Below are 57,671 nucleotides of genomic sequence, written 5' to 3'. Positions count from 1 at the left end.
CAGATAACAATCACTGCCGGGCGGTTGTTGAAAATCAGGCGCTCGAGAAACGTCGCCTTGTCTTGATGATGACTTTGCTGACTGCTCATACATTCCCGCCTTTCTTGTTATTGGCCCAGCTCAGCGCCCGTGGGCGTGGTGGTGTGGGCGCCGCCCTGGCCGACGAGGATCAGGTTGCCGTTGCCGGCCGCCGTCACCGCCGACAGGGAAATCCGGTCGGGACGGTTGAACACGCTGAAGGTCACGCCGTCATCGGTACTGCGGATCACGCTGCCGCCGTTGCCGACGATCACCAGCGAACCGTCATCCAGCAAGGTCGCGCCGGACAGGCCGAACTCCAGGGCACCACGGGCGGCCTTGAGTTCCACCGGTTCCCAACTGCTGCCGAAGTCAGTGGAGCGGTAGAGGTTGCCGCGCAAGCCGTAGGCCAGCAACGTGGAGGGCTGAGCGGTGCCGATCACGCCGAACAACGACCCCTGGTAAGGGCCGTCGACGTGTTCCCAGGTCTGGCCCCAGTCGGCGGAGCGGAACATGCTGCCCTGTTCGCCAACCACGAACAGCCCGGCATCCTTGACCGCGGCGATGGCGTTGAGGTGGAACTGATCGGGGTTGTCGATGCGGTCGCTGACGTTTTCCCAGTGCTGGCCGCCGTCGGTGGTTTCCAGCAGGGCCCCGTAGGCGCCCACGGCAAAGCCGGTGCGGGCGTCCTTGAACCAGAGGTCGAGCAACGGCGCTTCGCGCTTGAGGTCCTGGAACTGGCGGGTCCAGGTGGCGCCGCCGTCGCTGCTGGCGAGAATCTGCGCGTCGTGGCCGACGGCCCAGCCGTGCTGGTCGTCGACGAAATAGACCGCGGTGAGCATCTGCCGGGTCGGGACCTTGGCCTGGGTCCAGTGGCCGCCCTGGTCGTCGGAGAAGAGAATGTGCCCGCGATCGCCGACGGCCACCAGCCGCTTGCCGGCATGCACCACGTCGAGCAGCAGGCTCTTGATGGCCTTGGAGGATTCGATGGAGTAGACGGTGTCGGCAGTGGTGGACGCTGCCGCGTATACGCTGGCCGGCAGTGCCGCCAGTCCCGACAGCGAAAGCGCCGCCACCAGCAATGCCGTACCGCGCCATGTCGGCGGACAGCCAGAACCCGTAGGCCTCACAGGCTCATTCATAGACCTTTCTCCCCATTATTATTGTCAGGTCATCCAACCTATCAGGGCGCCTTCGAGGGCATTTTCATGACGGCCGGTTCGTCTGAAACCGGCAATCTAGAGCCCCTTCTAAAGCTGGAGCTATCCTATCGGGCTTTGGAATCGTCTGACAATCGACGCCACGTTATCTTTTGTTAACCCGGGGCGTTGAGGGGGAGCCTGAATGATGGGGCATCAGGTGAGGTGATGAACAAAGGCCACGAGCGTGGCCTTTGCGGGTGTGAATCAACTATCAGGCCAGGCTTTTGCTGACAACCTCGTACACATCGGCCGACAACTCGCCCGAACCGCGAATCCGCTCCAGCTCGGCCTTCATCAGCGCCTGGCGGGCGTCGTCATACTTGCGCCAGCGGGTCAGCGGCGCCAACTGCCGGGAAGCGATCTGCGGGTTCAGCGCATTGAGCTGGATCACCAGGTCCGCCAGGAAGCGGTAGCCGGAACCGTCCGCCGCGTGGAAGTTGATCAGGTTCTGCCCGGCAAAGGCACCGATCAACGCCCGCACCTTGTTCGGGTTCTTGATGGTGAACGCCGGGTGTTCCATCAACGCCTTGACCCGCTGCAAGCCACCCGGCAACGGGCTACCGGCCTGGACGCTGAACCACTGGTCCATGACCAGCGGATTGTCCTTGAAGTGCTCGGCGAAACTGGCCAGCGCCAACGCCTTCTCGGCCTCGAACGGCGAGTTCACCAGCACCGCCAGGGCGGTCAGGCGTTCGGTCATGTTGTCGGCGCTTTCGAACTGCTCCAGGGTCGCCGCCAGCACTTCAGGCTTGCCGCTGAGCATCAGGTACGACAGCGCGATATTCTGCAGGGCACGCCGGGCGAAATGCTCGTTCTCGGCCACGTAAACCGTGGTTTTCGACACCGCGCGATTGGCCTGGTAACGCTGCCACAAACCGTCGAACAACTGCTCGGCCAGCTGCCGGCGAACGAATTCGCGAGCGGTGTGGATCGCCTCGACATCCGCCACTTCGCTGATCTCGGTGAGGTAGGCCTCGCCCGGCAACGAGAGCATTTCAGCAACCATCGCCTGATCAAGCTGCTCGTTGCCCAGCACGCTGCGCAAGGCCGTGACCAGACGCGGATCAAGCACCAGTGTTTCACCCTTCTGATGCTGGGCGATCAGTTCCTGCAACACCTGCACCGACAATTGCTGGCCGGCGTCCCAACGGTTGAAACCGTCGCTGTCGTGCTGCATCAGGAACATCAACTGGTCGCGGTCGTAGGGGAAGCTCAGCTTCACCGGCGCCGAGAAACCCCGCAGCAGCGATGGCAGCGGCTTGGCGGCGATGCCGACAAAGGTAAAGGTCTGTTCGGCTTCGGTCACCGAGAGCACACGGCTGGTGGCGCCGGCGGCCACTTCACCCGTCAGTTGCAGGGCGATTTCAGCACCCTGGGCATCCAGCAGGCCGATCTCCACCGGAATCACGAACGGCAGTTTTTCCTGTTTATCCGGAGTCTGCGGGCAGCTCTGGCGGAAGGTCAGGCTGTAGGTCCTGGCGCTCGCATCGTAGCTTTCGCTGACAGCAAGACGCGGTGTACCGGCCTGGCTGTACCAGCGCTTGAACTGGCTGAAGTCGACGCCATTGGCATCCTCCATGGCCTTGACGAAATCGTCGCAGGTCACGGCCTGGCCGTCATGGCGTTGGAAATACAGGTCGCTGCCTTTGCGGAAACCTTCGGCACCCAGCAGGGTGTGGATCATGCCGACCACTTCCGAACCCTTCTCGTATACGGTCAGGGTGTAGAAGTTGGAGATCTCGATAAAGCTGTCCGGGCGCACGGCGTGGGCCATGGGACCGGCGTCTTCGGCAAACTGGTGGGTGCGCAGGTAGGCGACATCCTGGATCCGCTTGACCGTGGCCGAGTTCATGTCGGCGGAGAAGCCGGCATCGCGGAACACCGTGAAGCCTTCCTTGAGCGACAGCTGGAACCAGTCGCGGCAGGTCACGCGGTTGCCCGACCAGTTGTGGAAGTATTCATGGGCGACGATCGCCTCGACCCGCTGGTGCGCGGCGTCGGTGGCGGTTTCAGCCCGGGCCAGCACGGCGCTGGAGTTGAAGATATTGAGGCCCTTGTTCTCCATGGCGCCCATGTTGAAGTCGTTGACCGCGACGATCATGAAGATATCCAGGTCGTACTCGCGACCATAGACTTCCTCGTCCCAGCGCATGGACTTCTTCAGGCTGTTCATGGCGTGCTGGCACTTGTCGATATTTTCCGGCTCGACATAGATGCGCAGCGCGACGTTACGGCCGCTCATGGTCGCGAAGCTGTCTTCGACACACCACAGGTCACCCGCCACCAGGGCGAACAGGTAGGCCGGTTTCATGAACGGGTCTTCCCAGGTCGCCCAGTGCCGACCGTCGTCCTGGGGACCATTGCCCACCGGGTTGCCGTTGGACAACAGCACCGGGTAGCGATGCTGCTCGGCGATCACCGTGGTGGTGAACTTGCTCATCACATCCGGGCGGTCGAGGTAGTAGGTGATCTTGCGGAAGCCTTCGGCCTCGCACTGGGTGCAGAACATCGAGCCGGACTTGTACAGGCCTTCCAGGGCGGTATTGGTTTCCGGGTGGATCTTCACGCTGGTATCGACGCTGAAGTGCTCGCTGCCCGGGTGCAGGGTCAGGTGGCTATCGTCGATTTGGTAGTCGTTGCTCGACAACACGCGGTCGTCGAGTTGCACCGACAGCAGTTCCAGCAGTTGGCCATCCAGCACCAGCGGCGGCAGACCGGCACCGGCAGCCGGGTTGCGGCGCATCACCAGCTGCGCATGGACCAGGGTATGGTCCTCGAACAACTCGAAGGTCAGGTGCGTCTCGTCGATCAGGTAGTCCGGTGCCTGATAGTCCTTCAGATAAATCATCTTCGGTTGTTCGGTGCGCATGAGGGTGTCCTTTTACTGATGCACGGCGAGCTGGTAAGCCGTGTATTTACGGATATTGATCACGCCGGTGTCAAAGATCAGGTACTGGCCCTTGATCCCCATCAACGTGCCTTCGGCAATCGGGTCTTTGTCCAGGTTGAAGCTGACCACCTTGGTCGGGTAGTGCTCGATCGGATAGCGGATTTCCAGCGGCTCGACATCATGCACCGGCTGGATCGCCTGCAGACCGAAACGCGCCTGCAAGGCCGTGAAGCCCTCGGCACAGGATTCGAACAGTTGATCACGCACCGCCTTGAGGTCCACCGCTGGCGCATCGCCCTTGAGCAAGGCGCGCCAGTTGGTCTTGTCGGCCACCTGGCTGCGAAACAGGTCCTCGACGAAACCGGACTGCTGACGGGTCGCCACACGGACAATCGGCAGCGCCTGACTGGCGCCCTGGTCGAGCCAGCGGGTCGGCAACTGGGTGGCGCGGGTGATGCCGACCTTGATCCCCGACGAATTGGCCAGGTAGACCACGTGGTCGGTCATGCAGAATTTTTCGCCCCAGGACGGTTCGCGGCAGGTGCCGGCGTCGTAATGGCAGCGCTCGGGACTCATGATGCAGGTGTCGCACTGGGCCAGCTTGGTCATGCACGGGTAGCAATAACCCTGGCTGAAGCTGGTCTTGGTCTTGCGTCCACAATGGGTGCAATGAATCGCCCCGAGGAATTCCAGGCGCAGCTTCTGGCCGATCAACGGATTGACCGGCACCTCGCTGTCACCCAGGCGAAAGGCATACTGCACATTCGCGCCTTCAAGGCGCGTCGACATCTTGCTGATTGCACCGCGGCCAAGCTCGATCAATGGATGGCATCCGACTTGAACAGGATGTTCGGCACCGGCGCCGACTTCGAGGCGCATTCCTGCGCGCCCATGTAGCCGGTACGCTGGTCTTCCGGCAGGTTCTGGGTTTCCCAGGCGATCATTGCCTGCAACGACAATTCGCGCTGCTCGGCGCTGAGCTTGCGCCCGTCCGACCATTTGCCGATTTCCACCGCCAGTTTCAGGTTCTCGTAGATGTCGGGGGTGATGTTTTCAATCATTTCGATAAAAGAGGACATGCGCTCTCCACGCTTGAAAAAAGTCGACTAGATGGCCAGTTTACGACGAGACCAGAGGCCGCCCAACAAACCGCTGAAACATCCGATGAGCAGTCCACCGACATGGGCGCCGTTGGCGATTTCGCCGAAGCCGATCATCGAGACCAGGCCCGACAGGCACAACAACAGCCAGACCAGCATCATCACCAGCACACCGCGCGGCAGACGATAGACCGGGTTCGGCGACACCCATTGGTAGATCCAGCAATACCCGAGCAAACCGTAGAGCACCCCGGACAGGCCGCCGAACAGGGTCGGGCCGCTGACGTAGTACTGCGTATAGTTGGAAACCAGGCTGAACAGCAGCGTCAGCCCGATCAGGTTGATGCTGCCCTGGCGCAGCTCGATGCGCCGGCCCAGCTCCCAGTACCACATGCCGTTCATGGCGATATGCAGGATGCCGAAGTGGATCAGCATCGGCGTCACCAACCGCCACCACTGCCCCGCCGCCAGGCCATCGGCCAGGGGCGTGAACTGGACGTAGTTGCCGTTCACCCGGAAGTCGAGGAAGGTCAACCAGTGCAGGGTCTGGAGGTTGTCACCGAGCAGGGTCACGCCGGCGACGATCAGGCACAGCAAGAGGATGGTGGCGGTGGCCGGGCTCTGACGCACCTGGGTGAGAAAGTTCGGCCGGGTCATGGCCACGGGCTTGTCCGGGACTTCCAGGTGGTTATCCGGGTCGCCAGCGGGGAAACGCTGGTACAGCGACAGCACATCGGCACTGATCGACTCGGGCACCCACAGCACCTGCTCGCCGGATTCCTCGTTGACCCGGTGCGGCACCTGCATGCGCTCCAGCAGTTTGACGAAGCCACTCAAATCAGTGGTCAACGGCAGGCGTAAGACAGCAGTGGCACTCATCGCAAAGCCTCGGGACGTTCGACGTCGACCCAGACGAATTTCTGCGGGTCGAGGGTGGTTTCCTGGTCCAGCCGGTAAGCCGCCAGCTTGCCGTAGAGCACGGCGCTGTAATCCAGGCAGGCCAGGTTGGGACGGATCGGCGCGGGCTTGCCGCTGCGCCAGTAGTGACCGACGAACAGCATCGGTTCTTCGAGACCGTAGCGCAGCAGGGCATTCTTTTCGGTCGAGGACAGTGCTTTGCTCGCCACCAATTCAGGCAAGGCATCCGGCTGGAAGACGATATCGCCGTAGGTCTGCGGGTCGTCTTCCCAGAACTTGGTGCGGAAGAACGCCCGGGTCAGGCCGTCGCCGCCGGTCAACGTCAGGCCGTCCGGCAGGCGCATATCGGTGCCGCGCAGCAGGCGGTCGAACACCGTCGCGGCAAAACTGCCGGGCAGCGCCGAATCCTTGAGGAAGGCTTCGTCGATCCGGCCGTCGGGGTGCTGCGCCCGCAAAGGCGCGATCAAGCCGCCATCCCAGCAGGCATGCACCACGCGGAAACGTCCGGCATCGATGAACAGCGGCAGCTCGTAGAACCAGGCGAGAAAGTCATGCCAGTCCGCCGGGTGCTGTTCGAACTGGGTCAGGGTTTCATTGAGCAGCCGGGCATGCCGTGGCGTGTGCTCGCGGACGAACTGCTTGCCGCTGCCCGCGGCGGCCGGGGTGCTCCAGCCCAGGGCGTTGAACTCGTGGTTGCCCATGATGCACAGCGCCTGCCCGGCCTCGACCATGTCATGGACGATATGCAGGGCTTCGCGGATACGTGGGCCACGGTCGATGATATCGCCGAGGAACACCGCCATGCGCGACGGATGACGCCAGATGCCCCCCAGCTTCTGGTAGCCGAGCATGTCCAGCAGATGTTCGAGGGTATGGGCGCAACCGTGCACATCACCGATCAGATCGTAGCCACGCGCGGGATCGAGCATCAGTCGCCTCCACCACCCAGCCGACTGCCCCAGCCGAGCTTGGTGCGGCAGACTTCGTAATAGTTGTGATCCAGCGGGTGGATCAGCCGCAGCTTCTGCGGTTTCTTGCTGATGGTCACCGTATCGCCGGGGGCACAGGTGAAATGGTTCTGCCCGTCACAGGAAACCTGCGGGTAGATCTGCATGTCCTTGGACACCACGATTTTCAACTCGCTGTTGCCGTCGACCACAATGGGGCGGCTGGACAAGGTATGGGGGTACATGGGCACGATCACAATGGCATCGAGCTTGGGATGCATGATCGGACCGCCGGCGGACAGCGCATAGGCGGTGGAACCGGTGGGTGTGGCGACGATCAGGCCGTCGGCTTTCTGGCTGCAGACGAACTGGCCGTCGATATACAGCTCGAACTCGATCATCCGCGTCGACTTGCCGGGGTGCAGGACCACGTCGTTGAGCGCATCGCCCTGGCCGATGGCTTCGGCATGGCGGCGTACTTCGGCCTGCAGCAGGAAACGGTTCTCCACCAGGTAATGGCCGTCGAGGACCTTGGCCACTTCGACCTCGAGGTCGTCCGGGCGGATATCGGTGAGAAAGCCCAGGTTGCCGCGGTTGATCCCCAGTACCGGGATATTGTGCCGGGCCAGGGCGCGGGCGGCGCCGAGCAGGCTGCCGTCGCCGCCGACGACGATGACCATGTCGCAGACTTCGCCGAGCATCTTGCGCGACGAGGTTTGCAGGCCGTGGCCCGGCAGGACCTCGGCGATGGTGTCCTCGAGGATGACGTGCAGGTGCCGCGCCAGGAGGAATCTCTTCAACCGGCGAACGGTTTCCAGCACCTGCGAACTGCCCAGGCGGCCAATGATGCCGATATTGCGAAATTGCTCCATGGGGCTCCTGCGGGGTCTGGGACGGGCAAAGGGGAGATTATGGGCGAAAGCCGGCCCGAGACAAAACCCTTTCAGCTATGCTCGCAGGATGATCCTCTTCCCCGACTTGCTCAACCTGCCCCGACAGTTGCGCCATCCCGAAGTGCGCGACCTGGCCTGGGTCATCCTGGCGCCACCGATGCTGGCAGACACGCCGTGGCCGCAGCGCCACCCGTTGGCCGGCAGTGACTGGGTGCAGGCACCGGACCTGTTGGAGCGGTGGTTGCATGGGCTGGATCGCAATCCCGTCGAGTTGCAGGGGTGGTTGGTACGCGGGGCGACCCGGCGCCTGGGGCTGTATTACGAGCGACTGTGGCAGTTCGCGGTACAGGAGGCGCCGGGGATCGAGCTGATCGGCGCCAACCTGCCGATCCGCCGCGAGGGCCACACCCTGGGTGAGTTGGACCTGCTGTTGCGCGATCGCGATGGTGTGCATCACCTGGAATTGGCGATCAAGCTGTACCTTGGCCCGCAACACGGCGGCGGCGAAGACCCGGCACGCTGGCTCGGCCCGGGCTGCCATGATCGGCTGGACCGCAAGCTGGCGCACCTGAGCGAGCACCAGTTGCCGATTTCCGCCCGGCCGGAAAGCCGCGAGGCCTTGGCGGCGCTGGATATCCATCAGTTCAGCGCACAGCTGTGGCTGGGCGGTTACCTGCTGTATCCGTGGCCGGGGACGGCGCGTCCGCCCCGGGGGGCTCATCCGCAGCATCTGCACGGGCGCTGGCTGCATCAGCGCGATTGGCCGGACTTTATCAAGCGCAGCCCGGCGGGCCGCTGGCAACCCCTCCCCCGCCATGCCTGGCTGGCGCCGGCGCACTATGCCGAGGCAGACGCCTGGTCGCGGGAGCACCTGGCCCGGTGGCTGGAGGAGCTCGACCCGCACGCGCCAGCGCAGTTGCTGGTGCGCCTGACCCAGAATGCGCAAGGCGACTGGGAAGAGGCCGAGCGCTTGTTCCTGGTGGCCGATCTCTGGCCGAATGTGCCGGGTACCGGCTGATCGCCAAAGCACATCACCACCCGTCAAACCAGTGACAAACGCAAGGCCAGGGCCGCCAGGGTCACCAGCAGCACCGGCAGGGTCAGGACGATCCCGACCTTGAAGTAGTAACCCCAGCCGATACGGATATCCTTGCGCTCCAGCACATGCAGCCAGAGCAAGGTGGCCAGGCTGCCGATGGGGGTGATTTTCGGGCCCAGGTCGCTGCCGATGACGTTGGCGTAGATCATCGCCTCCTTCACCACGCCGCTGGCCTGGCTGGCATCGATGGACAAGGCGCCGATCAGCACCGTCGGCAGGTTGTTCATGACCGAGGACAGGAACGCGCTCAACAGCCCGGTGCCCATGGCCGCGCCCCAGATCCCGTAGTTCGCGAAGTGATCCAGCCAACCGGCCAGGTAAGTGGTCAACCCGGCATTGCGCAGGCCATAGACCACCAGGTACATGCCCAGGGAGAAAATCACGATCTGCCACGGCGCCTCTTTCAGCACCTTGCGGGTCGAGATCTTGTGACCCCGTGCAGCGATCCCCAGCAGCAAGGCCGCGCACACCGCCGAAATCGCGCTGATGGGAATCCCCAAGGGCTCCAGGGCAAAACACCCCACCAGCAGGATGATCAACACCCACCAACCGGCAATGAAAGTCGCCTTGTCGTGAATTGCGCTGGCGGGCAGCTCCAACTGCTGCGGATCGTAGTCACGGGGAATGTCACGTCGGAAGAACCACAGCAACACCAGCAGGGTCGCCGCCACGCTGACCAGGTTCACCGGCAGCATCACCGAGGCATAGGCATTGAAGCCGATCTTGAAATAGTCCGCCGAGACGATGTTCACCAGGTTCGACACCACCAGCGGCAGGCTCGCGGTGTCGGCGATAAAGCCGGCGGCCATGACAAATGCCAGGGTCGCCGCCTTGGAAAAACGCAGGGCCAGGAGCATGGCGATCACAATCGGCGTGAGGATCAACGCCGCGCCGTCGTTGGCGAACAACGCCGACACCAACGCTCCCAGCAGCACGAAGGCGGCGAACAGCTTGCGTCCGCTGCCCCGCCCCCAGCGCGCCACATGCAGCGCCGCCCAGGCAAAGAAGCCGGCTTCGTCAAGCAACAGGCTGATGATGATCAGGGCGATAAAGGTGCCGGTGGCATTCCAGATGATCTCCCACACCAGCGGAATATCAGTGAGATGGACTACACCGCAGAGCAAGGCCAGCAGCGCGCCCAGACAGGCGCTCCAGCCAACGCCCAGGCCCCTGGGCTGCCAGATCACCAGGGTAATGGTCAGCAGGAAAATCAACGCGGCAATCAACATGCACAACAACCTTCAAGGTTAGCAAGAGGGGGAGTAAACGCTCAGCAACAGCGCAGTGGTCGGTCGTTCATGGCCTGCAGGCGCCGGATATCCGCCGCAAGCCACTGCTCGCTGGCCTGCAGGGTGCCTTGCAGCAAGGTCGAAACCCATTGCGGCAGCTCCGGGTGCAGACGATAAAACACCCATTGTCCCTGACGTCGGTCAGCCAGCAGCCCGCCCTGGCGCAGTTGCGCCAGGTGCCGGGAGATTTTCGGCTGGCTCAATTCCAGGGCGGCGGTCAATTCGCACACGCAGAGCTCACCCTCACGAGCCACCAGCAGCACAACGCGGCTACGGGTTTCGTCAGCCAGGCATTTGAAGAGTTCCACAGGGGAGGCAAAACAGGACATCGCGAGCCACTCGATACATATGTTTTATCGAATATATGGATAAGCATATATAAAAGCAAATCCCAGTTGCGGATAATGCAGGTCCTTCCTTGAGTTGCCTTGGGCGAAATGCTGCTAAACCTATTAAAGTGTAGGGACTCCGTCGCTCAAGAATGGAGGTTCCAGCCCTGATGATTCGAGGAACACCGTATGCCCTGGAAAAATACCGACAGTCGCTACAGCAGCCTGTCGATTGCACTGCACTGGTTGATGCTGGTGCTGTTGGCGGTGGTTTACGCCTGTATCGAGTTTCGCGGGATATTCCCCAAGGGCAGCGGCGGCCGGGCGCTGATCGTCGAGGCGCACTACATGTTCGGCCTGACCGTGTTCCTGCTGGTGTGGCTGCGTTTGCTGGCCCGTGCCCTCGGCGTGGCACCGAAGATCGTCCCCGCGCCGCCGGTCTGGCAGATGCTGATTTCCAAGCTGATGCACTGGGCTTTGTACCTGTTTATGATCGCTACGCCGGTCCTGGGCTGGTTGGTCGTCAGTGCGCAAGGACATTCGGTGCTGTTCTACGGCGTCGAGCTGCCGGCGCTGACGGGGGAAAACCTGGATTTTGCCAAAGAGATCAAGGGCTGGCATGAACTGCTGGCGACGATCGGCTACTGGCTGATCGGCCTGCATGCCCTGGCCGGTCTGTATCACCACTACTTCGTGCGGGATAACACCCTGCTACGCATACTGCCCAAGCGTCGTGCTTGAGCCCCGATGCCTTCTTGCTCGCAACGATAACGCGAGGTCTCGGAGCCCTGCGCAACCTGTAGGAGCATGGCTTGCCAGCGAAGCCTTTGGCGATCTTGAGGGCCCCTTCGCGAGCAAGCTCTGCTCCTACAAGGACCGGGTTTACAAAGTAAAACCTCGGCGACCCTGTAAACCACCGGTGTGCACGAAGACCAGGCGCGTGCCAGGGGCAAAACGTCCGGCGTTCACCTCTTCCTGAAGCGCCAGTAAAGCCTTGCCGGTATACAGCGGCTCCAGCGGTACTGCGCTCTGTTGCTCGCTTTGCACGATAAAATCCAGCAGCGTCGGATCGACCTTGGCAAAACCGCCACGGCAGGCGTCGATCAGTTCAAACGCCGGGCTCATTACCCCGCCCTCCTCCAGGATCGCCGCGACCAAAGGTGCCACGCCATGGTCAGCCGGCACCGCCAGGGCACCATATACCGGTCGACGCCCGGCTTCGGCCAGCACCAGCCCGGCCAGGGTGGTGCCGGTTCCGGCAGCCAGCCACCAGCCGTGATAGTCATCCCAGCCGAGTGCCGGTAGTTGCTCATGGACCTTTTCCAGCAAGACCCCACAACCACGCGCGCCCATCAAACCGCCACCGCCCTCCGGAACGCCGCGCAGATGTGGATAGCGTTGCTGCCACGACTCCCAGAAGCCTGGCGCATGCCGCGCCCGATAACCGCCATAGCCGAGCCAGTGCAGCTCCATGCCGAAGGCCTGGAGATCGACGACGGTGGGAGTTTGTACCGGATTGCCACGCAGCAGGCCGACGGTGGGGAAACCGAAACGCTTGCCCGCCGCCGCCAGGGCGTGCAGGTGATTGGAGTGCGCGCCACCCAGGCTGATCAGGCCTTCGGCACGGGCCTGCCGGGCCGCCGCCAGATGTTCGGTGAGCTTGAACCACTTGTTGCCGCTGATCAGCGGATCGATCAGGTCGAGGCGCAGTATGGCCACCTCGACCTCAGCCTGGGTCAGCCAGTCCAGGTGCAGGGGTTCGAGGGGGGCGTGGGGGTGCCAGTCGGCAGGGGGTAGCATTGCGGGGTGGTCCGATGGGAGCAGACCCACCAGTTTAACAGTTCAGGTCTTGTGGCGTTCTCGAGGGCCTCTTCGCGGGCAAGCCCTGCTCCTACAGATTCGAGCCGATCACAAAATTTGCGCACGACACAAGGTTGTAGGAGCAGGGCTTGCCCGCGAAGAGGCCCTTAAGCCTTGCAGCGCTCATCGAGGCGCCATCGCCAGCAAGCCGGCGCCTACAGGAGAAAGGCCGCGTTCAGTCTGCTCAGACCTACAGCCCAGCCGCCAACCGCGAACCCTGGTCGATCGCCCGCTTGGCATCCAGCTCCGCCGCCACGTCCGCGCCGCCGATCAGGTGCACATTCTGCCCCGCCGCCACCAGCCCGTCCTGCAACTCGCGCAACGGGTCCTGCCCGGCGCAGATCACCACGTTGTCTACCGCCAGCAACTGCGGCTCGCCACCGCCGATGCTGATATGCAGGCCCGCCTCGCCGATCTTCAGGTACTCGACGCTGTTGAGCATCTGCACCCGCTTGTTCTTCAACCCGGTGCGGTGAATCCAGCCGGTGGTCTTGCCCAGGCCATCGCCGACCTTGGAGGCCTTGCGCTGCAACAGAAACACCTCACGGGCCGGTGCATGGGGTTCGGCCTTGATTCCGGCCACCCCGCCACGCGCCTCAAGGTGGGTGTCGATACCCCACTCCTTCCAGAACGCCTCGCGATCCAGACTGGTGGCCACACCTTCATGCACCAGGAACTCCGAAACGTCGAAGCCGATACCACCAGCGCCGATCACCGCCACCTTGTGGCCCACCGGCTTGCGCTCCAGCAGCACATCCAGGTAGCTCAGCACCTTGGGATTATCGATGCCGGGAATCGCCGGCAGCCGTGGCGCGATGCCCGTGGCGAGAATGATCTCGTCGTACCCGCCAGCCACCAGTTGCGCCACATCCACCCGTGTATCCAGGCAAACCTCGACATGGGTGGTCTGCAGCTTGCGCTTGAAGTAACGCAGGGTTTCGAAGAACTCTTCCTTGCCCGGTACACGCTTGGCGACATTGAACTGGCCACCGATCTCACTGGCCGAATCGAACAACGTCACCTGGTGCCCGCGCTCGGCCGCCACGGTGGCCGCCGACAGACCCGCCGGCCCGGCGCCAACCACGGCGATTTTCTTCACCTGGGTGACCGGCAGGTAATTCAGCTCGGTCTCGTGGCAGGCCCGCGGGTTGACCAGGCAGGAGGTCAACTTTCCGCCGAAGGTATGGTCCAGACAGGCCTGGTTACAGCCGATGCAGGTATTGATTTCGTCGGCACGCCCTTGGGCCGCCTTGTTGACGAACTCCGGGTCGGCCAGGAACGGCCGGGCCATGGAAACCATGTCGGCGTCGCCCTCGGCGAGGATCTGCTCGGCCACTTCCGGGGTGTTGATCCGATTGGTGGTGATCAGCGGAATGCCCACCGAGCCACGCAACTTGGCGGTGACCTTGCTGAACGCAGCGCGCGGCACCTTGGTGGCAATGGTCGGAATCCGCGCCTCGTGCCAGCCGATACCGGTGTTGATGATGGTTGCGCCGGCCTGCTCGATGGCCTTGGCCAACTGGACGATTTCGTCCCAGGTACTGCCGCCTTCCACCAGGTCGAGCATCGACAGGCGGAAGATGATGATGAAGTCCGAACCCACCGCCTCACGCACCCGGCGCACGATCTCCACGGGCAGGCGCATGCGGTTCTCGTAGCTGCCGCCCCAGCGGTCGGTGCGGTGGTTGGTGTGGGCCGCGAGGAACTGGTTGATGAAGTAACCTTCCGAACCCATGATTTCGACGCCGTCGTACTCGGCATTCTGGGCCAGGGCTGAACAGGTCACGAAATCGGCGATCTGTTTCTCGATACCTTCCTCATCCAACTCTTTGGGCTTGAACGGGTTGATCGGGGCCTGGATCGCACTCGGCGCCACCTGTTTCGGGCTGTAGGCATAACGCCCGGCATGGAGGATCTGCAGGCAGATCTTGCCGCCGGCCTGATGCACCGCGTGGGTGACGATGCGATGCTGGTCGGCTTCGGCCTGGGTGGTCAGCTTGGCCGCGCCGGAATACACGCCGCCCTCGTCGTTTGGCGCGATACCGCCGGTTACCATCAGGCCGACACCGCCACGAGCACGTTCGGCGAAATAAGCCGCCATGCGCTCGAAACCACCGGGCTTTTCCTCAAGACCGGTGTGCATCGAGCCCATCAGGGTGCGGTTGCGCAACGTGGTGAAACCCAGGTCGAGCGGGGCCAGCAGGTGCGGGTATTGGGCGGCGGTCATAGAAACTCCACAACGGGCAAGATCACGGGATGCGGGAAGCTCTTCGGCCCCCGTCAGTTGTATGACTGGCACATTAAAGACGCCCAGGCCCTGGCTCAATGACCGAAACTGACAACTTATTGATCCAAATGTGCAGCGCCCCTTGGCAAGCACGCCCGTGGGCCCTACCCTAGTCGACGACTCCCGCACACGGTCGTTCGTTATCCGCTCCCATGCGTAAATTCCTGCTCTTCTTCCTATCGGTCCTGCTGCTCGCCAGCGTCGTCGGTTATGGCGTGTGGACCCAGCAACGCGGCAGCGGCCACTACCTCTCGGACCTGCGTATCCGCCTGGCCGTGAACCAGGGCGTGGCGGGCGAGCACGGCAACCTGCTGGGCCTGCAACCGGAGCTGTTTCCCAACGACTACCAGAGCCCGGCGCGCCTGCACCGCAAGTTGGCGGCCTATCTGCAACAGGCCCGTGGCCTGGGACTGCTGAACGCCAAGACCATTGTGGTACTGCCCGAACACATCGGCACCTGGCTGCTGCTGCGCGGGGAAAAGGATGACCTCTACCAGGCCCTCGACCAGCAGGAGGCGATGAACTGGCTGATGCTCGGCAACCCGCTGAAGCTGCTCGGTGCCCTGTTCAATGCCAAGGGCCGCAGCTTCCTCGAAGACGCCCGCCTGCGCATGAAGGCCAAAGGCATGGCCCAGGATTACCAGGCGGTGTTCGGCGGCCTGGCGAAAGAATTCGGCGTCACCCTGGTGGCCGGCTCCATCGTCCTGCCGGATCCCAGCGTCGAGCAAGGCAGCCTGAAAATCGGCAAGGGCGCGCTGTACAACGTCAGCCTGGTCTTCGCCGCCGACGGCCGTCCCCTCGGCCAGCCCCAGCGCAAGCTCTACCCGACCTTCGACGAACGCGGTTATATCAAGGGTGGCGAACGCCAGGAGCTGAATGCCGTGGAGACCCCGGCCGGGCGCCTCGGCGTACTGATCGGCAGTGACAGTTGGTACCCGGACAACTACCGCCGGTTTGACGAACTCGGCGTGTCACTGATTGCGGTGAGCGCCTCGCTGCCCGGCAAGAACAGCTGGGAACAGCCCTGGCGCGGCTTCAAGAACGCGGCCACGCCGGCGGAGATCAGCCTCAGGCCCGGCGAACTCGGCGAAGGTGAAGCCTGGCATCGCCTGACCCTGATCAGCCGCGCCCCCGCCAGCCAGTCCACGGCCGGCATGACCGTGTTTCTCCGTGGCCAGTTCTGGAACCAGCGTTATTCGGGACAGAGCTTTATCAGCCGGGACGGGCGCTCCATCGACGGGCAGGACGGCAGTGATCGCGGCGCCCGCCTGCTGAACCTGTGGCTGCCATGAAGCCGGTATCGATGCGCCTGGGCGACCTGTCCGTGAGCTTCGTCCACAGCCTCGCGGAGGCGGTGAGCAGCCATGACCAGGACGCTGGGGCGCTGCTGGAGCAATATGGGCTGGACCCGGCGCGCCTGGCCGAGCCCGGCGCCCGGCTGTCGATTCCGCGCTATATGCGCCTCGGGCACGCGGCGATCCAACTGACCGGCGACCCGGCCCTGGGCTTGCGCATGGGTCGTTTCAGCCGACTCCCCCAGGCGGGCCTTGCCGGTATCACCGCCGCCCAGGCACCGACGGTACGTGAAGCGGCGCGAACCCTGACCCGCTTCGAAGCGCTCTACGGCTCCAATTATCGCGGGCAGTCGAGTTTCCACGAAGACGCCGACGGTGCCTGGCTGCGCTTCTACTCCATCAGTCCGTACAACACCTATAACCGCTTCGTGGTGGACTCGATCATCGCCGGCTGGCTACAACAGCTGACCAGCGTCGGCGGCGAAACGCTGCACGCCGAACGCATCGACATCGAATTCGCCGAACCGGACTATGCGGCGGCCTACAAGGGGCTGGGTGACTGCCAGGTGCACTTCGCCGCCGAGCACAATCAATTGCGCCTGAGCCAGGCCAGCCTGGGCCTGCGCAACCCGAACCATTGCCCCGGGACCTGGCGGCACCTGCTGCAACTGTGCGAACGGGAACTGGAACAACTGACGCGCACCCGCAGTCTGCGTGAACGTATCACTCAGTTGCTGGGTCCTTTGCTCAATGGCGGTCGGGAACCCGACCTGGAAGAAGTGGCGGCACGCCTGAAGCTGCCGACCTGGACACTGCGTCGCAAACTGGCCGAGGAAGGCACGCAATTTCGCGCCATTCTCAACGATACTCGCCGTGACCTGGCGATGACCTATATTCGCGACACCGAACTGGCTTTTGGCGAAATCGCCTACCTGCTCGGGTTTGCCTCAGCCGAGGCCTTTCAACGGGCTTTCAAACGCTGGAACGGCCAGACACCCGGCGAGTTCCGCCGCAGCCAGCGGCATTCGGCCTGAGCCGAAAAACGACCGCTTACAGCTCGGTCGCGTCTTCAGCCGGCTCAACGGGGTCCAATTCGAAAGCACTGAACTCCAACAGCTCTTCTTGATAGTCATCCATCGTCAAACTCCTTTTTCGCTCGTGGGTAAACCGCTGTCTTGCTGACCGCGCCTTTGGGAACGGGCTGGATCCAGCATAGGGGTCCCATGTGAAGGAAAAATGAAGCACCCCGTCTGCCCAGGCACTTGAATAAGGGCCTGAAATAAAAAACTAGCAGAACGGTCAGAATTTACCCACTTTTATTTTGCGGGCCGCGTCCCCTGTCACAAGGTCACGGGATCGAGGTCGACAAACCCGACCCCGCCACCTTGTGCTCGGCTTACTGAGCCGCAGGCGCCGGAGCCGGAGCCGCCGGCTCGCTGGCCGCTGGCGTCGGGGCAGGCGTCGGCTCGGCAGGGGTTGCCGGGGCGGCTGGAGTGGCGGGAGCCTTCTCGAGCGGCGTAACCGGAGCGGCTTCGGCTGGCGCGGCGACCGGTTCGGACGCGGCAGGAGCAGCCGGAGTGGCAGGGGCTACAGGAGCTACAGGAGCACTATGCACAGGGTCCGCGGCCTTCGCTGCCGGCGCAGGCGTCGGGTCCGCCGCCTTGGCGTCGGCAGCCTTGTGCTCTGCCGCCTTGGGATCCGCCGCCTTGGCCGGCACCGCTTCGGGCATCCCCAGTTCGGCCTTGGGTTTCTCGTCGGTATGTTTTTCTTTTTTCACTTCAGGTGGCAGGAACAGCTCCACCAGGGTGAAGAAACGGTCATAGAAGGTCGCCGAGGACACGGTCTCGCTGGCCACCTTGACCATCGAGTCATCCGTCGAGCCGATCGGCATCGACACCGAGCCCAGCACGCCCACGCCGAGGCTCGCGGAGTTGTTGACCTTCTTCAGCGCATAACGGTCCTGCAGGGCGTTGGCGAACATGGTCGAGCGATGATTGGCCGCGCCATCCGCCGCACAGACCACGCTGAAGCTGATCTGCATGTGGGTATCGCCGGTCTGCTGGAAGCTCTTGTTGCCGCTGATCAGCTTCGGGTCGCTGCTGGTGATGATATAGCCCTGGCTGAGCAAGGCACGCCGGGCCGCTTCACAGGACGCCGCGTCGCTCACCCCGTAATTGCGCGAGAACGTGCCGGCGTCGTCGAAATTTTCCCGTTCGTAAACGGCGGTCTTGGTGGTCGACGAGCAGCCCGCGGCGCCCGCCAGCATCAGTGCCAATGCAACGGCACGCAAGTGGAATGATGTCGACATTGAAAATCCTGAGGAAAAACGGTCCGGGGCGTATTGTGCATCAGTTCGACATCGCTGAGCGCACACTGAACAGGTTGTGACAGCGAATTTTCAGGAAAATGCAGATCAGCGCCCCTCCATCTGATAACGCACCTTGTACAACTCGTTGTCGCCACGCAGTCCCAGCTTGCGAAAGGCCGCCTGCTTCTGGGTACTGATGGTCTTGATACTGCGTGAGAACTTGCGCGCAATATGGCTTACCGACAAGCCGTCCAGGCAGCAGCGCAGCACCTCGTGCTCGCGCACCGTCAGTTCGGAGGTCCTGGCCAGCACGTCGAGGCTGGCGACCTCGGATTCCGAGGCCGGCGTGGCGATGTCGAGCCGCGACACCTCATGCACCTGCAACGCCTCTGCCATGTCCGGGTGCAGGTAGACCTTGCCGGCCGCCACCTGACGAATGGCCAGGACGAACTCGTCGGAATTCAGCTCCTTGCCGATAAAACCGCTGGCCCCGCAGCGTAGCGCCAGGGCTACCGTCGCCGGTACATACAGGGACGAAATGATCAGCAGCCGCAGCTTGGGAAAGCGGATCTTCAAGGTACGAATCAGGTTCAGGCCGTCGACCTCGCCCGAACGCAACGAGTAGTCCATCACCACCAGGTCGACTTCCTCCTCGCGCAAGGCGGCCATCAGCGTCGAACCACGGCTGAAACTGCCCAGCAAGAGGAGATCGGCCTCGGCCTGGATCTTGATCTCCATGCCGCACAGGACCAGGCTGTGGTCGTCCAGAATCATGAGGCGGGTAGGCTTTTTCTCGAGCATGGACTCTCCTGCACTGCTGCCAATGAAAAACTGACTCGGCAGTGGCCAGGTCCGACCGACGCAAAATCGTTGTGCGGACCGCCACCCCTTCACCATGGCATCCTGCCCAACCGATACATCCCCTGATCCGCAGGGCCCCTCACCCTGCGCCAGACTCCCACCCGGCCAGCCGCGCCACGATGACGATCGGCGCCTCTGGCGTGGGCTATGGGAGGTCATGCTAAACAGTCGTCGGCGCATCCGACATAGGATATTTCCACGGGCCCATTACGAAACCGACCTTCATGGTGCAGGACAGGCCAAATACCGACAGTCGCTACGTCGATGGGCATCGGAAATCGCTGAGGATCTTGCGGCCGAAGGGATGGTCAAGGCTGGCGCTGCGCAATTGCAGCACCACCTCGACGTCCTCGAAGCCCAGGGTCAACCAGTAACCTTCTCCGCTCGGCGCCGGCACCAGGCGCCCCTGTTCCATAAAGCGGAACCAGGCCCAGGGCCCTTCGGCCGAGCGCACCAGGGTCCGACCGTCGATCAGCGTGACCACCATCCTCAACTGGCTGCCCAGGGCCCGGGTCGGCCAGGTGAACAGGCTGGGACGGATCGGACCGTGGGCATAGCTGAGCTGCAACTCGTCCAGGGTCAGGCGCACCTGGGCGATGCTTTCATCCATGGACACGGGACTGAGCTCGAAATCGACCCGTGCAACGTCGGACGCAGCCGGGAAGAACGCCCGGCGAATCTGCTCCGCACGTCGGAACTGCGCCGCCACTTTGCCCTCCAGTAGCGTGACGTCCGGATGGCTGCGCTGGAAATCCTGCAGCAACCCGGCAGGTGCGAACAAGCGGTTGAAGTCCGCCAGCGATAGCTGCTCCCGGGCCTGCCGGTCAAAGGGATAGCGCTGGGCGAGCAGCCGCGAGCATTCGGGGCCCAGTTGCAGGTTCAGGTTGGCACCGACCGTCGCCACCGTCTTCTGATGCAGATGTTGCCGGCCGACACTGACGATATCGGCGAACAGCGGATGCAGCAGCGGCGGCAGGCTGTCGATCTGCCGTCTCAGCTGCTCCAGGGCATCCACCGGCGGGCTCGGCAAGCCCATCGCCAAGGCTTGCTCGCGGGCCTGGAGGTAAACCGCCGCCTGGGCCAGGGCTTCGCGCAATGCCTCAAGCCCGGCGGCGCTGCCTTCGGTCAGCTGTTGCAGCAGCGCAAAGTGCCGGTTGACCGGGTGCTCCTCGGCGGCAATCGTGGCAGGCAGCGCCTTGGCCACCTCCGAGGAGAAACCGGAGGCCAGTGACGACACTTGCTGACGCGCTCTGTCGACCAGACGCTGGGGAACCTCGGGGATCTCCAGGCGGGTTTCACGCCCTGCCGCGCGCAGCAGACTGAACAGCGCCGAGTCGGCCCGCGACAACCGCTCGAGCCTGAGGGCCAGGGATTCGGGCTGGTCGAGGCCAACCAGTTGCAAGTCGGCAAAGAAGTTTTCCCAGTGACGGATATAGTCCTGTGCATAAAGCGCCGACACTTCGTTGTGCAAGGTCAGTGCGTCCAGCCGCAGCCCCTCGCCCATGACCCAGTCTTCATCCTTGAGCACCTCGGCCACCAGTAGCGGCAGGCGGATCCGCAGTTGTTCATAGCCCTTGGGGCTGAAGCGTGCGGGAACACCTCGGTTCAAGGGCTCGCCGCTACGCCGGGCAAGACTCAGCAGCCCCTCGCTGCCGCTGACCGCGACGACACTGAAATCCTCCGCGTCGGCACTGGCCAACATCGCGCTCAGTCGAGCGTACAAACGCTGTTGTTGCGGCTCGCTACGCAGTTGTCGACGCTCCCGCTCGACCCACTGCGGATCGACGCTCAGCACCGGCCCCGTCGCCAGCAGCGGTATCAGTGCCCGGGCATGAACCTGCAATTGCTCGCGTTGCTCCGGGGCCAGCGACTGACCGAGATCGCCCCGCACCCGGGCCAACAGCCAGTCGTCGAAGGCCGCCGATTCGAAGCGGCCCTGGCCGCCCAGCATCAGGTAAAAGCGCAGACGCTCCTGGCGCTCGCTATACGGCTCGTTCAACGGGGAATACTGCAAGCTTTGCACAACGCCAGGCAGCAATTCTTCGAGTAACGCCCGCTGGTAAAGGCTACGGGTCTGGCCCAGCAAGCGGCGATACTCGCTCAACCAGAAGCCGGGCCACAACCCGGCGCCCGAGGGTGGATAGGCTAGGTTCCTGAAGTGCGCCAGGCGTTCGAGCAGCGTCGGCGTCACACTCGCTCCGGTAGCGCTGGCCGGTAACTGCTCAAGCAAAACTTGTTGCTCGGTCAGCCACTGCAACTGCCGGGCCTGCTGCCAGTAACCGTTGCCGAGCAGCGTTGCCAACAGAATGACCAGGGCCGCCGCGCCGAAGACCAGCAACCAGCGCGCCCCACCCGCCCCCCGCGACAAGAATCCCCGCCAGCGCCCGTGACGTCGACTCTGCTGCAGACAACGGACCAAGCGTTGGCTGGCAGCCCGGGTGCCCGGTTCGAACCGCAAGTGGCCGCTGCAATGCAGCGATTGCAGATGGGCCTGCGCAACCCGCGGCTGCTCGAAAAACGCCGTTTGCAGATAAGGCTGCAAGACCTCGCCGAACTGTCGCCACAAGCGCGGGAAACCGTAGAGTTGAACCCGCGCAGCGGTCTGTGTCTCTCTCTGCAAACGCTCGGGTATTGTGTCTTGCACCGCCGCGAAGGCGCGGACAAGGCGCTCGGCCAGCCCCGACAGGTTCTGCCGATTGCGCCCATGGGCAAAGGCCAGCGCCAGGTCTCGTTCCTCGGCCGGCAAGGCCAGCAACGACGGCTCGAATCCCGGCAAGCGATCACAGTGGGTGACGATCACCTGCACCGGCAAGCCCTGACCGAACCGGGCGCCCAGCTCTTCCAGGCGCGCCCGCAGGATCAACGCCTGGGCATCGCGGGCGGCGGGCGCCAGACGCAACAGATGCACCGCATTGAGCACCAGCACCGCTCCCGCAACCCCCAAGCCGTGACGATGCGAGCGGCTCAGTTCATCGAGCAGGCAACGCCATAACCCTTTGCCGTCAGGATCGGCCTGGGTCAGCAACGCGGCGCTCACGGCCATGACGGAAAAAGCGCCGATACGCCCCGAGTGCAAATCATCATGCGGCAACTCGTCGCCCGTGGGTGCGCGACGGCCCTTCTCTCCCATCAGACTGCGCTTGCCGGCACCGGTCGCCCCCAACAGCAGGAACACCGGGCCGCTGGCGTTGGCCTGGCTTTCCAGGCGCCAGTGCTCCAACCGCTCGCGCAAGCGCCGTTCCCGGGTGCCAGGAGGATTGAGTTCCTGCAACGCCGACTGCGCCGCCTCGGCGCGGAGCAACTCCCGACGCTTGCGCCGTCGCCGGGCCCACCCGAAAAAAATCAGCCCCCCAAGGTACAAGGGGCCCAGCAACAGCCACTGCTGCCAGTCCTGGGCCAGCGGCGCAACACCATCGATGGACAAGCGCGGACCATGATCGCGGACCAGCAGGGTCAACAGATAAAGTCCCCCCACCAGCGGCAGCGCCCGCAACAGGTTTTTCAGCAATCTCAAGAGCATGGTGGCAGTCATCCGGCGAGGGCAAATGGGGTGACGCGCTCCCTGGCGGGGCGCTGGCGGTCACAGCGGTTCGAGCACAATCTCCACCCGACGATTGCGCGCCCGGTTGTCCGCGCTGTCATTCGGCACCCGTGGTTCACTGGCACCACGCCCCAGGGCCTGGACACGCCCGGGGTCGGCCGCCGCGCCGAACATCTCGACCAACACCGCGCGGGCGCGCCGCAGCGAGAGCTGCTGGTTGGAGACCCGGCCCTTGCCCACCGGTGTGTCGTCACTGTGGCCGATGATCCGGATACGCCCCGGCCAATCCGCCAGCACCGTGGCAGTACGCTGCAAGGTGGCTCGATTTTCTGGCGCGATCACGCTGCCGCCTGGAGCAAACAATTGCCTGGTACCGAGCAACAGCCGCACGGCGCCGGCCTCCTCCTGCAACGTCAGGCGTCCGGCGCGGATATCCTCGGCCAGGCGTTCAGCCAGCGTGGGCAGGGCTGCCGGCACAGGCGGGAGTGCCGCCACGGCTGACGACAGCCGCGACAACCCAAGCCACTGCTGGGCGGAACGCACCTGCAAGTCATAGGCACCCGCGACGGCAAGGCCGATCAGCAACACCAGCAGGCCGCCCAAGGTCCAGCGCAGCGCACGCCGTGGCCAGCGGCTCGGCAGCGCGGTTTTCGGCGACGGACGCGGATAACGCTCGCGGTGCAGGCGCAGGGTTTCGTAGAGTCGGGCACGTTTGAGGATCAGGATCGAACGGCCTTCGCGTTCGATTCGATAACGGCCCTCCAGGCCCAGGGCCAGACACAGGTACATCAGTTCGAGCAGCGCCAGGTGCTCCACCGGCTTGAGCTGCGCCTCGTCCAGATAGGCGAAGAAGCCTTCGCCGCCTTCGGCTTCCTGATGAAAAGTCATCAGCAGGCTGTGCCGTGACCAGGCGCCCCGGGCCCATTCGCTGCTGGCGATGATTTCATCGAGCAAGGTGCACAGGGCATAACGGGCACGCAACACGATGCGTGATTCGATACCGCAAGCCAGGGCCTGCTGCTGGAAGGTCCGCAGCCGGGCGATCAGGCGCAAACGCAGCGCCGGCAGGTCGGGCTGGCGCTTCAGGCGCTGGAACACCACCACCTCATGCAGCAGGTCGTCAGCCAGCACGCAGAGGTTTTCATCGGCAACCGCCGGCCCGGCCTGGACACGCTCGCGGACGTTTTTGCGCGATCCGCGAGCCGTTCTGGCAAACGCCATCACGCCTCCCTGATGGCCCAGAACGCCAGTTGCAGTCCCGGAAACGAACCGGCCACATGCAGGCCGAAGCCGCTGGTGTCCACCAGATCAGCCCACAAGGGATGGTCGTTCGACAGCTGGAAATAGCTGAAGCCGGGGTAGTAAGGCAGCTCCCTGGGCGCCGTCGGCAACACCTGGATCGCCAGCCCCGGCAATTGCAGGTTCACCAGGTCGTGCAGGCGCTCGGCCGGACCGATCTTCAAGCGGCTGGGGAAACTTTTGCGCAGTTCCTCGTCGGGCACCTGCGCACGCACCGCGAGAATAAAACGCGCCGATTGATACAGGTTGATATCCGGCACCTGGGCAAAACGGAAACCAAAGGCACCGCTCTTGAGCGCCAGGGCGACCACGTCGGCACCGGCCACCGCACTCAACGCCTGCAACAGGTCCTGGATCAACGGCACAAAGCTCTCGCCCAGGCGGTCATGGCGGTACGGCGGATACGCCCTGGGGCGCTTGCGCTCCTGGCCGAAAATCGCCAGTTCGCCGGCCAGCCGCACCAACTCGCGGTATAGCAACTCGGGGTGCAGCGCCGGCTGGCTGGCCAGGTGCATCAGCAAACTTTCGGCGCGATTGACGCTCTGCAGCATCACGTACTGCTGGATCTCGGTCATCCCGCCGAGCCCGCCCTGGCCCAACCCGCCGGCCAGGGCCACACCGCGTTGGCGGGCGCGGGCGATCAGTTCGTCGACGGAGCGCGCCAACACCGGCGAACTACGCCAGGCCAGTAACGGTGCCACCTGTTGCCGGTCGAGCACCACCAGGCCGGCGGCCGTGCGCTCCACCACCCGGGCCACCCGCAAAAAGACATGGGAGGCGGCGACATCCGCCTCCCGCGCCAGCTTCAGGTTCAGACGACAGACCTGCAAACAGGCCGGCTCGCCGCCCTCGGTATTGGCGTCGGCCACCAGGACTTCACTGATCCGGTAACGGGCCAGGCTGTCGTCTCCAGGGGCGGTTTCGGTGTCCGCCGCCCCAGGGCGATTGAGGGCCAGGGCCAGCACCAACTGCACGTCACGCTCGCCGTCGGCCACCGGATAGCGCAGCCGGACCAGTTCCTCGTCCGTCAGGGCGAAGGGACTGCCATCGGGCATGATCCCTTCGCAGGCGCTCAGGGCCAGGGTGCCCAGCGCCAACTGCGCGGCATCGATTTTCAGTGTGGCAAAGCCCCAGCCATGGGGTTGCACGGCGCGCAGGACCTGCGCCAGCCGGGCCCGGTGATGGCGCTCTTGCTGCTGGAAGTGTTGCGGCAGCAGAAACATGCCTTCGGACCAGACGACGCCGTCGTGACTACTCATCGACGTTCTCCTCTGCCGGCGCCGACGTCAACGCCACGCGCTGGCGAGCGATCTGGGCCCTCAGCCGCGAGGGGCGCGTCGGGTCGATTTCGGCCCAGGCCCACCACTGGGCATGGTCGATATTGCGGTACTCGGCCACCAGCGCGATAAAGCGGGTGCCGGGCACGGGAAGAAAGTTCTGCTCCTGCTGCTGGCCCGGGCGCAGCAGCAACGATTCCTGGCGCAGCAGATCACGGCCCAGCGCCTGCTCGGCCGCGGCTTCGGACTGGAACAGCTCGACCTGTTCCAGGCGCTTGCTGTCCGCCAGTTGCAGCAGCCTGACGATCACCGGAGACGGCCGCCCATGCAGGTCGGGATTGCTGTCCAGTGCCGCTTCCAGGGACAACTCGATACGCGGTTCAGGCGGCGGTTCGTCCGACCAGAACCAGGCACAGCCCGGGAGCGTCGACACCAGCAGCAGGCACAGGGCGCGTCGAAACACCGGCTTAATCGCGACCATCGTCGGCCTCCTTGGGCTGTTTGGCCTTCGCAGGTGCCGCCGCCTTGGCCGAGGTGGTGGCCGCGGCGGCGCCGCCATTGATGTCGACCGAGGCGGTACCGTCGAGGGTCACGGTCTTGCCGTTGATCGCCACACCCGCGGCGCTGAGTACCAGGGTACTGGCACCGACCTTGAGGGTCAGGCTCTTGCCGGCTTCCAGCACCAGCTTGCCGTTGGCCTTGAAATCCATATCGGTAGCGCTCGACTGCCATTGGCCGGCAATCCGACAATGGCTATCGCCACCGATATCCAGCGATTGATCGGCGTCGACCCGAGTGTTGCGCCGGCCGCCCACGGACTCATGAAGGTCATCCTCGACCTTGAGAAACTGATTGGCGCCCACCGTCAGGTGCCAGTCGTTGCCAATGCTGGCGAACGCATCGTTACGCACCGTCAGGTCCTGATTGCGTCCGGCATGGATCAGCAGTTGCTCGTGGCCCTTCCTGTCGTCGAAGCGCAACTCGTTGTAGACATCCTGCTCGCCCAGGGACTGTGATTTGAGACCACTGCGGGCCGCCTGGGCCGGCAGCTCCCAGGGTGGCCGGTGACCGGCGTTATAGAGCCCGGCGGTGACCAGGGGCCGGTCGGGGTCGCCGCCGAGGAACTCCACCACCACCTCCTGCCCGACCCGCGGCACGAACAGCGCCCCCCAACGCTTGCCGGCTATCGGCTGGGCGACCCGGACCCAGCAGGAACACGTCTCGTTGCGTCGCCCGCTGCTGTCCCAGTGAAACTGCACCTTGATCCGACCGTACTCGTCGACCCAGATCGGATCGCCTTCCTTACCGACCACAAAGGCCGTCTGTGGTCCGGCGATCAGCGGACGCGGTGTCTGGATCGGCGCGCGAAACACCTGGGTGGTCGGGATCGCCTCGACTTCGCAGCGTAACCCAGCCCCTTCATCGAACTGCAAGGTCGCGGCAACAATCAGGTAATCGCCGTTCTGCTCGGTTCGAGGATGATCGACCAGGCTGAAACACTGACCGGGCACCAGGTAAGGCGACTGGCTGACACCCCATCGCGACTGCTGGCAGACCTGCGCGGCTTCGAGCTGAATCCGTGCCAGGGCTTCGCCGGACCGGCGTCCCTTGAAGCGCCCCGGAAAACCTTCCTGGCGATAATCACCATGGCGCGACGTCGCCGCGCTCGCGTGGCTGACCGAGAGAACGCTGGCTTCACGGTTACTGGCCTTGGAGAAATCGAAGTCCACCAGGCTGAACAACCCAGGACGCAGCTCGGCGCGGGACTCCCAGCGCTGCATGATGCCCGGGTTGTTGTCCAGGTTGGGCCGATAACTCATTTCACGCAGGTGTTGCACCGGCTTGTGCATCCCCATGGAGTCGACGATGACCAACAGGTGAACCTCATCCTGGTCTTCGAAGAAGTAGTACAGTCCCGCGTCCTCCAGCAAACGACTGAAAAAAGCAAAGTCGCTTTCAGCGAACTGCACGCAGTACTCCATCGGCTCCGTAGATTCTTCGGCCCGCCAATCGAAACAGTCGGAATAGTCCTTGAATACGTCCTCCAGCACCTCCTTCAAGGTCATGTCCTGGAAAATCCGGTGGCGCCGCGACTGCGCCAGGAACCATAACCAAGGCCTGAGCGAAACCCGGTAGCGCGCATCGCGACCGACTCGCCCCATGGCGCTGAAGGCACTGATATAACCCTGGATGAAACGTCCCCGCCCTTCCTCGACACCCAGGCCCAGTGCCAGGGGTCGCCCGAGCAAGTCATCGGCCTGTAAGCCATCGTCTGCACAGGAGAGCGTCAGCTCATACTCGCCGAGCCGGCTCAACCCCTCCTGGGCGGTGAGCGCCAGCAGCAATAGTGTGGCATCGACGCCAGGCACCTGGACACGGTGGTAGGTGTTTTCGGACATGGTGACAAGGGCTCGCTCAGGCAATCGTGGTCTTGAGGGTGGCGCTGGCATTGACGCTGATCTGACCACCCCAGTTGCACTGGCAGGTGCAGCAGTGGTCCAGCGCCGGCAGCTTGGCAATCCGTGTTCGCATCGCACCGGGCTGCCAGGGCGTCAGCGTGGCGGGCACGCAGGGCATCGGCGTCAGCACGCCCATGGCGGCGGCCGTCGCCGCCGCGACCTGGGGGTTGGCCGGGCTGCGGCAGAGGCCGAAGGCAGGAATATTGACCATGGGTTGATGATCGAGAATGTTCGCCGCCAGCCGACCTTCGACCTTGACCCGCCCCAGCGGCAGGACACCCAGGGGAGCCGGCGCGGCGCCAAACGAACAGGAAAGCAAGGCGCCCATTACAACTTGCTGATTCATGCGTGCTCCAGACAGACATCCGTGGAAAGCCCGCGCAGTGTCAGTGAAGGGTGCCCCGCGGGGTATCGGATAACTCCTAAATCAGCCGACGTGGCCCGGTGCGGGTCGCTGAAAGCGCGCAGGTTCGAAGCGCCATCCCGCTGCCGTCGCGCCCTTGTGCCCCAACCAGCAGGCCCGCCCCAGGCCCTGCCCCGCGCCCAGTTGCAGGCCTGGTCGCTGCCCTGCCTCCAGACACACATCGAGATCCCATTGAAAGGTCGGTCCGACATAACATTCGACCAGTTGGCACAAGGGTTCGAAGTAACGTCCGCCGGGCAGCAGGTGCTGGTAGTCCGCCCAGGACAAGGGCCCCAGGTGCAGGCAGAAACTGTGCTGGATATTCCACAGCCGGCGCCCCAGCAACGCGGCCCCGCCCAGCCGCGCCGACTCGCGCCGCCGACCCAGCTGCAAGCGTTCATCGGATGCCAGGACAGTCCGATGCCGGCCCAGGCTGCTGAGCGCCACCGGCAGGCGCAGCAGATCCCGGACCAGGGCCAGCAAACCGGCGGCACTGCGGCGCTGATCGATAAACTGCGGCGCGTAGTAGCGCGTGGCGTTGGGCAAGGCGCGGGGCTGGCCCGGAGAGAACGCCGACACATAGTCGGCGAAACGGTCGTCGGCCGGACGATCGGCCCAGACCACCGGCCGCACCCGCGCCCAGCTTCGATAAAGCAGGCTCAGCAGACGGTGGTGAAACACATCGAGAAAGTGCGCCAGGGTACTGTCGCCATGGTTGATCTGGCGCGACAGCACATCCTCGCTGAAATGCAGGGGCATCGGCCCGTTCGCCCCCGTCAGGCCGAAGAAGTTCACCGCCAGCAGCGCGGCACGGCCCTCGCGCAGGCGCAGCTGGGCGATCATCGCCGGCTCGAACGCCAGCGAGACGTGCTGCGCCAGACGCAACGGATCGTCGCCCAGGCGCTGCGCCGTCCCCCAGCGCGGCGCATCAGGGTAAGTGCGTTCCAGCAAACGCATCGCGGCAAAAAAATCGTAGCGCCAGGGCTGTTCGACCAACTCGGGCGGTGGCGCTACCAGATCATGCATTGACCCGCCCTCGCCTGCCAGGTCTTGATAGGGCCTCGGCTCACACTGTGCAACTCGGTCTGCATAAAGGCATTGAGCGCGGCATAACGCACAAAAAAACGCTCCAGCGCGGCGCCGAACAGATAGGTCCCGGTGCCTTCGCAGGCGGCGTCATCGAGGACCAGGGTCAGGTTCAGCCCGCGACCGAACGCCACCGGCCCGGCCCCGGGCAAACGCCGGGTGACGACCTGCGCGCGCAACGAGACGATGCCTTGCAGCAACTTGTGCCCGCTGCTATCACCCTCGGGCAGGTAATGCGCCAGCAACTCGCGCAAGGCCCGGGCCCCGGCCGCCCCGTCGTGGTGAGCCAGGGGCAGGTAGTTGCGCGACAACTGCCGCACCACCTGCCATTGCCGGTCGCCCTGGGACGGCGCGGGGAGCGGTCGCGAAGGCCCGGCCACACAACGGATCGCCAATACCGGGGCGCCCACGTCGAGGACGAAGTCGGTGTTGCCGGCCCCCAGGGGCAGGCGCAACGGCAGGTCGCGGTTGGAACACAGCACGTCCACCGCCAGGCGCTGCAACTCGGCATCCGCCTCCAGCGCCACGACCAGGCTGGCGTCACAACCGCGATAACGCCGCTGCCCGTCGACAAAACGCTGTGGAACGCGACTGGGGGTGCGCTGCATCTGGTAGAACCCCGCCAGGCGACGCTCGTCTCCATCCAGCCGTTGCGGGGCATACAACGGCAGGATGACCTGGCGTTCCTTGGAGCCGGCGGCATAGCCATGGACCGCCAGCACCTCCTGGATCTCGTAGGCGAGTGGCCGGGCCTTGTCGACCACCAAGGGCAAGTCATGCCGATAAGGATCGACGACGATTCGCTCGACCCGCTTGTTGAACAGATTGATCACCGGTACACAGAACAACCCGAAGTGGCTGGCATTGAGCAGCGCCGACAAGGGTTGTGACAGGGGCGCGAACACCACCACCAGCTCCACGCTGCGCGCCGGACAATCGCGCAACGCCGGCCCCAGGCCACCCAGGCTGACAAAGCGCTCGCCCTCGGCGAAGGCGAGAAAGGTCTTGAGTTGCGCGCACACCGCGTCACTGTTCAACGACCGTGCATACTGGCTGGAGACCGGGTGCGCAGGCGGTTGCCGGATATGCTCGGGGTCGATTCGCGGGCTCCATCCGCCCTCGCCTTCGCCGCAACGTACGAACAGACCTTCGGCACGGGTCAACAGGGCTTCCTGGAGAGCCAGCGGCAGCGAGCCATCGCCGCGCAGGAACAGCGTCAGCTCCTGCAGTGCCAATTGATCGAAGGACACCCCGGCGGTGGTTCGCAGACGCAGGCGCAAGGCACCACCTTCCTGCTTGACGACGCTGGCGGGCAAGCCCTTGAGCAGTCCCGCGCTGGGCAGGTACTCGGCCGAGTCCAGGACCAGGGGCCAGAGCGTCACCGGGCGCAGGCTGCGAAACTCGCAGCGCGGGTCTTGCCCGCCCGCCTCACCCACGGAGCGCACCACGCTATCGGCCGGCAAGGTGAACCCCGAGGCCAGCGAGCCCTCCTGCAAGTCCGGGGAAAGCTGCAGTACCGCCATGGACGGCACCGGCAGCAACTGCTGCGGCTGCACCAGTTCCAGCAGGCTCTCGGTGAAACGCGGAAACTCGGCTTCCATTTGCAGTTGCACCCGGGCAGTGAGAAAACTCAGCCCCTCCAGCAAACGCTCCACCGACGGATCGGTCACCTCATCGGGGCGCAGCCCCAGGGTGGCGGCGATCTTGGGGTAGTCCTCGGCGAACTCGGCACCGGCTTCACGCAGGAAACTCAATTCACGCTCGTAGTGCCGCAGCAGCCGCTCATCCATGGGTGGACGGTCGACCATAGGGCCGGACCCGCACCTCACCACTTTCGGTGTTCCAGGCCGACTCCAGGCGAAAGGCGTGCAACGCATCGAGGCCGCGGATCTCGCCCTCGATCAGAAAATTCAGGCTGGCACTGCAGGACGTCACCGGCAGCAGTTGCACCGCGACGCTGTAACGCAGGATGCGCGGTTCGAAATCCAGGACGATTTCACGGATGCGGCTCTCGAGCTTCTGCGTATCGATGCTCGACAGCACCACGCCCGCCAGGTTGCCCAGGCCATAGTTGAGCACTGAACGGGTGACATGGGGCTGGCTGCCCAACGGGCAGATCGCCCCGAGTCCGGTGGCATTGAACAGCAGCGTCAAATCTCGGCACAGGTGTTCCAGCTCTTGCTGCGCACCGCCCCCCGCCCGGCGCCGGGTCATCTCATCGCCAGGATTGGCGGGACGCAGCAGACGTTCGAGCAGCGGTGTCATGGAAGTGCTCATGAAAATCCTCCCGAAAAAAACCCGGCGCCGACGGCCCCCGCAGCATGCTGCGGGGGCCGTCGGCGTTCGATCACACGGTCGTGTTGCTGAGCAGGTCGTAGCTCTTTGCAAGGGTCGCGACAGCCTTGCCATCAACGAAGTGCTTGTACTGGTACTTGATGGCGGTGAAGCTAATCTGGATGGTTTCGCTCGGGCGATCACCGCTACCGCTGATGGAGTAGCTGCTGATGATCGGCGCCGTCAGCGTGAACTCGACGTAGGGTTCGTTCTTGCCCGTCGAACTACCGCTGGTCTGGATGATGCGCAAGGTCGCCTCGTCCAGGGACTTGCCGCTAACCGACTCGATAAACAGATTAGGCGAAGCGACGTCAGTGGTTTTGTTCAAGGTTATCTCGGTGACATGCCCGACACTCGGCTCACGGTCATTGCCGATGGAGATGGAACGACCACTGCTGAACCCCCAGGAGTCGATGACGATCCAGTCCTTGTGATCCTTCTCCTGGCAGTTCCCCTTAATCTCGGTTTTGAATTTCAATACAATCATGCGGACTCCAACATCTGTTTATTTGAATGGTTAAGTACCTTTCCGGGGACAAGGCCCCGGTCGGGCATGAACCCCTCAGCCTTTGACCGAGGGCAGTCGGGAGACCAGTCGCAGGGATACGCTCAGGCCTTCCAATTGATAGTGGGGACGCAGGAAGAACTTGGCCTGGTAAAAGCCCGGGCTGCCCTCCACTTCCTGCACCACCACTTCGGCACCCGCCAGCGGCTTGCGCGCCTTGTCGGCGTCGCTGGCGGTCGCCGGGTTATGCTCGACGTACTTGACAATCCAATTGTTGAGCCAGATCTCCATGTCTTCGCGCTCACTGAAGGAGCCGATCTTGTCGCGCACGATGCACTTGAGGTAATGGGCAAAACGACAGGTGGCGAACAGATACGGCAACCGCGCCGCCAACTGTGCATTGGCGGTGGCGTCGGGGTCGTCGTATTCCTGGGGAGCGTGCAAGGACTGCGCGCCGATAAACGCCGCCAGCGAGCTGTTCTTGCAATGCACCAGGGGCATGAAGCCGTTCTTGGCCAACTCCACTTCGCGCCGGTCACTGATGGCGACCTCGGTCGGACAGGTCATGTCGACGCCGCCGTCCTCGGTCGGATAGGTATGCACTGGCAGCCCGCTGATGGCGCCGCCGGACTCGATGCCGCGAATCCGCGAGCACCAGCCGTACTCCTTGAAGGAGCGGTTGATATTGATGCCCATGGCATAGGCTGCATTGGCCCACAGGTAGTTCTGCGCCTGGCCTTCGGTGACCTCCTCGAAGGCGAACTCCTCCACTGGCGCGGTACGCGCGCCGTAGGGAATACGCCCGAGAAAACGCGGCATGGTCAGGCCGATATAGCGCGAATCCTCGGAGCGCCGCAGATTGCGCCAGGCGGCATGCTCGGGAGTGAGGAACAGCTTGCTCAGGTCGCGGGGGTTGGCGACCTCGCGCCAGGAGTCCATCAACATCACCGCCGGCGACGCCGCGCTGATCAGGGGCGCATGGGCCGCGGCGGCAATCTTGGCCAGTGACGCCAACAGTTCCACATCCGGTGGGCTGTTATCGAAATAGAAATCGGCGATCAGCACACCGAAGGGCTCACCGCCCAGTTGGCCGTACTCATGCTCGTAGATTTTCTTGAACAGCGGGCTCTGGTCCCAGGCCGCGCCCTTGAACTTCTTCAGCTCGCGGGCGACTTCGTCCTTGGCGACGTTGAGGAAACGGATCTTGAGTTTCTCGTCGGTCTCGGTATTGCTCACCAGGTAGTCGAGGCCGCGCCAGGCAGATTCGACGGCCTGGAAATCCGGGTGATGGAGGATGTCATTGACCTGCGCGGACAACTTGGCGTCGATTTCACCGATCAGGGCCTGGATGGTGCCGAGGGTGTCGTGGGCAATCAGGTGGGTCGTGCGCAGCGCCTGTTGGGCCAGGGTCTGCACCGCATTTTCAATGGCTTCGCGCACCGGCTCGCCGCGGGGCTTGAACTCGCGTTGCAGCAGGTCGTTGAATTCACTGGGCGAGAGCTCGGCCGTCGGGTCGATGCCGGACTGATTCTGAGATGTGGCGGACACGGATATTTACCTGTTTCAGGGAGCGATCATCGAAGGCATCAGTCTTCGGACTCGGTGGCCGCCGGCTTGGCGTGGGCCAGCAGCGACTGCATCAGGGCCGGGTTTTCCAGCAACTTGGCCATCAGTTGCTCGGCGCCACTCTTGCCGTCCATATAGGTCAGCAGATTGGCCAGTTGATTGCGCGCCTCCAGCAGTTCACGCAGCGGCTCGACATTGCGGGCCACGGCGCCGGGCGAGAAGTCGTCCATGCTCTTGAAGGCGAGCGACACCGCCATCTGCCCTTCCCCCGTCAGTTGGTTGGGCACACTGATGCGCACCTGGGGTTCGATGGCGGCCATGCGCTCATCAAAATTGTCGATATCGATTTCCAGGAACTTGCGCTCGGCCACCGGCGGCAGGTCGTCCCGGTTGGCCCCCGAGAGATCGGCGAACACGCCGTTGACAAAGGGGATCTCGATGGTCTTTTCGGCGCCGTACAACTCGACGTCATATTCGATCTGGACCCGTGGCGCACGGTTGCGCCCAATGAATTTCTGGCTGTTGTTACTGGACATACAGATAAACCTGAGCAGGGAGGGAAAGGTTAGTCATCGGTGATACCGCCCAGCGCATGCAGGTCGGCAAGGCTGCCTGGCACCAGTTCGGCGATCGCTTCGAGAAAACTCATGCTGGCGAGCCGACGCGTCCTGGCCGCCAGCAAGGGCACCGGGCTCGAAGGTTCGTGCTGGGCGTAGTAAGCGCAAATGGCATCCAGGGCGCGGACTACGTCCTCACGGGACTGGCAGACACCGCTCCAGGTGGCTGGAGCACGACTTGTCACATCGGTGGCCAGGGCCTGGGGCAAATCATCGCCTGGCGGCGGCAAGACGACATCGCAACGCTCTTCGGCGATGCGGCACCACTTGTCCAGGGCCCGCCCGAGGCCGTCCAGCGGCGAAATACCGGGGGCCGCGATTTTTTCCTCCAGACAAGCGCCGATCCGCGCGATCAGTTCGACCAGAGCCCTCAACAAGCTCAGGTTCTCGATCAGCTCAGCACGGGCCTTGGACTCGATCAGCGCACCCAGACGCGCCAGTCCTTGTGTCCGGACCTCCTCCTCGGCGGACTCGGCGATGCAGGCCAGATCGGTCACACGCAGCGGTTCAAGGCCCATGGCATTGCCCAGCTGCTGACGCTTGAGCACCTGGACCACACTGGTGGGCACCGCCAGCTCGGCAAGGGTATTGAGGCGCATCAGCGGATCGTGATCGTCTTCGGCCAGGAGCTGCGGGTGAACATCCTCCCAGCGCTCACGCAGCAGACTGTCGATCAGCCGCAAGCCATCGACAAAGCCGGGCAGCCCGTGCAATTCCAGCAAGGCCCGCGCCAGGCAAACCGCCACCCGCAGGTCGAGAGCATCCTCCAGCAGCGTCAGGCACAGCGAGCGTACCCGTTGCCAGTCCACCGGCGTTGCGGGGTACACATGATCGCCGTATTGAACTTCGTTGCCGCCGTCTATTTCTTCTAACAGTTGAATAAAGTCCGCGCGGTATTCCAAGTTCGGACCGCAGGGCCTGTCTGGCAGGGTATTAATATAAGGAATCAGTTCTTTTATCGACATATTCCAGCCCCATGAAAATGCCCTTCAGGCACGCCAAACCAAAGTGAAAGACGTTAAACCTCAGCGCCCTGCGCACACGGCAAGCCAGGCGCTGCGTGGATTCACTCTAGTCAAAGGGGGGGGCCGAAAACATAGGAATCGTCCTAGATCGGATAACCACGAAGTGCCGTTGCAAAGGAAATAAATAACGAAAGTTTGCAACTTTCAAAGGAAGAGCAAAGAAGGAACTTTCATGACACTTTTTTAAACATTCGCAGCGTATTTAAAACGTGTCACAAGAGAATCGAAGGGGACGACTTCAAGTCAGCACAAGAAGCCCAGGCAGTGGCGGGCAAAAAAAAGGCAAAAAAAAGCCCCGGCAAGCCGGGGCATTTTCTTTGCTTCAAGGAGTTCAAGGGCCTTGAAGCGGTGTATGGCGCAGCGGACGGGACTCGAACCCGCGACCCCCGGCGTGACAGGCCGGTATTCTAACCGACTGAACTACCGCTGCGTATCGCTCGGACTTGCGTCCGTTTGAAATCTTGAAACCCGTGATCGAAAAGCTTCGGTGCCTTTCAATCGCAGACCGCACAAGGCGACCTGTACAAATATGGCGCAGCGGACGGGACTCGAACCCGCGACCCCCGGCGTGACAGGCCGGTATTCTAACCGACTGAACTACCGCTGCGCGTCGGTTGGAAGCTCCTTGCGGAACATCCGATTCTCTTGCGAGAAGCTCAACGAGTGGTGGGTGATGACGGGATCGAACCGCCGACCCTCTGCTTGTAAGGCAGATGCTCTCCCAGCTGAGCTAATCACCCTTTGCTTCGTTGAGGCCGCGAAATTTACGCAGGTAGCGGACCTAAGTCAATAGCCTGCTTGAAGTTTTTCAGAAAAAGACAGATTCGTGTCACAGGCAAGACCATCAAGCCCTGCTCTCTGTAGGAGCGAGCTCGCTCGCGATGGTAGCCGGAACACTACGGGCTAGCAGACTTCCCGCGTTATCGTTGACGTCCATCGCGAGCAAGCTCGCTCCTACCGGTAGATCATCTTGCGGCTCATGCCACCGTCAACCACGAATTCCTGGCCGGTGACAAACCCCGCATTCCTCGACAGCAACCAGGCCACCAACGCCGCCACATCCTCGACCGTCCCTACCCTTCCCGCCGGATGTTGGGCATGGTCGGCGTCGCTCAACGGCTCGGCCCGACGTACCGAGGGATCGCGGGCATCGATCCAGCCCGGACTGACCGCATTGACCCGGATCTCCGGCCCGAGGCTGATCGCCAGGGCGTGAGTCAGGGCCAATAGACCGCCCTTGCTCGCCGCATAGGCCTCGCTGTCGGGTTCCGACTGCGCCGCACGGGTAGAGGCCAGGTTGACGATCGCGCCGCAGTGGGCACGCAGATAAGGCGCGCAGTGCTTGGCCAGCAACATCGGCCCGCCGAGATTGACCGCCAGCACACGATTCCAGTGCGCCAGGTCGAGACTTTCAAGGGTGATGTTGTGCGGGTCGGCAATCGCCGCGTTGCACACCAGGGCATCGATCCGGCCGAAACGGCCCAATACCTCGGCAACGCCCTGGGCCACCTGGGCTTCATCGGCCACATCCATGCCGATGAAACAGGCATTCTCGCCCAGGATCCGGGCCACCTTGGCGCCACGGCGACGATCGAGGTCGGTGAGCACCACCTGCCAGCCTTCGCTGATCAACCACGCCGCGATCCCCAGGCCGATACCACGGGCCGCGCCCGTCACCAGGGCGACACGGCCGTTATTGGCAACGGCCGTGTCCAGGGACCACTCGATCACAAGGCCGCCAACCCGCGAGCCAGGTCGGCTTGCAGGTCGGCCACGTCTTCGAGGCCGACGGCGACACGGATCAGGCTGTCGCGAATCCCCGCGGCCTCACGTTCCTGCGGCGCCAGGCGGCCGTGGGAAGTGGTGCTCGGGTGGGTGATGGTGGTCTTGCTATCACCCAGGTTGGCGGTGATCGAGATCAGTCGGGTGGCGTCGATAAAGCGCCAGGCGCCCTCTTTGCCGCCCTTGACCTCGAAGCTCACCACCGCACCGAAACCGCGCTGCTGACGCTGGGCCAGTTCGTGCTGCGGGTGGCTCTTGAGGCCGGCGTAATGGACCTTCTCGATACCGTCCTGCTGCTCCAGCCATTCGGCCAGGGCCTGGGCATTGGCACAGTGGGCGCGCATGCGCAGGTTCAGGGTTTCCAGGCCCTTGAGGAAGATCCAGGCGTTGAACGGGCTGAGGGTCGGCCCGGCGGTGCGCAGGAAACCGACGACTTCCTTCATCTGCTCGCCACGCCCGGCAACCACGCCGCCCATGCAACGACCCTGGCCGTCGATGAACTTGGTCGCCGAATGCACGACGATGTCCGCGCCCAGCTTCAAAGGCTGTTGCAGGGCCGGCGTGCAGAAACAGTTGTCCACTACCAGCATCGCACCCTTGGCATGGGCGATTTCAGCCAACGCGGCGATATCCACCAGTTCAGCCAGCGGATTGGACGGCGATTCGACGAACAGCAGCTTGGTATTCGGCCGGATCGCCGCGTCCCAGCCCGACAGGTCGGCCAGGGGCACGTAGTCGACGTCAACACCGAAGCGCTTGAAGTACTTCTCGAACAGACTGATGGTGGAGCCGAACACACTGCGCGAGACCAGCACATGGTCGCCGGCACTGCACAGGCTCATGACCACGGCCATGATCGCGGCCATGCCGGTGGCGGTGGCAACCGCCTGCTCGGCCCCTTCCAGGGCGGCGATGCGCTCTTCGAAGGAACGCACGGTGGGGTTGGTGTAGCGCGAGTAGACGTTACCCGGCACTTCCCCGGCGAAACGCGCCGCCGCATCGGCGGCGGTGCGGAACACGTAGCTGGAGGTGAAGAACATCGGGTCGCCGTGCTCGCCTTCCGGCGTGCGGTGCTGACCGGCACGGACGGCCAGGGTGTCGAAGGCTACGCCCTCGAGATCGCTGTCCAACCGACCGGCATCCCATTCCTGACTCATGCTGCCACTCCTTGTTCGACTTTCTTGAAGATTAAAACCGGTTTTAAGGGGGGACACGACCCCTGTAGGAGCAGGGCTTGCCCGCGAAGGGGCCCTTGAGACCGCCAGAAGCTTCGCGGGCAAGCCCGGCTCCTACAGGGTTGCGGTGTTTTCAGGACCGCGGCCACACCCCAGAGCCGGTTTTTACTCAGTTGTTGTACAGGTCGATGATCGCGCTGACCGCCTGGGTCTTGACCTTGGACGCATCGTTACGCGCCTGCTCGATCTTGGCCAGGTAGTGCTCGTCGATGTCGCCGGTGACGTACTTGCCGTCGAACACCGCGCAATCGAAGTTCTCGATCTTGATCTTGCCACCACCGACGGCCTCGATCAGGTCCGGCAGGTCCTGGTAGATCAGCCAGTCGGCGCCGATCAGGTCGGCCACGTCCTGGGTCGTGCGGTTGTGGGCGATCAGCTCATGGGCACTCGGCATGTCGATACCGTAGACGTTCGGGTAGCGCACCGCCGGGGCCGCCGAGCAGAAGTAGACGTTTTTCGCGCCGGCTTCGCGGGCCATCTGGATGATCTGCTTGCAAGTGGTGCCGCGCACGATGGAGTCGTCCACCAGCATGACGTTCTTGCCACGGAATTCCAGCTCGATGGCGTTGAGCTTCTGCCGCACGGACTTCTTGCGGGCCGCCTGGCCCGGCATGATGAAGGTCCGGCCGATATAGCGGTTCTTCACAAAGCCTTCGCGAAACTTCACGCCCAGGTGGTTCGCCAACTCCAGGGCCGAGGTACGGCTGGTGTCCGGGATCGGGATGACCACGTCGATGTCATGCTGCGGACGCTCGCGCAGGATCTTCTCCGCCAGCTTCTCGCCCATGCGCAGACGCGCCTTGTATACCGACACGCCGTCGATGATCGAATCAGGACGCGCCAGGTAGACGTGTTCGAAGATGCACGGGGTCAACGACGGGTTGGTCGCGCATTGACGGGTGTGCAGCTTGCCGTCTTCGGTGATGTACACCGCTTCGCCCGGTGCCAGGTCGCGGATCAGGGTGAAACCGAGCACGTCCAGGGACACGCTCTCCGAGGCGATCATGTACTCGACGCCTTCGTCGGTGTGACGCTGGCCGAACACGATCGGACGGATGCCATGGGGGTCGCGGAAACCGACGATACCGTAGCCGGTCACCATCGCCACCACCGCGTAACCACCGACGCAGCGGTTGTGCACGTCGGTCACCGCGGCGAACACGTCTTCTTCGGTCGGTTGCAGCTTGCCGCGCTGGGCCAGCTCGTGGGCGAACACGTTGAGCAACACTTCCGAGTCGGAGTTGGTGTTGACGTGGCGCAGATCCGACTCGTAGATTTCCTTGGCCAACTGTTCGACGTTGGTCAGGTTACCGTTGTGGGCCAGGGTGATGCCGTACGGCGAGTTGACATAAAACGGCTGGGCCTCAGCCGAAGTCGAACTGCCGGCGGTCGGGTAACGCACATGGCCGATGCCCATGTGTCCGACCAGGCGCTGCATGTGCCGCTGATGGAATACATCGCGGACCAGGCCGTTGTCCTTGCGCAGGAATAACCGGCCGTCATGGCTGGTCACGATACCGGCAGCGTCCTGGCCGCGGTGCTGGAGCACGGTTAGCGCGTCATACAGCGCCTGATTGACGTTCGACTTACCGACGATACCGACGATGCCACACATGCGACGCAACCCCTACTTAATGAATCTGAACTGAACAGCTCTTACTGAGGCGTTTTGGCCGGCAAGAGATGTTCCTTGAACGGAAGGTCAGCGGGTACGCTGATTCCGCTGGCTAACCACCGACTGCTCCACCCCAGGATGAGGTTCTTGGACCAGTCGGCGACCAATAGAAATTTTGGCACGAGCTGGGAGCCCTGCCACCACGAATCCTGTTGGACCGGCCCCAGGCTCAGCAGCCCGACGGCCACCACCACCAGCAGCCCGCCACGCGCGGCACCGAAGGCCATGCCGAGGAAGCGATCGGTCCCGGACAGGCCGGTGACGCGAACCAGTTCGCCGATAAGATAGTTGACCATGGCGCCCACCAGCAGGGTGGCGACGAACATGATTGCACAGCCCGCGATCACGCGTGCCGAAGGTGTCTGGATATAGTCGGTCAGGTACACGGACAACGAGCCACCGAACATCCAGGCGACCGCGCCTGCAATGATCCAGGTGAGCAGGGACAGGGCTTCCTTGACGAAACCACGGCTCAAGCTGATCAACGCAGAAACGACGATTACCGCAATAATCGCCCAGTCAACCCAGGTAAATGGCACAGTGCAGCCTACAGACGGATAAGGCGGCGCATTTTAGCAGAGCGCCGCCCCACTGGTAAGGCGATTGTCAGAGCATTTCGATACAAAGCCGCGGGCTTAACCGCGTTCCGGTTGGAAACGCACGACAAAACCCTTCAGATTCTGCTGGCGACCCAGCAGGTCACGCAGGCGATCGGCCTCGGCACGCTCGATCAGCGGGCCGACAAAGACCCGGTTCTTGCCATCGGAGGAACGGATATAGGCGTTATAACCCTGGCTGCGCAGGGTCTTTTGCAGGCTTTCAGCACTGTCACGGCTGGACAGGCTGGCCAGTTGCACCGACCAGCTGATCGGCAGGCCGTTGGGGTCTACGCGGTTTTGCGTGGTATCGAGCTTGGCCGGCGCCACTGCAACCACCTGGGCCGGTGTCTGCGCCGGGGCCGGAGCCGGTTTGGTGGCGGGCGCAGGGGCTACGGGCTTGGCCGCCGCGACCGGAGCCACTGGCTTGGGTGCCGGTGCCGGTGCGAGAGGCACCGGCGTTTCCTCGACTTCCTCATCAGCCGGGACCGAATCCGGGGGCAATGCCTGGGGTTCGGGAACCGGCACCGGCTCGACCTTGACCTGGGGCAACGCAGAGGCCTGGGGCGCGGTCGGCGCTTCGACCCGAACCTGGCGCTGCTCGTCCTGGCGGGAAAACAGCATCGGCAGGAAGATCACCGCCAAGGCCACCAGCACCAAGGCACCGACCATCCGTTGTTTGTACGCTTTATCCAGCATTGCCATTGGCAGCCTCCTCCGTGGCGCGCCGGGCCAGCCACTCCAGCGCCTCGGCAACACAAAAAAACGATCCGAACAACAGAATTTCGTCATCGGCCGTGGCCTGGGCGCATTGCCCTTCCAGCGCAGCGGCGACACTTTCGTAGACGCTCACCGACGCACCACGGGCCGCCAAGGCGGCCTGCAGGTCAGCCGCCGGGCGACTGCGCGGCGTCTGCAAGGGCGTCACCGCCCAGTGCTGGATATGACGCTCAAGCGGGGCAACCACCCCATCGAGGTCCTTGTCCGACAAGAGCCCGAATACCGCCAAACGCCGCCCCTTCAAGGGACTGTGCGCCAGGCGCTCGGCCAGGTATTCGGCGGCATGGGGATTGTGCCCGACATCCAGCATCAGGCTGAGGGACTTGCCCTGCCAGGTCAGCTTACGCCGATCCAGCCGGCCGACAATACGGGTATCCAGCAGCGCCTGGGCAATCCGCTCGGGCTGCCATGGCAGATCCATCAACAGGTAAGCCTGCAGGGCCAGGGCGGCGTTCTCCATCGGCAGGCCAAGCAGCGGCAGATCGCGCAACTCGACCGCCCGGCCCTGGCGGTCGACGCCACGCCACTGCCAGTTTGCATCGGTGAGGCCAAGATCGAAGTCCCGGCCACGCAGGAAGAACGGGCTACCCAACTCACGGGCCTTGTCCAGCAGCGGCTGCGGCGGATTCAGGTCGCCACACAGCGCCGGTGCGCCCGGGCGGAAGATCCCGGCCTTTTCGAACGCCACCGATTCACGGCTGTTGCCCAGGTATTCGGCATGATCGACACCAATGCTGGTCACCAACGCCAGGTCGGCATCCACCACATTGACCGTATCCAGGCGCCCACCAAGACCGACTTCCAGGACCACGACATCCAGGGCCGCACGCTCGAACAGCCAGAGCGCGGCCAGGGTGCCCATCTCGAAATAGGTCAGGGAAGTCTCGCCCCGCCCGGCATCGAGGGCGGCGAAGGCTTCGCACAACTGCGCGTCCGTCGCCTCGACCCCGTTGATCTGCACGCGCTCGTTGTAACGCAGCAGATGTGGCGAGCTATAGACGCCGACCTTGAGCCCCTGCGCTTGCAGCAACGAGGCAACAAAGGCGCAGGTCGAACCCTTGCCATTGGTGCCGGTCACGGTGACTACCCGAGGCGCCGGCCTGCCCAGCCCCATGCGGTTCGCTACCTCTTGCGAGCGCTCCAGCCCCATGTCGATGGCCGATGGGTGCAATTGCTCCAGGTAGGCGAGCCACTCGCCCAGGGTACGTTCGGTCATAGGCTTGCAGGCACCGGTGGGACAATGACAGGCTCAACAGGCAAGGCGATGTATTCGGGTGTCGGCAGGCCCATCATCTGCGCCAGCAGGTTACCCAGGCGCGGACGCAGTTCCTGGCGGGCGATGATCATGTCGATCGCACCGTGCTCCAGCAGGAATTCGCTACGCTGGAAACCTTCCGGCAGCTTCTCGCGAACGGTCTGCTCGATCACCCGTGGGCCGGCGAAGCCGATCAGCGCCTTGGGTTCGCCGACGATCACGTCGCCGAGCATGGCCAGGCTGGCGGAAACACCGCCGTAGACCGGGTCGGTCAGCACCGAGATAAACGGCAGGCCTTCTTCACGCAGGCGCGCCAGCACGGCCGAAGTCTTGGCCATCTGCATCAGGGAAATCAGTGCTTCCTGCATCCGCGCACCGCCGGAAGCGGCGAAGCAGATCATCGGGCAACGGTTTTCCAGGGCGTAGTTGGCGGCACGTACGAAACGCTCGCCGACGATGGCGCCCATGGAGCCACCCATGAACGAGAATTCGAAGGCGGAAACCACCACCGGCATGCCCAGCAGGGTGCCGCTCATGGACACCAGGGCATCTTTTTCGCCGGTCTGCTTCTGGGCCGCGGTCAAGCGGTCCTTGTACTTCTTGCCGTCACGGAATTTCAGACGGTCCACCGGCTCCAGGTCGGCACCCAACTCAACGCGACCTTCGGCGTCGAGGAAGATATCGATGCGTGCACGGGCGCCAATGCGCATGTGGTGGTTGCACTTGGGGCAGACGTCCAGGGTCTTTTCCAGTTCCGGACGGTAGAGCACCGCATCGCACGATGGGCACTTGTGCCACAGACCTTCAGGCACCGAGCTTTTCTTCACCTCGGAACGCATGATCGAAGGGATCAGTTTGTCTACTAACCAGTTGCTCATGCTGTCTTTCTCCAATTCGTTTTCGGCCCGTCGAACAACCGGGCCCGCCTGTTTTCTGCGGCGGTATGCATGGACGGCGGCAGGCTGCCAGCCGTCACATTGGCGCTCGGCAACCGCGTACGGCGCGTATGAACGCTTCGATCTTTGTACGATCCTTGATGCCCTTGCCCTGCTCCACCCCGCCGCTGACATCCACGGCATAGGGCTTGACCCGGGCGATGGCCTCGGCCACGTTGTCGACGGTCAGGCCGCCGGCGAGGATAATCGGCTTGCTCAGGCCCGTTGGTATCAGGGACCAGTCGAACGCCGCGCCGGTTCCCCCGGGAACACCTTCGACATAGGTATCGAGGAGAATCCCGCTGGCACTCGGGTAAGCGTCACAGGCCGCGGCGATGTCGTCACCGGCCTTGACCCGCAAGGCCTTTATATAGGGACGGTGATAACCTTCGCACTGCTCGCGGGTTTCATCGCCATGGAACTGCAACAGGTCCAGCGGCACCGCATCGAGGATTTCCCCCAGCTCGCAACGGCTGGCATTGACGAACAGGCCGACGGTGGTCACGAACGGCGGCAAGGCGGCGATAATCGCCCGTGCCTGCTGGAATGTCACCGCCCGCGGGCTTTTGGCGTAGAACACAAAACCAATGGCATCGGCCCCGGCATCGACGGCGGCCAACGCATCTTCAATGCGGGTAATTCCGCAAATTTTGCTGCGAACGGCGGACATGTCGTAAAACCCCGAGTGCTTTTCCGAGAAAGTCCCGGATGGTAACAAATGCTTTTCCGGGCGTCAGCCGTCAAGTTCCGAGAAGCCGGTGAGAAAGTGCGGCCCGATGTAACGCTGCGGCAGGGCAAACTCGTCGCGATACTCTACCTGTACCAGGTAAAGGCCGAACGGATGGGCGGTAACGCCGCCGGTACGCCTGACCCGGCTTTCCAGGACTTCCCGGGCCCACTCCACCGGCCGCTCGCCGGCACCGATGGTCATCAGCACCCCGGCGATATTGCGCACCATATGATGCAGGAAGGCCCCGGCACGGATATCGATGACGATCATCTTGCCGTGGCGGGTGACCCGCAGGTGATGCACTTCCTTGATCGGCGACTTGGCCTGGCACTGGCCGGCCCGGAAGGCGCTGAAATCATGGGTGCCGATCAGGTGACGGGCGGCCTCGGCCATGCGCTCAACATCCAGCGGGCGATGATTCCAGGTGATCTCTTCGTTCAGGTGGGCCGGACGGATCTGATCGTTGTAGATCACGTAGCGATAACGCCGGGCGATGGCCTTGAAACGCGCATGGAAGTGCGCCGGCATCACCTGCGCCCAACTGACGCTGACGTCATGGGGCAGATTGATATTGGCACCCATGACCCAGGCCTTCAGCGAACGCTCGGCCTGGGTATCGAAGTGCACCACCTGGCCACAGGCATGCACGCCGGCATCGGTGCGCCCGGCGCACATCAGCGAAACCGGCGAATCCGCCACTTTCGACAGCGCTTCTTCCAGGGTCTGCTGCACCGTCGGCACACCGGACGCCTGACGCTGCCAGCCGCGATAGCGCGAGCCCTTGTACTCGACGCCCAGGGCGATCCTGAAAACGCCGTCGGCCGCCACTTCGGCGGCCGGATTATCTATATTTGCCAAGAACTCACAGCCTGCTGGTTGACGCAAAGGCGGGCATTATAAGGCCAGCCGGCCGAGACGCCATGCACCGGGGACTTTTAGTTGGCCCTACAAATAAAAACGACAGCCCGAAGGCTGCCGTTTTTGTTGAAGCACCGATCAAGCCAGACGCTTGAGCATCTCCCGGGCTTCGGCTTTCTGCGCCTCGCTGCCTTCGTTCAGCACCTCGGCGAGGATATCCCGCGCCCCATCGCTATCGTCCATGTCCATATAGGCCTGGGCCAGGTCGAGCTTGGTGGCCGCCTCGTCGGTGCCGGAGAGGAAGTCGAACGACTCGTCCTCGGGCAATTCGTCGGCCGCCAGGCTCGGTGTAGCCAGCGGCGGCTGCTCCAGGCTCTGGGACAGACGATCCAGCTCGGCGTTGACGTCATCCAGCTCGTCGGTGAACGCATTCGGGCCGGCGTGCGCCTCCAGTTCGTCCGCCAGCGACAGATCGAAATCCGCCGGCAGATCCAGATCATCCAGACCGCCGGCGCCCAGGGTCGGGACTTCGGCGTCGGAATCCTTCAGGTCCTCGGTCAGGCTCAGCAGGAAGTCCTCGTCCGCCGAAGTCGACAGCGGCGCTTCCCCACCCAGGTCCAGATCGAAATCCGCCAGGTCGTCTAGGGCCGGCTTGGCCGGGGCATGCTGTTCCATTAGCGACTCGAAACTCAAATCGTCGTCCAGCGCCGGCGTGGCGCCTGCCTGCTGCCCCAGAATCGACTCGAAACTCAGGTCGTCATCCAGTTGCAGGTCATCCAGATCCGCCTTGGCCGGTGCAACCACCGTTGGCGAGGCGGCTTCGAGATCATCCAGGCTCAGGTCAAAATCGCTATCGAAGAGATCGTCCGCTGCCGCCACCGGTGCCGGCGCCGCAACAGGAGCTGGAGCGGGCACTGGCGCCGGCGGCTCATCGGCCAGCAATTCCTTGACGTAATCCTCGCTCAGTTCAGCCGCCACCGCGGCCGCTCCGAGCCCGGCCACCGCGGCAACCGCGATCATCGACGGAAAACGGCTCTTGAGCTGCTCGACTTCGGCCTGGTGCTGACCGGCAGGCAACTGCCGTTCCTGGGCGATAAACGCATCACGATCGCCCTGCTGGCCGTAGACCTCCATCAGTTTCAGGCGCACATCGGTACGCTGTGGTTCGTATTTCACCGCTTCTTCAAGCAAGCCGGCCGCCTGGTTCAGGTGACCGCGCTGGATATGCAGGTTAGCCTGGTCCAGTACATCGGTAGGACGCTCAGCGGCCGGGACCGGGGCCGGAGCGGGTGCCAGCTTTACGCTCGGCGGAGGGACCTCCAGACCCTCGAAACTGCTTTCAGGCATATCCAGCTCTTCGGAAAAACCACCTTCCTCGTTCAGCGCCCGAGCCATGCGCAGGTGTTTTTCCGCTTCCTGCTTGGCCTTGCGACGACGCGCCAGGAACAGCAGGAGCAAGAGGAACACCAGCACCACGGAACCGGCCAGCAGTCCCATCAGGATCGGACTGGCCAGCAGGTCATCGAGCTTGCGCTCCTGGGGCACGGCGGCGTCAGGCTGGATCGGCGGTACAACCGCTGCAGGCTTGGCCACTTCCGCCGCCGGAGCGATCGGCGCGGGGGCCACTTCCGGCTTGGCCGCCAACTGGGCGGACATGGCGTTGGCCGGTTGCCCGGCAGTGGGTGCCGCAGGCGTGGTTGTCGCACCATCGGCCTGCAACTTGGCCAACTGATCGTTCTTCAACTGAATCAGGCGCTGCAACTTGTCCAGCTGGCTTTGCAGGTCTTCCATCCGGCTCTTCAGCTCGGCATTGTCGCGACGGGTGGTGTCCAGGCTTTCCTGGGTCACCGCCAGTTTGTTGTTCAGGGCCTTGCTATCGCTGGCGGCACCTTTGCCGTGCTTCTTGCCGGACTCGGCGGAGATCAGGCTCAGGTTGTCCTTGGCAGCAGCCTTGGTCGGCGCGCCCTCGGCCCCTTTGTGCCGGGTGGCATCGATCTGTTGCTTGCCGGCATGGGGCGAGCGCCGTCCCGCACGCCAGGCGGCATTCTGTGCCGCCACTTCAGCGATAGCCTTGGGTTGTGCCAAGGCACGGCTTTCCACGCGATCAGGCAGACGCAGCACCTGGCCGGTCTTCAGGCGATTGATATTGCCGTCGAGGAAGGCCCCCGGATTCAACGCCTGGATCGCCAGCATGGTCTGCTGCACGGAAGCGCCATTGCTCTCCTTCAGGGCGATATCCCACAAGGTGTCCTTGGGGCCGGTGGTGTATTGCTTGGCCTTGGTCGGCGCGGTAACCGGCGCCACAGGCGCGGCGGCTGCCGTCGGAGTAGCAGCAGCTGGTTTGGCGGCGTCAGCGGTCGGGGTGTATTTCGACGGATCGAGCAACACGCTGTAGTCGCGCATCAAGCGGCCATTGGGCCACTGCACCTGCACCAGGAAGCGCACATAGGCTTCGGACAACGGTTTGTTCGAGGTGACCCGCACCACGCTGCGGCCGTTGGGGTTGATCACCGGCGTGAACGTCAGGTCGTTGAGGAAATCCTGGCGACTGACCCCGGCATCGGCGAAGGCCTGGGGCGAGGCCAGACTCGGCACGATATCCGAGGCGCTGAGACCACTGACATCCTGCAATTCGATTTCTGCCAGCAATGGCTGGTTCAGAGTTGACTTGAGGGTCACTTCCCCCAGCCCAAGCGCGTGTGCCATACCGGAAGACAGCGCCGAAGCGGCCGCTATTGCTAACACCAGTTTGCGAACTTGAACCATAGCCTCTTCCTTTGTTTGTGCATTCCTCGGCTAGCGAGAAGGTGGTGTCGCCCGCCTTGCGGCAGCGTGCGCGCCCTTGAAAACATCGCCGCAGCGCGCGGTTTCAGCCGACGCCCTTGCAAATGCCCGAGGACAGGTTCACCTCCAGCAACCAGCCTGAGCATAGCGTCAGGCTAGAGTCATTCTGCAAATTGCCGCCAAGTATCTTTTACAGCAGGTCTTTTATCAACAGCTCTGCCAGTTGCACAGCGTTCAATGCCGCGCCTTTGCGTACATTATCGGCTGTCAGCCACAGATTCAGCTCACACGGCTCGTCCACACCGCGACGTACCCGCCCGACATAAACCACATCCTGGCCCACCGCGTCACCCACCGCCGTCGGGTAGTCGCCGGCTTCCACCAGCTCAATGCCCGCCGCAGCTTCCAGCGTAGCGTTCACCGCGGCCAGATCAACCTCGCCGGCGGTTTGCAGAGAGACACTATAGCTATCGCCGAAAAACACCGGGGCTTGAATGCAAGTCACTGAAATTTTTAACAAAGGTGCGGCGAGCAGTTCGCGAAGTTCGCTGACCAGGCGTTTTTCCAGGGAGACATGCCCCTGGGCATCCGGCTTGCCGACCTGGGCCAGCAGGTTGAACGCCATCTGCCGATCGAAAAAGCGCGGTTCCAGCGGACGGACATTCAACAACTCCGCCGTTTGTCGGGCCAGTTCGGTCACCGCCTCGCGGCCCTGGCTCGATACCGCCAGGCAGGCGGTCAGCGTGACCCGCTGGATATCCAGGCCCTTGAGCGGCGCCAGCACCACCGCCAACGCCGTGGCGGCCGCGCTCGGGCTGCCGACCTGCACCGGCTTGCCCAGGGTCGCCAGCACCTCGGGATTGGCCTCCGGCACGACCTGGGGCGCGGACAAGGCGCCGGACAGGTCGATCACCGTACAACCCGCGGCTGTCGCACGCGGGGCAAAGCTGACGGTCACCGCGGGGCCGGCGGCAAAAAACACCAGCTGGACTTTACCGAAGTCGAATTCGTCGACTTCGCGCACCCGTACGTTCTTGCCGCGGAACGGCACCGAGTGCCCCGCCGACTCGCTGCTGGCCAGCAGGTGCAGGTTGGCCACCGGGAAATCGCGCTCTTCGAGGATCTGCACCAGGGTCTCGCCGACGGTGCCGGTGGCGCCGATCACGGCAATATCAAAGGACTGGCTCATGGGATGACCTCAGGTGAAACGGGGGGAGCGGCACTTTACCCGTGACCAGGCGGTCAGGCAATTGCACGTGGGCCTTGCAGAGATGCAGGGTATAAAAAAACCCGCGAATCTGACGAGACGCGGGTTTTTCAACGTTTCAGCGGATCAACGTTCCAGCAGGATACGCAGCATGCGCCGCAGCGGTTCGGCCGCGCCCCAGAGCAACTGGTCGCCCACGGTGAAGGCACCGAGGAACTGCGAACCCATGTTCAGCTTGCGCAGACGCCCCACCGGGATATTCAGCGTGCCGGTGACCTTGGTCGGACTCAGTTCCTGCATGCTGATTTCACGCTGGTTCGGCACCAGCTTGACCCAGGGGTTGTGCTGGCTGATCAGCCCTTCGATATCGGCGATCGGCACGTCCTTGTTCAGCTTGATGGTCAGCGCCTGGCTGTGGCAACGCATGGCGCCGATGCGCACGCAGATACCGTCCACCGGGATCGGGCTCTTGAAGCGACCGAGGATCTTGTTGGTCTCGGCCTGGGCCTTCCATTCTTCACGGCTCTGGCCGTTCGGCAGTTCCTTGTCGATCCACGGGATCAGGCTGCCGGCCAGGGGCACACCGAAGTTTTCGGTCGGGTAGGCATCGCTGCGCATGGCTTCGGCGACACGACGGTCGATGTCGAGGATGGCGCTGGCCGGGTCGGCCAGTTGATCGGCGACAGCGGCGTGGGTCGCGCCCATCTGCTTGATCAGCTCACGCATGTTCTGCGCGCCGGCACCCGAGGCTGCCTGGTAGGTCATGGCGCTCATCCATTCCACCAGGCCGGCCTCGAACAGGCCACCCAGGCCCATCAGCATCAGGCTGACGGTGCAGTTGCCGCCGATGTAGTTCTTGGTACCAGCGTCCAACTGCTGGTCGATGACCTTGCGGTTGACCGGGTCGAGGATGATCACTGCGTCATCCTGCATGCGCAGGCTGGAAGCCGCATCGATCCAGTAACCCTGCCAGCCGGCTTCGCGCAGCTTGGGGAAAACCTCGCTGGTGTAGTCGCCGCCCTGGCAGGTCAGGATCACGTCGAGGGTCTTGAGCTCTTCAATGCTGTAGGCATCCTTCAGCGGAGCAATGTCCTTGCCCACGGACGGACCTTGGCCACCGACATTGGAAGTGGTGAAAAACACCGGCTCAATCAGGTCGAAATCCTGCTCTTCCAGCATCCGCTGCATGAGCACGGAACCGACCATACCGCGCCAACCGATCAGACCTACACGTTTCATCGCAACTACACCTTTTACAAAAGTGGGTCACCGCCTCCAGGGATGGAAGAGGCGGTGGGCCCGAGAGATTACAGATTCCGCAGCGCGGCGACTACTGCGTCGCCCATTTCCTGCGTACCGACTTTAGTGCAACCGGCCGACCAGATGTCACCGGTGCGCAGGCCCTGGTCCAGCACACGGCTGACCGCGGTCTCGATCGCCTGCGCCGCTTCGTGCAGGTTGAAGCTGTAACGCAGCATCATCGACACCGACAGGATGGTCGCCAGCGGGTTGGCGATGCCCTGCCCGGCAATGTCCGGCGCAGAGCCGTGGCACGGCTCGTACATACCTTTGTTATGGGCATCCAGGGACGCCGACGGCAGCATGCCGATGGAGCCGGTGAGCATCGAAGCCTGGTCGGACAGGATATCGCCGAACATATTGTCGGTGACGATCACGTCGAACTGTTTCGGCGCCCGCACCAATTGCATGGCGGCGTTATCGACGTACATGTGGCTCAGCTCGATGTCCGGGTAATCCTGGGCAACTTGCTCGACTACTTCACGCCACAGCTGGCTGGACGCCAGGACGTTGGCCTTGTCCACCGAGCAGAGCTTCTTGCCGCGCACCCGCGCCATGTCGAAACCGACCCGGGCAATGCGGCGGATCTCGCTTTCGCTGTACGGCAGGGTATCGTAGGACTGGCGCTCGCCGTTTTCCAGGGTGCGGGTACCCCGTGGCGCGCCGAAGTAGATACCGCCGGTCAGTTCGCGAACAATGAGGATATCCAGGCCGGCGACGATTTCCGGCTTCAGGCTGGAAGCATCGGCCAGTTGCGGATAGAGAATCGCCGGACGCAGGTTGCCGAACAGGCCCAGTTGCGCGCGGATCTTCAGCAGGCCGCGTTCAGGGCGGATATCCCGTTCGATCTTGTCCCACTTCGGCCCACCAACGGCGCCCAGCAGCACGGCATCGGCGGCGCGGGCACGCTCCAGGGTCTCGTCGGCCAGGGGCACGCCGTGCTTGTCGATGGCGGCACCGCCGATCACGTCGTGGCTCAGCTCGAAACCGAGGCTGTACTTCTCGCTGGCCAATTCCAGCACCTTGACCGCTTCGGCCATGATTTCCGGACCGATACCGTCGCCTGGGAGAATCAGAATCTGCTTGCTCATGCTTTCCTCATGTCATCTGTCGCCGCGCCCATGGTCACGGGCGCGGCTGGAAAAAGTCTATCGCTCGGCCCACAGCACCAGCACATCGGTGCTGAATGAACCATCGGCCTCAATCTCGAAATATTCTCGCACTTCCGCGCCCATTGCCTGCTGCAAATCGCGAATGGCGGTCCGCAACGGTTGTGGGGTGCGCATGCGTTCGACCCAGGAGCCGAACTCCAGGCGCAGGCGCTGACGCTGGGTACTGCGTACGTGCAGCCCGGCCTCGTTGACCTGACGCAGCCACTCGCCCGCCGAATAATCGCGGACATGGCTGGTGTCGCGCAAAACCTCGACGCTTTGCAGGTAGGTGTCGAACAACGGGCTGCCGGGGGACATGACGTCGATGAACGCGGCCACGCCACCGGGCTTGAGCACCCGCCGCACTTCCCGCAAGGCCTGCCCCAGATCGCTCCAGTGGTGTGCCGAGTAGCGGCTGAAGACAAAGTCGAACTCGCCATCGGCGAACGGCAGGCTTTCGGCCGCGCCGCATACCGTGGCGATATTGTTCAGGCCGCGCTCGGCGGCCGCCGCTGCGACCACGTCGAGCATCTGCTGCGAGAGGTCATAGGCGGCCACTTTCTTGACCAGCGGGGCGACATGGAAGCTCACGTGGCCGGCACCGCAGCCCAGGTCCAGGAGCCGGGCGTCGGAGCGTCCGGCCAGCTCGGCCTGGAGCAGGGCGAATTCGGCGCCCTGGGCGTGCACGGCGCTGCTCAGGTAGGCGCTGGCCTGTTCGCCGAATTGCTTTTGAACGACTGCGGTGTGGGCGTTGCCGGTCATGGGATTTTCCTTTTGCCGAGAGTTCCGTGTTGCCGATCCGGCCTTTCGCGGGCAAGCCCTGCTCCTACAGTTTTGCGTCGTACACAAAAGCCGCGTACGACATAACTTTGTAGGAGCAGGGCTTGCCCGCGAAGAGGCCGGCCCTGCCTACCTCAAATCAAGCGTCGCGAAACAACCACGGCTGACTGGCCCGGTGCTTGGCTTCAAACGCGGCAATCGCCTCGCCGTCCTGCAAAGTCAGGCCGATATCGTCCAGGCCGTTGAGCAGGCAATGCTTGCGGAACGCATCGACTTCGAAGTGATAGACCTTGCCGTCCGGACGGGTCACGGTCTGCGCCTGCAGATCGACCGTCAACTGATAACCCGGCGTCGCCTCGACCTGCTGGAACAGCTCGTCGACTTCGCTGTCGTCGAGGATGATCGGCAACAGGCCGTTCTTGAAGCTGTTGTTGAAGAAGATATCGGCATAGCTCGGCGCAATGATGCTGCGGAAGCCGTACTCCTCCAGAGCCCACGGCGCATGCTCACGGCTGGAACCGCAACCGAAGTTCTCCCGGGCCAGCAACACACTGGCGCCCTGGTAACGCTCGGCGTTCAACACGAATTCCTTGTTCAACGGCCGCTTGGAATTGTCCTGGTAGGCATAACCCACGTCCAGGTAGCGCCATTCGTCGAACAGGTTGGGACCGAAACCGGTGCGCTTGATCGACTTCAGGAACTGCTTGGGAATGATCTGGTCAGTGTCGACGTTGGCACGATCCAGAGGCGCGACAAGACCGGTGTGCTGGGTAAAGGCTTTCATGCTGCGCTCCTCAGATCAATTCACGAACGTCGACAAAACGACCGCTCACGGCGGCGGCGGCGGCCATGGCCGGGCTCACCAGGTGGGTACGACCACCGGCACCCTGGCGCCCTTCGAAGTTACGGTTGGACGTCGAGGCGCAGTGCTCGCCGCTTTCCAGGCGGTCCGGGTTCATCGCCAGGCACATCGAGCAACCCGGCTCGCGCCATTCGAAACCGGCTTCGAGAAAGATCTTGTCCAGGCCTTCGGCTTCCGCCTGGGCTTTCACCAGACCCGAACCCGGTACGACAATCGCCTGCTTGATGGTCGAGGCGACCTTGCGGCCCTTGGCGATCACGGCAGCGGCACGCAGGTCTTCGATCCGCGAGTTGGTGCAGGAACCGATGAAGACGCGGTCCAGCTGGATATCGGTGATCGCCTGGTTGGCGGTCAAACCCATGTACTTCAAGGCGCGCTCAATGGAACCACGCTTGACCAGATCGGGCTCGCGAGCCGGGTCCGGCACGTTCTGGTCAACCGCCAGGACCATTTCCGGCGAAGTGCCCCAGCTGACCTGTGGCTTGATCTGCGCGGCATCCAGTTCGACCACGGTGTCGAACACCGCATCGGCATCGGAGACCAGCTCTTTCCAGGCTTCGACGGCCAAATCCCACTCCGCGCCTTTCGGGGCGAAAGGACGGCCCTTGACGTAGGCCACGGTCTTTTCATCGGCGGCCACCAGGCCCACGCGGGCACCGGCTTCGATGGACATGTTGCAGATGGTCATGCGGCCTTCGACGGACAGGTCGCGAATCGCACTGCCGGCGAACTCGATGGCATGGCCGTTACCGCCGGCGGTGCCGATCTTGCCGATCACGGCAAGGACGATGTCCTTGGCTGTCACGCCAAACGGCAAGGTGCCTTCGACCCGCACCAGCATATTTTTCATCTTCTTGGCCACCAGGCACTGGGTGGCGAACACATGCTCGACCTCGGAAGTGCCGATACCGTGGGCCAAGGCCCCAAAAGCGCCGTGGGTCGACGTATGGGAGTCGCCGCAGACCACGGTCATACCCGGCAAGGTTGCACCCTGCTCCGGGCCGATCACGTGGACGATGCCTTGACGCACGTCATTCATCTTGAATTCGGTGATGCCATATTCATCGCAGTAATCGTCGAGGGTCTGCACCTGCAAACGCGATACCTGGTCGACAATCGCCTCGATCCCGCCCTTGCGTTCCGAAGTGGTCGGCACGTTGTGGTCCGGGGTGGCGATGATCGAGTCGACACGCCAGGGCTTGCGCCCGGCCAGGCGCAGGCCTTCGAAAGCCTGGGGCGAAGTCACTTCATGAATGATGTGACGGTCGATATAGATCAGCGACGACCCATCGTCGCGCCGTTTCACTTCGTGAGAATCCCAGAGCTTGTCGTAAAGCGTTTTGCCGGCCATCAGACGTTTCCTCATCAGCTTGTTTCTATGCCCCGGTTTATTGATGGCTGTTCTCAATAACCCCTTGGCTTGTGAGGTCGATGCTATGGGGTTAGAGTGAATAACTCAAATTCATATTTTTTATGCTTTGGATAACCAAGTGGAATACTAGAATGGACCTGGCCAACCTCAACGCCTTTATCGCCATCGCCGAGACCGGCAGCTTTTCCGGCGCGGGCGAGCGCCTGCACCTGACACAGCCGGCCATCAGCAAGCGCATCGCCGGCCTCGAACAGCAACTCAATGTCCGCCTGTTCGACCGCCTCGGCCGCGAAGTCGGCCTGACCGAGGCCGGCCGGGCCCTGCTGCCGCGCGCCTACCAGATTCTCAATGTACTGGACGATACCCGCCGGGCACTGACCAACCTGACCGGCGAAGTCAGCGGCCGGCTGACTCTGGCCACCAGCCATCATATCGGCCTGCACCGTCTGCCGCCCCTGCTGCGGGCCTTTACCCGACGCTACCCACAGGTGGCACTGGATATTCAGTTCCTCGATTCGGAAATCGCCTACGAGGAAATTCTTCACGGCCGCGCCGAACTGGCAGTCATCACCCTGGCCCCGGAACCCCACAGCCTGGTACGCGCCGTGCCGGTGTGGGACGACCCGCTGGATTTCGTCGTCGCCCTCGAGCATCCGCTGGTCAGCCACGGCCCGGTCAGTCTCAAGGACATCGCCCATCACCCGGCAGTCTTCCCGGGGGGCAATACCTTTACCCACCATATCGTCCAGCGCCTGTTCGAAGCCCAGGGCCTGACGCCGAACATCGCCATGAGTACCAATTATCTGGAAACCATCAAGATGATGGTCTCCATCGGCCTGGCCTGGAGCGTCCTGCCGCGAACCATGCTCGATGACCAGGTGGCACGCATTCCTTTACCGGGCATACAACTGACTCGCCAGCTAGGCTATATCCTGCACACGGAACGGACTCTGTCGAATGCCGCCCGGGCGTTCATGGCTTTATTGGATGCGCAGGGTGACAAGCCAGGATTGACCGCATAAGGCAAGCCTGCTTTATTCCAAACAGCTTTTTGCGGCACAACGTTCCTTTCATACCAAGGACAGCTGTAAATGCCCAAGTACGCCAGCCGTATTCCACCCCTGCCACGCATTCATGCACTCGACCCCCAGGTGTCGGAACAGAGCTGGGAAAGCGCCACACAGCTGCTGGCGGCCCTCAATGGCGCGCGCCTCGGAGCCTGGTGCTGGGATATTGAAAGCGGCCAGGTCAGTTGGTCCCGTGGCACCCAGGCGCTGTTCGGCTTCGATCCGCACCAGCCATTGCCCAAGGACATGGACTACCTCGACCTGCTGCCGGTCGAGGACCGCGCGCGCACCCTGCGGGCCTTCCACGCGGTACTGGAAGGCGAGCCCGTCGGACAGGCCATGCATCACCGCATCCTCTGGCCCGACGGCAGCCTGCACTGGCTGGAAATCAATGGCAGCCTGTTGCCGGACAAGAACGGCAAGCCGCGAATGATCGGCGTCATCCGCGAAATCACCCACCAGCGCCAGCGCGAACATGCCCTCAGCAGTTCGGAAAAGCGCTTCGCCACCCTGTTTCATCTATGCCCCAACATGGTGCTGCTGACCCGCGAGGAAGACGGCCTGATCAGCGAGGCCAACCAGTACTTCGAAAGCCTGTTCGGCTGGCCGGCGCTCCAGGTGATCGGACGGACCACCGTGGAGATCGGGCTCTGGGTCAATCCCGAAGAACGCGAGCGCCTGGTCAAATCGATCAACATCCGCGGCGAGTCAGTCAGCCAGGAGGTGCAGTTTCGCGCCAGCAACGGCAAAATTCATGATGGTATCCTCAGCGCCCAAAGGGTCGAACTGGAAGGCCAGGCCTATCTGCTGAGCACCTTTCTCGACACCACCGAACGCAAGAATGCCGAGCTGGCCCTCAAGGACAGCCAGGACCGTCTCGATCTGGCCCTGGACTCGGCGCAACTGGGCACCTGGGACTGGCATATTCCCAGCGGCATGCTCTATGGCTCGGCGCGCGCCGCGCAGTTGCACGGCCTGGAGCCACAGCCGTTCCATGAGTCCTTCGACGCTTTTTTCGACGGTGTCCCCGCCAGCGAACGCGAAAACATGCGCAACGCCTACCGCAGCCTGCGCGAAGGTCCGGAAGGCAGCTATCAACTGACCTATCGGGTACAGTTGGAAAACGGTACCTCGCGCTACCTGGAAAGCCGCGCCCGCCTCTACCGCGACGAGCAGGGCAACCCATTGCGCATGGCCGGCACCCTGCTGGATATCACCGAACAGGTGGAGCGCGAACAGCGCCTGGTGGCCTCGGAAGAGAAATTCGCCAGCCTGTTCCAGGCCAGCCCCGACCCGATCTGCGTCACCCGTCACGAAACCGGGCAGTTCATTGAAATCAACCCGGCCTTCACCCAGGTGTTCGGCTGGAACATCGATGAAGTGCGCAATCGCAGCGCCGAGCAGATCGGCCTGTGGGACGACTCGGCCAAGCGCCTGCAACGTATCCAGCAGGTGATCCGCGACCAGGCCCTGAACAATGTGGCGGTGATCGTTCACCACAAGCGCGGCCACGCCCTGACCTGCGTGATCGCCAGTCGGCAGATCGTGGTCGAGGGGCAGCTGTGCATCGTCACCACCTTGCGCGACATCACCCAGCAACAGCGGGCCGAGGCAGCGCTCAAGGCCAGCGAGGAGAAATTCGCCAAGGCCTTCCACTCCAGCCCCGACGCCATCACCATTACCGAGCGCGACAGCGGCCGCTACCTGGAGGTCAACGACGGTTTCTGCCGGCTGACCGGCTACACCAGCGGCGAAGTCATCGGCAGAACGGTGTATGAAATCGGTGTCTGGGCCGATCACAAGCAGCGTAGCGCCCTGCTGGCGGAGCTGAAGGAAAAGGGCCATGTCCCACACCGCGACATGCTCGGGCGCAACAAGCGCGGCGACGTGCTCAC

49 protein-coding genes and 3 tRNA genes (2 of these 52 cut by a window edge) are annotated in these 57,671 nt (G+C 63.3%); 6 read left to right on the top strand and 46 right to left on the bottom strand.

Annotated features, from left to right (window positions below; genetic code table 11):
• From M5C71_RS19100 to M5C71_RS19065, 8 genes are all read right to left on the bottom strand, one after another.
• On the bottom strand, positions 1-89 hold the 5' portion of the coding sequence (locus M5C71_RS19100; protein ID WP_103495786.1) for an RND family transporter. 2,296 nt of this gene lie to the left of the window's left edge; the window shows 89 of its 2,385 coding nt (coding positions 1-89); its start codon is at positions 87-89; its stop codon lies beyond the left edge, outside the window.
• A gap of 18 nt (positions 90-107) precedes the next feature.
• Entirely contained in the window at positions 108-1,160 is a 1,053-nt protein-coding gene (locus tag M5C71_RS19095; protein ID WP_177102224.1) for a YCF48-related protein, read from the bottom strand.
• Between the two features lie 271 nt (positions 1,161-1,431).
• A complete protein-coding gene (pepN, locus tag M5C71_RS19090) occupies positions 1,432-4,089 on the bottom strand; it encodes an aminopeptidase N (RefSeq protein ID WP_248768490.1) in 2,658 nt (885 codons plus the stop codon).
• Positions 4,090-4,101: 12 nt separating this feature from the next.
• Positions 4,102-4,932, bottom strand: a complete 831-nt coding sequence (locus tag M5C71_RS19085) for a DUF2797 domain-containing protein (RefSeq protein ID WP_248768553.1) — start codon at positions 4,930-4,932, stop codon at positions 4,102-4,104.
• A complete protein-coding gene (locus tag M5C71_RS19080) occupies positions 4,929-5,189 on the bottom strand; it encodes a DUF1315 family protein (RefSeq protein ID WP_248768489.1) in 261 nt (86 codons plus the stop codon). The genes M5C71_RS19085 and M5C71_RS19080 overlap by 4 nt, the downstream gene beginning before the upstream one ends.
• A gap of 27 nt (positions 5,190-5,216) precedes the next feature.
• Positions 5,217-6,089, bottom strand: coding sequence for a rhomboid family intramembrane serine protease (locus M5C71_RS19075; RefSeq protein WP_177102234.1), 873 nt, complete (start codon positions 6,087-6,089; stop codon positions 5,217-5,219).
• On the bottom strand, positions 6,086-7,060 hold the full coding sequence (locus M5C71_RS19070; RefSeq protein WP_248745014.1) for a metallophosphoesterase: 975 nt from the start codon (positions 7,058-7,060) through the stop codon (positions 6,086-6,088). The genes M5C71_RS19075 and M5C71_RS19070 overlap by 4 nt, the downstream gene beginning before the upstream one ends.
• Entirely contained in the window at positions 7,057-7,947 is an 891-nt protein-coding gene (locus M5C71_RS19065; RefSeq protein WP_103495792.1) for an NAD(+) kinase, read from the bottom strand. The genes M5C71_RS19070 and M5C71_RS19065 overlap by 4 nt, the downstream gene beginning before the upstream one ends.
• Positions 7,948-8,035: 88 nt before the next feature.
• Between M5C71_RS19065 and M5C71_RS19060 the strand changes: the two genes are divergently transcribed.
• A complete protein-coding gene (locus M5C71_RS19060) occupies positions 8,036-8,986 on the top strand; it encodes a DUF1853 family protein (RefSeq protein WP_248768488.1) in 951 nt (316 codons plus the stop codon).
• Between the two features lie 23 nt (positions 8,987-9,009).
• Here the strand turns inward: M5C71_RS19060 and M5C71_RS19055 are convergent, their stop codons facing one another.
• Both M5C71_RS19055 and M5C71_RS19050 read right to left on the bottom strand, forming a co-directional pair.
• Positions 9,010-10,296, bottom strand: a complete 1,287-nt coding sequence (locus tag M5C71_RS19055; RefSeq protein WP_152737414.1) for an arsenic transporter — start codon at positions 10,294-10,296, stop codon at positions 9,010-9,012.
• A gap of 41 nt (positions 10,297-10,337) precedes the next feature.
• Positions 10,338-10,685 (bottom strand): metalloregulator ArsR/SmtB family transcription factor, encoded by a 348-nt coding sequence (locus M5C71_RS19050; protein WP_113024085.1) that lies wholly within the window; start codon positions 10,683-10,685, stop codon positions 10,338-10,340.
• 189 nt (positions 10,686-10,874) lie between these two features.
• Here M5C71_RS19050 and M5C71_RS19045 point away from each other — a divergent pair, with 189 nt between their 5' ends.
• Positions 10,875-11,426 (top strand): cytochrome b, encoded by a 552-nt coding sequence (locus M5C71_RS19045; protein ID WP_152737413.1) that lies wholly within the window; start codon positions 10,875-10,877, stop codon positions 11,424-11,426.
• Between the two features lie 141 nt (positions 11,427-11,567).
• Here M5C71_RS19045 and M5C71_RS19040 read toward each other — a convergent pair whose 3' ends face one another.
• Complete coding sequence (locus M5C71_RS19040) at positions 11,568-12,485, bottom strand: pyridoxal-phosphate dependent enzyme (protein ID WP_103495056.1); 918 nt, start codon at positions 12,483-12,485, stop codon at positions 11,568-11,570.
• A gap of 250 nt (positions 12,486-12,735) precedes the next feature.
• Complete coding sequence (locus tag M5C71_RS19035; protein ID WP_248768487.1) at positions 12,736-14,772, bottom strand: NADPH-dependent 2,4-dienoyl-CoA reductase; 2,037 nt, start codon at positions 14,770-14,772, stop codon at positions 12,736-12,738.
• A gap of 212 nt (positions 14,773-14,984) precedes the next feature.
• Between M5C71_RS19035 and M5C71_RS19030 the strand changes: the two genes are divergently transcribed.
• Both M5C71_RS19030 and M5C71_RS19025 read left to right on the top strand, forming a co-directional pair.
• Positions 14,985-16,124, top strand: a complete 1,140-nt coding sequence (locus M5C71_RS19030; protein ID WP_248744920.1) for a carbon-nitrogen hydrolase family protein — start codon at positions 14,985-14,987, stop codon at positions 16,122-16,124.
• The gene (locus M5C71_RS19025; protein ID WP_248768486.1) at positions 16,121-17,161 is read left to right on the top strand and encodes an AraC family transcriptional regulator; all 1,041 of its coding nucleotides are present in this window, start codon (positions 16,121-16,123) and stop codon (positions 17,159-17,161) included. Before M5C71_RS19030 ends, M5C71_RS19025 begins: the two co-directional genes overlap by 4 nt.
• 362 nt (positions 17,162-17,523) lie before the next feature.
• Here M5C71_RS19025 and M5C71_RS19020 read toward each other — a convergent pair whose 3' ends face one another.
• From M5C71_RS19020 to leuC, 34 genes are all read right to left on the bottom strand, one after another.
• Entirely contained in the window at positions 17,524-18,435 is a 912-nt protein-coding gene (locus M5C71_RS19020) for a DUF2242 domain-containing protein (RefSeq protein WP_248768485.1), read from the bottom strand.
• Between the two features lie 105 nt (positions 18,436-18,540).
• Entirely contained in the window at positions 18,541-19,236 is a 696-nt protein-coding gene (locus tag M5C71_RS19015; protein WP_103495061.1) for a response regulator transcription factor, read from the bottom strand.
• 316 nt (positions 19,237-19,552) lie between these two features.
• Complete coding sequence (locus M5C71_RS19010; RefSeq protein WP_248768484.1) at positions 19,553-22,816, bottom strand: ImcF-related family protein; 3,264 nt, start codon at positions 22,814-22,816, stop codon at positions 19,553-19,555.
• A gap of 60 nt (positions 22,817-22,876) precedes the next feature.
• Positions 22,877-24,058, bottom strand: a complete 1,182-nt coding sequence (icmH, locus tag M5C71_RS19005; protein ID WP_248768483.1) for a type IVB secretion system protein IcmH/DotU — start codon at positions 24,056-24,058, stop codon at positions 22,877-22,879.
• Positions 24,058-25,395 (bottom strand): type VI secretion system baseplate subunit TssK, encoded by a 1,338-nt coding sequence (gene tssK, locus M5C71_RS19000; protein WP_248768482.1) that lies wholly within the window; start codon positions 25,393-25,395, stop codon positions 24,058-24,060. Before tssK ends, icmH begins: the two co-directional genes overlap by 1 nt.
• Complete coding sequence (tssJ, locus tag M5C71_RS18995) at positions 25,388-25,894, bottom strand: type VI secretion system lipoprotein TssJ (protein ID WP_248768481.1); 507 nt, start codon at positions 25,892-25,894, stop codon at positions 25,388-25,390. Before tssJ ends, tssK begins: the two co-directional genes overlap by 8 nt.
• Positions 25,881-27,812 carry a type VI secretion system tip protein TssI/VgrG gene (gene tssI / locus M5C71_RS18990; protein WP_248768480.1) on the bottom strand — a complete coding sequence of 644 codons (1,932 nt, stop codon included), beginning with the start codon at positions 27,810-27,812 and terminating at the stop codon, positions 25,881-25,883. The genes tssJ and tssI overlap by 14 nt, the downstream gene beginning before the upstream one ends.
• A 16-nt stretch (positions 27,813-27,828) precedes the next feature.
• Positions 27,829-28,218: a DUF4280 domain-containing protein gene (locus M5C71_RS18985; protein WP_103495067.1), complete on the bottom strand. Its 390-nt coding sequence runs from the start codon at positions 28,216-28,218 to the stop codon at positions 27,829-27,831.
• Between the two features lie 81 nt (positions 28,219-28,299).
• The gene (tssG, locus tag M5C71_RS18980; protein ID WP_248768479.1) at positions 28,300-29,301 is read right to left on the bottom strand and encodes a type VI secretion system baseplate subunit TssG; all 1,002 of its coding nucleotides are present in this window, start codon (positions 29,299-29,301) and stop codon (positions 28,300-28,302) included.
• Positions 29,286-31,169: a type VI secretion system baseplate subunit TssF gene (gene tssF, locus M5C71_RS18975; RefSeq protein ID WP_248768478.1), complete on the bottom strand. Its 1,884-nt coding sequence runs from the start codon at positions 31,167-31,169 to the stop codon at positions 29,286-29,288. The genes tssG and tssF overlap by 16 nt, the downstream gene beginning before the upstream one ends.
• Positions 31,144-31,638, bottom strand: coding sequence for a GPW/gp25 family protein (locus M5C71_RS18970; protein ID WP_177102298.1), 495 nt, complete (start codon positions 31,636-31,638; stop codon positions 31,144-31,146). Before M5C71_RS18970 ends, tssF begins: the two co-directional genes overlap by 26 nt.
• Positions 31,639-31,708: 70 nt before the next feature.
• The gene (locus M5C71_RS18965) at positions 31,709-32,182 is read right to left on the bottom strand and encodes a type VI secretion system tube protein Hcp (RefSeq protein ID WP_103495069.1); all 474 of its coding nucleotides are present in this window, start codon (positions 32,180-32,182) and stop codon (positions 31,709-31,711) included.
• A gap of 75 nt (positions 32,183-32,257) precedes the next feature.
• Entirely contained in the window at positions 32,258-33,748 is a 1,491-nt protein-coding gene (gene tssC / locus M5C71_RS18960; protein WP_103495070.1) for a type VI secretion system contractile sheath large subunit, read from the bottom strand.
• 38 nt (positions 33,749-33,786) lie between these two features.
• On the bottom strand, positions 33,787-34,302 hold the full coding sequence (tssB, locus tag M5C71_RS18955; RefSeq protein WP_103495071.1) for a type VI secretion system contractile sheath small subunit: 516 nt from the start codon (positions 34,300-34,302) through the stop codon (positions 33,787-33,789).
• A gap of 29 nt (positions 34,303-34,331) precedes the next feature.
• Complete coding sequence (gene tssA, locus M5C71_RS18950) at positions 34,332-35,348, bottom strand: type VI secretion system protein TssA (RefSeq protein WP_152737401.1); 1,017 nt, start codon at positions 35,346-35,348, stop codon at positions 34,332-34,334.
• A 413-nt stretch (positions 35,349-35,761) separates the two neighbouring features.
• Positions 35,762-35,838: transfer RNA gene (locus M5C71_RS18945), tRNA-Asp, on the bottom strand.
• A gap of 100 nt (positions 35,839-35,938) precedes the next feature.
• Positions 35,939-36,015 (bottom strand) — tRNA-Asp (locus M5C71_RS18940).
• A 57-nt stretch (positions 36,016-36,072) separates the two neighbouring features.
• Positions 36,073-36,148: transfer RNA gene (locus M5C71_RS18935), tRNA-Val, on the bottom strand.
• Positions 36,149-36,362: 214 nt separating this feature from the next.
• The gene (locus tag M5C71_RS18930; protein ID WP_103497607.1) at positions 36,363-37,139 is read right to left on the bottom strand and encodes an SDR family oxidoreductase; all 777 of its coding nucleotides are present in this window, start codon (positions 37,137-37,139) and stop codon (positions 36,363-36,365) included.
• On the bottom strand, positions 37,136-38,347 hold the full coding sequence (locus tag M5C71_RS18925; RefSeq protein ID WP_248768477.1) for an O-succinylhomoserine sulfhydrylase: 1,212 nt from the start codon (positions 38,345-38,347) through the stop codon (positions 37,136-37,138). Before M5C71_RS18925 ends, M5C71_RS18930 begins: the two co-directional genes overlap by 4 nt.
• 187 nt (positions 38,348-38,534) lie before the next feature.
• Positions 38,535-40,040: an amidophosphoribosyltransferase gene (gene purF, locus M5C71_RS18920; protein WP_100942976.1), complete on the bottom strand. Its 1,506-nt coding sequence runs from the start codon at positions 40,038-40,040 to the stop codon at positions 38,535-38,537.
• Positions 40,041-40,081: 41 nt separating this feature from the next.
• Complete coding sequence (locus tag M5C71_RS18915; RefSeq protein ID WP_103497609.1) at positions 40,082-40,639, bottom strand: CvpA family protein; 558 nt, start codon at positions 40,637-40,639, stop codon at positions 40,082-40,084.
• A gap of 96 nt (positions 40,640-40,735) precedes the next feature.
• The gene (locus M5C71_RS18910; protein WP_177102315.1) at positions 40,736-41,401 is read right to left on the bottom strand and encodes an SPOR domain-containing protein; all 666 of its coding nucleotides are present in this window, start codon (positions 41,399-41,401) and stop codon (positions 40,736-40,738) included.
• Positions 41,385-42,692: a bifunctional tetrahydrofolate synthase/dihydrofolate synthase gene (folC, locus tag M5C71_RS18905; protein ID WP_248768476.1), complete on the bottom strand. Its 1,308-nt coding sequence runs from the start codon at positions 42,690-42,692 to the stop codon at positions 41,385-41,387. The genes M5C71_RS18910 and folC overlap by 17 nt, the downstream gene beginning before the upstream one ends.
• Positions 42,689-43,609: an acetyl-CoA carboxylase, carboxyltransferase subunit beta gene (gene accD, locus M5C71_RS18900; RefSeq protein WP_100942980.1), complete on the bottom strand. Its 921-nt coding sequence runs from the start codon at positions 43,607-43,609 to the stop codon at positions 42,689-42,691. The genes folC and accD overlap by 4 nt, the downstream gene beginning before the upstream one ends.
• A 94-nt stretch (positions 43,610-43,703) precedes the next feature.
• Positions 43,704-44,336 (bottom strand): phosphoribosylanthranilate isomerase, encoded by a 633-nt coding sequence (locus tag M5C71_RS18895; protein ID WP_103497612.1) that lies wholly within the window; start codon positions 44,334-44,336, stop codon positions 43,704-43,706.
• Between the two features lie 63 nt (positions 44,337-44,399).
• Complete coding sequence (gene truA, locus M5C71_RS18890; RefSeq protein ID WP_177102600.1) at positions 44,400-45,224, bottom strand: tRNA pseudouridine(38-40) synthase TruA; 825 nt, start codon at positions 45,222-45,224, stop codon at positions 44,400-44,402.
• A gap of 168 nt (positions 45,225-45,392) precedes the next feature.
• Entirely contained in the window at positions 45,393-48,020 is a 2,628-nt protein-coding gene (locus M5C71_RS18885; RefSeq protein ID WP_248768475.1) for a FimV/HubP family polar landmark protein, read from the bottom strand.
• Between the two features lie 208 nt (positions 48,021-48,228).
• Positions 48,229-49,227, bottom strand: a complete 999-nt coding sequence (locus tag M5C71_RS18880) for an aspartate-semialdehyde dehydrogenase (RefSeq protein ID WP_248768474.1) — start codon at positions 49,225-49,227, stop codon at positions 48,229-48,231.
• 144 nt (positions 49,228-49,371) lie between these two features.
• Positions 49,372-50,484 carry an aspartate-semialdehyde dehydrogenase gene (gene asd / locus M5C71_RS18875; RefSeq protein ID WP_017129390.1) on the bottom strand — a complete coding sequence of 371 codons (1,113 nt, stop codon included), beginning with the start codon at positions 50,482-50,484 and terminating at the stop codon, positions 49,372-49,374.
• A 68-nt stretch (positions 50,485-50,552) separates the two neighbouring features.
• On the bottom strand, positions 50,553-51,635 hold the full coding sequence (leuB, locus tag M5C71_RS18870; RefSeq protein ID WP_103497616.1) for a 3-isopropylmalate dehydrogenase: 1,083 nt from the start codon (positions 51,633-51,635) through the stop codon (positions 50,553-50,555).
• 57 nt (positions 51,636-51,692) lie between these two features.
• Complete coding sequence (locus tag M5C71_RS18865; protein ID WP_248768473.1) at positions 51,693-52,457, bottom strand: class I SAM-dependent methyltransferase; 765 nt, start codon at positions 52,455-52,457, stop codon at positions 51,693-51,695.
• Between the two features lie 157 nt (positions 52,458-52,614).
• Entirely contained in the window at positions 52,615-53,259 is a 645-nt protein-coding gene (gene leuD, locus M5C71_RS18860; RefSeq protein WP_103497618.1) for a 3-isopropylmalate dehydratase small subunit, read from the bottom strand.
• Between the two features lie 10 nt (positions 53,260-53,269).
• The gene (gene leuC, locus M5C71_RS18855) at positions 53,270-54,688 is read right to left on the bottom strand and encodes a 3-isopropylmalate dehydratase large subunit (protein WP_248768472.1); all 1,419 of its coding nucleotides are present in this window, start codon (positions 54,686-54,688) and stop codon (positions 53,270-53,272) included.
• 152 nt (positions 54,689-54,840) lie between these two features.
• Here leuC and M5C71_RS18850 point away from each other — a divergent pair, with 152 nt between their 5' ends.
• Positions 54,841-55,731, top strand: coding sequence for a LysR family transcriptional regulator (locus M5C71_RS18850; protein ID WP_103497620.1), 891 nt, complete (start codon positions 54,841-54,843; stop codon positions 55,729-55,731).
• Between the two features lie 69 nt (positions 55,732-55,800).
• Positions 55,801-57,671, top strand: partial view of a PAS domain S-box protein gene (locus M5C71_RS18845; RefSeq protein ID WP_248768471.1) — the 5' portion only. Its footprint extends 1,405 nt past the window's final position; 1,871 of the gene's 3,276 nt are visible here — the first part of the coding sequence; its start codon is at positions 55,801-55,803; its stop codon lies off the right edge, out of view.

The organism is Pseudomonas sp. MWU12-2345 (assembly GCF_023242385.1).
In the GTDB taxonomy this organism is placed as follows: Bacteria; Pseudomonadota; Gammaproteobacteria; order Pseudomonadales; family Pseudomonadaceae; genus Aquipseudomonas; species Aquipseudomonas gingeri_D.
Note: the sequence above shows the minus strand (reverse complement) of the source record. Positions and strands in the feature narration are given on the sequence as shown.

Coding starts and splice junctions, on each gene's coding strand:
- M5C71_RS18865 (WP_248768473.1), bottom strand. CDS start 52,457: ATGACCGGCAACGCCCACACCGCAGTCGTTCAAAAGCAATTCGGCGAA.
- M5C71_RS19035 (WP_248768487.1), bottom strand. CDS start 14,772: ATGACCGCCGCCCAATACCCGCACCTGCTGGCCCCGCTCGACCTGGGT.
- M5C71_RS19025 (WP_248768486.1), top strand. CDS start 16,121: ATGAAGCCGGTATCGATGCGCCTGGGCGACCTGTCCGTGAGCTTCGTC.
- purF (WP_100942976.1), bottom strand. CDS start 40,040: ATGTGTGGCATCGTCGGTATCGTCGGTAAGTCGAACGTCAATCAGGCG.
- M5C71_RS19040 (WP_103495056.1), bottom strand. CDS start 12,485: ATGCTACCCCCTGCCGACTGGCACCCCCACGCCCCCCTCGAACCCCTG.
- M5C71_RS18850 (WP_103497620.1), top strand. CDS start 54,841: ATGGACCTGGCCAACCTCAACGCCTTTATCGCCATCGCCGAGACCGGC.
- leuC (WP_248768472.1), bottom strand. CDS start 54,688: ATGGCCGGCAAAACGCTTTACGACAAGCTCTGGGATTCTCACGAAGTG.
- folC (WP_248768476.1), bottom strand. CDS start 42,692: ATGACCGAACGTACCCTGGGCGAGTGGCTCGCCTACCTGGAGCAATTG.
- M5C71_RS18895 (WP_103497612.1), bottom strand. CDS start 44,336: ATGTCCGCCGTTCGCAGCAAAATTTGCGGAATTACCCGCATTGAAGAT.
- M5C71_RS19015 (WP_103495061.1), bottom strand. CDS start 19,236: ATGCTCGAGAAAAAGCCTACCCGCCTCATGATTCTGGACGACCACAGC.
- tssA (WP_152737401.1), bottom strand. CDS start 35,348: ATGTCGATAAAAGAACTGATTCCTTATATTAATACCCTGCCAGACAGG.
- tssK (WP_248768482.1), bottom strand. CDS start 25,395: ATGAGTAGTCACGACGGCGTCGTCTGGTCCGAAGGCATGTTTCTGCTG.
- M5C71_RS19080 (WP_248768489.1), bottom strand. CDS start 5,189: ATGTCCTCTTTTATCGAAATGATTGAAAACATCACCCCCGACATCTAC.
- M5C71_RS19055 (WP_152737414.1), bottom strand. CDS start 10,296: ATGTTGATTGCCGCGTTGATTTTCCTGCTGACCATTACCCTGGTGATC.
- M5C71_RS18970 (WP_177102298.1), bottom strand. CDS start 31,638: ATGAGCACTTCCATGACACCGCTGCTCGAACGTCTGCTGCGTCCCGCC.
- leuD (WP_103497618.1), bottom strand. CDS start 53,259: ATGAAAGCCTTTACCCAGCACACCGGTCTTGTCGCGCCTCTGGATCGT.
- M5C71_RS19050 (WP_113024085.1), bottom strand. CDS start 10,685: ATGTCCTGTTTTGCCTCCCCTGTGGAACTCTTCAAATGCCTGGCTGAC.
- M5C71_RS19030 (WP_248744920.1), top strand. CDS start 14,985: ATGCGTAAATTCCTGCTCTTCTTCCTATCGGTCCTGCTGCTCGCCAGC.
- accD (WP_100942980.1), bottom strand. CDS start 43,609: ATGAGCAACTGGTTAGTAGACAAACTGATCCCTTCGATCATGCGTTCC.
- tssF (WP_248768478.1), bottom strand. CDS start 31,169: ATGGTCGACCGTCCACCCATGGATGAGCGGCTGCTGCGGCACTACGAG.
- M5C71_RS19065 (WP_103495792.1), bottom strand. CDS start 7,947: ATGGAGCAATTTCGCAATATCGGCATCATTGGCCGCCTGGGCAGTTCG.
- M5C71_RS19010 (WP_248768484.1), bottom strand. CDS start 22,816: ATGCTCTTGAGATTGCTGAAAAACCTGTTGCGGGCGCTGCCGCTGGTG.
- M5C71_RS19075 (WP_177102234.1), bottom strand. CDS start 6,089: ATGAGTGCCACTGCTGTCTTACGCCTGCCGTTGACCACTGATTTGAGT.
- asd (WP_017129390.1), bottom strand. CDS start 50,484: ATGAAACGTGTAGGTCTGATCGGTTGGCGCGGTATGGTCGGTTCCGTG.
- tssJ (WP_248768481.1), bottom strand. CDS start 25,894: ATGGTCGCGATTAAGCCGGTGTTTCGACGCGCCCTGTGCCTGCTGCTG.
- M5C71_RS18885 (WP_248768475.1), bottom strand. CDS start 48,020: ATGGTTCAAGTTCGCAAACTGGTGTTAGCAATAGCGGCCGCTTCGGCG.
- M5C71_RS19095 (WP_177102224.1), bottom strand. CDS start 1,160: ATGAATGAGCCTGTGAGGCCTACGGGTTCTGGCTGTCCGCCGACATGG.
- tssB (WP_103495071.1), bottom strand. CDS start 34,302: ATGTCCAGTAACAACAGCCAGAAATTCATTGGGCGCAACCGTGCGCCA.
- tssI (WP_248768480.1), bottom strand. CDS start 27,812: ATGTCCGAAAACACCTACCACCGTGTCCAGGTGCCTGGCGTCGATGCC.
- M5C71_RS18925 (WP_248768477.1), bottom strand. CDS start 38,347: ATGAGTCAGGAATGGGATGCCGGTCGGTTGGACAGCGATCTCGAGGGC.
- tssG (WP_248768479.1), bottom strand. CDS start 29,301: ATGCATGATCTGGTAGCGCCACCGCCCGAGTTGGTCGAACAGCCCTGG.
- icmH (WP_248768483.1), bottom strand. CDS start 24,058: ATGGCGTTTGCCAGAACGGCTCGCGGATCGCGCAAAAACGTCCGCGAG.
- M5C71_RS18880 (WP_248768474.1), bottom strand. CDS start 49,227: ATGAGCCAGTCCTTTGATATTGCCGTGATCGGCGCCACCGGCACCGTC.
- M5C71_RS19060 (WP_248768488.1), top strand. CDS start 8,036: ATGATCCTCTTCCCCGACTTGCTCAACCTGCCCCGACAGTTGCGCCAT.
- M5C71_RS19045 (WP_152737413.1), top strand. CDS start 10,875: ATGCCCTGGAAAAATACCGACAGTCGCTACAGCAGCCTGTCGATTGCA.
- leuB (WP_103497616.1), bottom strand. CDS start 51,635: ATGAGCAAGCAGATTCTGATTCTCCCAGGCGACGGTATCGGTCCGGAA.
- M5C71_RS19020 (WP_248768485.1), bottom strand. CDS start 18,435: ATGTCGACATCATTCCACTTGCGTGCCGTTGCATTGGCACTGATGCTG.
- M5C71_RS18965 (WP_103495069.1), bottom strand. CDS start 32,182: ATGATTGTATTGAAATTCAAAACCGAGATTAAGGGGAACTGCCAGGAG.
- pepN (WP_248768490.1), bottom strand. CDS start 4,089: ATGCGCACCGAACAACCGAAGATGATTTATCTGAAGGACTATCAGGCA.
- M5C71_RS18985 (WP_103495067.1), bottom strand. CDS start 28,218: ATGAATCAGCAAGTTGTAATGGGCGCCTTGCTTTCCTGTTCGTTTGGC.
- M5C71_RS18910 (WP_177102315.1), bottom strand. CDS start 41,401: ATGGCAATGCTGGATAAAGCGTACAAACAACGGATGGTCGGTGCCTTG.